Source organism: Chitinophaga chungangae (genome assembly GCF_017742215.1).
Classification (GTDB): Bacteria; Bacteroidota; Bacteroidia; order Chitinophagales; family Chitinophagaceae; genus Chitinophaga; species Chitinophaga chungangae.
Map to the genome: position 1 here is coordinate 1,175,374 of NZ_JAGHKP010000003.1, position 56,207 is coordinate 1,231,580.

Annotated in this window: 56 protein-coding genes (2 of these 56 only partly in view); 25 read left to right on the forward strand and 31 right to left on the reverse strand. The window is 53.2% G+C overall.

Annotated features, from left to right (window positions below):
• Both J7I43_RS19080 and J7I43_RS19085 read left to right on the forward strand, forming a co-directional pair.
• Positions 1-469, forward strand: the 3' end of a protein-coding gene (locus J7I43_RS19080) for a BT_3928 family protein (protein WP_209147453.1). It extends 632 nt beyond the left edge of the window; only the last 469 of its 1,101 coding nucleotides appear in the window; its start codon lies off the left edge, out of view; the stop codon is at positions 467-469.
• Positions 469-1,527 (forward strand): ABC transporter permease, encoded by a 1,059-nt coding sequence (locus J7I43_RS19085; RefSeq protein ID WP_209147454.1) that lies wholly within the window; start codon positions 469-471, stop codon positions 1,525-1,527. Before J7I43_RS19080 ends, J7I43_RS19085 begins: the two co-directional genes overlap by 1 nt.
• Here the strand turns inward: J7I43_RS19085 and J7I43_RS19090 are convergent, their stop codons facing one another.
• Positions 1,528-2,520 (reverse strand): hypothetical protein, encoded by a 993-nt coding sequence (locus J7I43_RS19090; RefSeq protein ID WP_209147455.1) that lies wholly within the window; start codon positions 2,518-2,520, stop codon positions 1,528-1,530.
• Between the two features lie 163 nt (positions 2,521-2,683).
• Here J7I43_RS19090 and J7I43_RS19095 point away from each other — a divergent pair, with 163 nt between their 5' ends.
• The 4 genes from J7I43_RS19095 (at position 2,684) to J7I43_RS19110 (ending at position 4,976) form a co-directional block, all read left to right on the forward strand.
• Positions 2,684-3,199: an RNA polymerase sigma factor gene (locus J7I43_RS19095; protein WP_209147456.1), complete on the forward strand. Its 516-nt coding sequence runs from the start codon at positions 2,684-2,686 to the stop codon at positions 3,197-3,199.
• Positions 3,186-3,713, forward strand: a complete 528-nt coding sequence (locus J7I43_RS19100) for a hypothetical protein (protein WP_209147457.1) — start codon at positions 3,186-3,188, stop codon at positions 3,711-3,713. The genes J7I43_RS19095 and J7I43_RS19100 overlap by 14 nt, the downstream gene beginning before the upstream one ends.
• 53 nt (positions 3,714-3,766) lie before the next feature.
• The gene (locus J7I43_RS19105; RefSeq protein ID WP_209147458.1) at positions 3,767-4,303 is read left to right on the forward strand and encodes a DUF4252 domain-containing protein; all 537 of its coding nucleotides are present in this window, start codon (positions 3,767-3,769) and stop codon (positions 4,301-4,303) included.
• Between the two features lie 70 nt (positions 4,304-4,373).
• Positions 4,374-4,976 (forward strand): DUF4252 domain-containing protein, encoded by a 603-nt coding sequence (locus J7I43_RS19110; RefSeq protein ID WP_209147459.1) that lies wholly within the window; start codon positions 4,374-4,376, stop codon positions 4,974-4,976.
• Here J7I43_RS19110 and J7I43_RS19115 read toward each other — a convergent pair.
• From J7I43_RS19115 to J7I43_RS19130, 4 genes are all read right to left on the reverse strand, one after another.
• Positions 4,973-5,263: a DUF721 domain-containing protein gene (locus J7I43_RS19115; RefSeq protein WP_209147460.1), complete on the reverse strand. Its 291-nt coding sequence runs from the start codon at positions 5,261-5,263 to the stop codon at positions 4,973-4,975. The two genes, J7I43_RS19110 and J7I43_RS19115, sit on opposite strands and share 4 nt — an antisense overlap.
• 32 nt (positions 5,264-5,295) lie before the next feature.
• Positions 5,296-5,745, reverse strand: a complete 450-nt coding sequence (locus tag J7I43_RS19120) for a hypothetical protein (protein WP_209147461.1) — start codon at positions 5,743-5,745, stop codon at positions 5,296-5,298.
• Positions 5,746-5,791: 46 nt separating this feature from the next.
• Positions 5,792-6,682 (reverse strand): methylated-DNA--[protein]-cysteine S-methyltransferase, encoded by an 891-nt coding sequence (locus J7I43_RS19125; RefSeq protein ID WP_209147462.1) that lies wholly within the window; start codon positions 6,680-6,682, stop codon positions 5,792-5,794.
• Between the two features lie 185 nt (positions 6,683-6,867).
• Entirely contained in the window at positions 6,868-8,490 is a 1,623-nt protein-coding gene (locus tag J7I43_RS19130; RefSeq protein ID WP_209147463.1) for a M1 family metallopeptidase, read from the reverse strand.
• Positions 8,491-8,604: 114 nt separating this feature from the next.
• Between J7I43_RS19130 and J7I43_RS19135 the strand changes: the two genes are divergently transcribed.
• From J7I43_RS19135 to J7I43_RS19145, 3 genes are all read left to right on the forward strand, one after another.
• Positions 8,605-10,215 carry an ABC transporter substrate-binding protein gene (locus J7I43_RS19135; RefSeq protein ID WP_209147464.1) on the forward strand — a complete coding sequence of 537 codons (1,611 nt, stop codon included), beginning with the start codon at positions 8,605-8,607 and terminating at the stop codon, positions 10,213-10,215.
• A gap of 134 nt (positions 10,216-10,349) precedes the next feature.
• The gene (locus J7I43_RS19140; RefSeq protein WP_209147465.1) at positions 10,350-11,129 is read left to right on the forward strand and encodes an acyl-CoA desaturase; all 780 of its coding nucleotides are present in this window, start codon (positions 10,350-10,352) and stop codon (positions 11,127-11,129) included.
• Between the two features lie 71 nt (positions 11,130-11,200).
• Positions 11,201-12,274: an SRPBCC family protein gene (locus J7I43_RS19145; RefSeq protein WP_209147466.1), complete on the forward strand. Its 1,074-nt coding sequence runs from the start codon at positions 11,201-11,203 to the stop codon at positions 12,272-12,274.
• A gap of 141 nt (positions 12,275-12,415) precedes the next feature.
• Here the strand turns inward: J7I43_RS19145 and J7I43_RS19150 are convergent, their stop codons facing one another.
• Positions 12,416-13,084 (reverse strand): hypothetical protein, encoded by a 669-nt coding sequence (locus J7I43_RS19150; protein WP_209147467.1) that lies wholly within the window; start codon positions 13,082-13,084, stop codon positions 12,416-12,418.
• A gap of 70 nt (positions 13,085-13,154) precedes the next feature.
• Between J7I43_RS19150 and J7I43_RS19155 the strand changes: the two genes are divergently transcribed.
• A complete protein-coding gene (locus tag J7I43_RS19155; protein WP_209147468.1) occupies positions 13,155-13,706 on the forward strand; it encodes a cupin domain-containing protein in 552 nt (183 codons plus the stop codon).
• A gap of 281 nt (positions 13,707-13,987) precedes the next feature.
• Complete coding sequence (locus J7I43_RS19160; RefSeq protein WP_209147469.1) at positions 13,988-14,335, forward strand: MmcQ/YjbR family DNA-binding protein; 348 nt, start codon at positions 13,988-13,990, stop codon at positions 14,333-14,335.
• 225 nt (positions 14,336-14,560) lie between these two features.
• Here the strand turns inward: J7I43_RS19160 and J7I43_RS19165 are convergent, their stop codons facing one another.
• The 4 genes from J7I43_RS19165 to gyrA all read right to left on the reverse strand — a co-directional run bounded on the left by J7I43_RS19165 (position 14,561) and on the right by gyrA (position 20,168).
• Positions 14,561-15,508 (reverse strand): NADP-dependent oxidoreductase, encoded by a 948-nt coding sequence (locus J7I43_RS19165; RefSeq protein ID WP_209147470.1) that lies wholly within the window; start codon positions 15,506-15,508, stop codon positions 14,561-14,563.
• Positions 15,509-15,639: 131 nt separating this feature from the next.
• Positions 15,640-16,011, reverse strand: a complete 372-nt coding sequence (locus tag J7I43_RS19170; protein WP_209147471.1) for a KGG domain-containing protein — start codon at positions 16,009-16,011, stop codon at positions 15,640-15,642.
• A 260-nt stretch (positions 16,012-16,271) separates the two neighbouring features.
• Positions 16,272-17,519 carry a tetratricopeptide repeat protein gene (locus J7I43_RS19175; protein ID WP_209147472.1) on the reverse strand — a complete coding sequence of 416 codons (1,248 nt, stop codon included), beginning with the start codon at positions 17,517-17,519 and terminating at the stop codon, positions 16,272-16,274.
• Between the two features lie 45 nt (positions 17,520-17,564).
• Entirely contained in the window at positions 17,565-20,168 is a 2,604-nt protein-coding gene (gene gyrA, locus J7I43_RS19180; protein ID WP_209147473.1) for a DNA gyrase subunit A, read from the reverse strand.
• Between the two features lie 362 nt (positions 20,169-20,530).
• On the opposite strand from gyrA, the gene J7I43_RS19185 reads away from it, so the two are divergent.
• Positions 20,531-21,856, forward strand: a complete 1,326-nt coding sequence (locus J7I43_RS19185; RefSeq protein ID WP_209147474.1) for a saccharopine dehydrogenase C-terminal domain-containing protein — start codon at positions 20,531-20,533, stop codon at positions 21,854-21,856.
• A gap of 93 nt (positions 21,857-21,949) precedes the next feature.
• On the opposite strand, the gene J7I43_RS19190 is transcribed toward J7I43_RS19185, so the two are convergent.
• From J7I43_RS19190 to pdhA, 6 genes are all read right to left on the reverse strand, one after another.
• Positions 21,950-22,630 (reverse strand): Sir2 family NAD-dependent protein deacetylase, encoded by a 681-nt coding sequence (locus J7I43_RS19190; RefSeq protein WP_209147475.1) that lies wholly within the window; start codon positions 22,628-22,630, stop codon positions 21,950-21,952.
• A gap of 43 nt (positions 22,631-22,673) precedes the next feature.
• Positions 22,674-23,084, reverse strand: a complete 411-nt coding sequence (locus J7I43_RS19195; protein WP_209147476.1) for an EVE domain-containing protein — start codon at positions 23,082-23,084, stop codon at positions 22,674-22,676.
• A gap of 95 nt (positions 23,085-23,179) precedes the next feature.
• Positions 23,180-23,899, reverse strand: coding sequence for a (Fe-S)-binding protein (locus J7I43_RS19200; RefSeq protein ID WP_209147477.1), 720 nt, complete (start codon positions 23,897-23,899; stop codon positions 23,180-23,182).
• 76 nt (positions 23,900-23,975) lie between these two features.
• Complete coding sequence (gene ribH, locus J7I43_RS19205; RefSeq protein ID WP_209147478.1) at positions 23,976-24,479, reverse strand: 6,7-dimethyl-8-ribityllumazine synthase; 504 nt, start codon at positions 24,477-24,479, stop codon at positions 23,976-23,978.
• Positions 24,480-24,487: 8 nt separating this feature from the next.
• Positions 24,488-25,186 (reverse strand): tetratricopeptide repeat protein, encoded by a 699-nt coding sequence (locus tag J7I43_RS19210; protein ID WP_209147479.1) that lies wholly within the window; start codon positions 25,184-25,186, stop codon positions 24,488-24,490.
• A 36-nt stretch (positions 25,187-25,222) separates the two neighbouring features.
• Positions 25,223-26,215 (reverse strand): pyruvate dehydrogenase (acetyl-transferring) E1 component subunit alpha, encoded by a 993-nt coding sequence (gene pdhA, locus J7I43_RS19215; RefSeq protein ID WP_378108796.1) that lies wholly within the window; start codon positions 26,213-26,215, stop codon positions 25,223-25,225.
• Positions 26,216-26,385: 170 nt separating this feature from the next.
• Between pdhA and recF the strand changes: the two genes are divergently transcribed.
• Complete coding sequence (recF, locus tag J7I43_RS19220) at positions 26,386-27,474, forward strand: DNA replication/repair protein RecF (protein ID WP_209147481.1); 1,089 nt, start codon at positions 26,386-26,388, stop codon at positions 27,472-27,474.
• Positions 27,475-27,480: 6 nt separating this feature from the next.
• Here the strand turns inward: recF and J7I43_RS19225 are convergent, their stop codons facing one another.
• Positions 27,481-27,642, reverse strand: a complete 162-nt coding sequence (locus tag J7I43_RS19225; RefSeq protein WP_209147482.1) for a DUF1328 domain-containing protein — start codon at positions 27,640-27,642, stop codon at positions 27,481-27,483.
• 130 nt (positions 27,643-27,772) lie between these two features.
• Between J7I43_RS19225 and J7I43_RS19230 the strand changes: the two genes are divergently transcribed.
• On the forward strand, positions 27,773-29,053 hold the full coding sequence (locus J7I43_RS19230) for a TCR/Tet family MFS transporter (RefSeq protein WP_209147483.1): 1,281 nt from the start codon (positions 27,773-27,775) through the stop codon (positions 29,051-29,053).
• On the opposite strand, the gene J7I43_RS19235 is transcribed toward J7I43_RS19230, so the two are convergent.
• Together J7I43_RS19235 and J7I43_RS19240 are read right to left on the reverse strand one after the other, a co-directional pair.
• Positions 28,979-29,635: an NADPH-dependent F420 reductase gene (locus J7I43_RS19235; protein WP_209147484.1), complete on the reverse strand. Its 657-nt coding sequence runs from the start codon at positions 29,633-29,635 to the stop codon at positions 28,979-28,981. The genes J7I43_RS19230 and J7I43_RS19235 overlap by 75 nt on opposite strands.
• A gap of 44 nt (positions 29,636-29,679) precedes the next feature.
• Positions 29,680-30,417, reverse strand: a complete 738-nt coding sequence (locus J7I43_RS19240) for a menaquinone biosynthetic enzyme MqnA/MqnD family protein (RefSeq protein WP_209147485.1) — start codon at positions 30,415-30,417, stop codon at positions 29,680-29,682.
• Between the two features lie 59 nt (positions 30,418-30,476).
• On the opposite strand from J7I43_RS19240, the gene purB reads away from it, so the two are divergent.
• Both purB and J7I43_RS19250 read left to right on the forward strand, forming a co-directional pair.
• A complete protein-coding gene (purB, locus tag J7I43_RS19245) occupies positions 30,477-31,817 on the forward strand; it encodes an adenylosuccinate lyase (protein WP_209147486.1) in 1,341 nt (446 codons plus the stop codon).
• Positions 31,817-32,212, forward strand: coding sequence for a thiol-disulfide oxidoreductase DCC family protein (locus J7I43_RS19250; RefSeq protein ID WP_209147487.1), 396 nt, complete (start codon positions 31,817-31,819; stop codon positions 32,210-32,212). Before purB ends, J7I43_RS19250 begins: the two co-directional genes overlap by 1 nt.
• A 102-nt stretch (positions 32,213-32,314) precedes the next feature.
• Here the strand turns inward: J7I43_RS19250 and J7I43_RS19255 are convergent, their stop codons facing one another.
• Positions 32,315-33,190: an FKBP-type peptidyl-prolyl cis-trans isomerase gene (locus J7I43_RS19255; protein ID WP_209147488.1), complete on the reverse strand. Its 876-nt coding sequence runs from the start codon at positions 33,188-33,190 to the stop codon at positions 32,315-32,317.
• 126 nt (positions 33,191-33,316) lie between these two features.
• A complete protein-coding gene (locus tag J7I43_RS19260) occupies positions 33,317-34,321 on the reverse strand; it encodes a DHH family phosphoesterase (RefSeq protein WP_209147489.1) in 1,005 nt (334 codons plus the stop codon).
• 179 nt (positions 34,322-34,500) lie between these two features.
• Between J7I43_RS19260 and J7I43_RS19265 the strand changes: the two genes are divergently transcribed.
• On the forward strand, positions 34,501-34,917 hold the full coding sequence (locus tag J7I43_RS19265) for a nucleoside-diphosphate kinase (RefSeq protein ID WP_209147490.1): 417 nt from the start codon (positions 34,501-34,503) through the stop codon (positions 34,915-34,917).
• Positions 34,918-35,054: 137 nt separating this feature from the next.
• On the opposite strand, the gene J7I43_RS19270 is transcribed toward J7I43_RS19265, so the two are convergent.
• Positions 35,055-38,504: a pyruvate carboxylase gene (locus J7I43_RS19270; protein WP_209147491.1), complete on the reverse strand. Its 3,450-nt coding sequence runs from the start codon at positions 38,502-38,504 to the stop codon at positions 35,055-35,057.
• A gap of 307 nt (positions 38,505-38,811) precedes the next feature.
• On the opposite strand from J7I43_RS19270, the gene xerD reads away from it, so the two are divergent.
• Positions 38,812-39,708, forward strand: a complete 897-nt coding sequence (gene xerD / locus J7I43_RS19275; RefSeq protein WP_209147492.1) for a site-specific tyrosine recombinase XerD — start codon at positions 38,812-38,814, stop codon at positions 39,706-39,708.
• A gap of 170 nt (positions 39,709-39,878) precedes the next feature.
• Here the strand turns inward: xerD and J7I43_RS19280 are convergent, their stop codons facing one another.
• Positions 39,879-40,721: a hypothetical protein gene (locus J7I43_RS19280; protein ID WP_209147493.1), complete on the reverse strand. Its 843-nt coding sequence runs from the start codon at positions 40,719-40,721 to the stop codon at positions 39,879-39,881.
• 475 nt (positions 40,722-41,196) lie between these two features.
• Here J7I43_RS19280 and J7I43_RS19285 point away from each other — a divergent pair, with 475 nt between their 5' ends.
• The 5 genes from J7I43_RS19285 to J7I43_RS19305 all read left to right on the forward strand — a co-directional run bounded on the left by J7I43_RS19285 (position 41,197) and on the right by J7I43_RS19305 (position 44,710).
• Positions 41,197-41,589, forward strand: a complete 393-nt coding sequence (locus J7I43_RS19285; RefSeq protein WP_209147494.1) for a hypothetical protein — start codon at positions 41,197-41,199, stop codon at positions 41,587-41,589.
• Positions 41,590-41,629: 40 nt separating this feature from the next.
• Positions 41,630-42,274 carry a hypothetical protein gene (locus J7I43_RS19290; RefSeq protein ID WP_209147495.1) on the forward strand — a complete coding sequence of 215 codons (645 nt, stop codon included), beginning with the start codon at positions 41,630-41,632 and terminating at the stop codon, positions 42,272-42,274.
• Positions 42,271-43,065 carry a sensor histidine kinase gene (locus J7I43_RS19295; protein WP_209147496.1) on the forward strand — a complete coding sequence of 265 codons (795 nt, stop codon included), beginning with the start codon at positions 42,271-42,273 and terminating at the stop codon, positions 43,063-43,065. Before J7I43_RS19290 ends, J7I43_RS19295 begins: the two co-directional genes overlap by 4 nt.
• 18 nt (positions 43,066-43,083) lie before the next feature.
• On the forward strand, positions 43,084-43,743 hold the full coding sequence (locus J7I43_RS19300) for a response regulator transcription factor (protein WP_209147497.1): 660 nt from the start codon (positions 43,084-43,086) through the stop codon (positions 43,741-43,743).
• 118 nt (positions 43,744-43,861) lie between these two features.
• The gene (locus J7I43_RS19305) at positions 43,862-44,710 is read left to right on the forward strand and encodes a DUF2911 domain-containing protein (RefSeq protein ID WP_209147498.1); all 849 of its coding nucleotides are present in this window, start codon (positions 43,862-43,864) and stop codon (positions 44,708-44,710) included.
• Between the two features lie 71 nt (positions 44,711-44,781).
• Here the strand turns inward: J7I43_RS19305 and J7I43_RS19310 are convergent, their stop codons facing one another.
• The 5 genes from J7I43_RS19310 to J7I43_RS19325 all read right to left on the reverse strand — a co-directional run bounded on the left by J7I43_RS19310 (position 44,782) and on the right by J7I43_RS19325 (position 49,708).
• Positions 44,782-46,482: a sodium:solute symporter gene (locus J7I43_RS19310; RefSeq protein WP_209147499.1), complete on the reverse strand. Its 1,701-nt coding sequence runs from the start codon at positions 46,480-46,482 to the stop codon at positions 44,782-44,784.
• Positions 46,479-46,604: a hypothetical protein gene (locus J7I43_RS24880; protein ID WP_262898788.1), complete on the reverse strand. Its 126-nt coding sequence runs from the start codon at positions 46,602-46,604 to the stop codon at positions 46,479-46,481. Before J7I43_RS24880 ends, J7I43_RS19310 begins: the two co-directional genes overlap by 4 nt.
• Complete coding sequence (locus J7I43_RS19315; RefSeq protein ID WP_209147500.1) at positions 46,604-46,756, reverse strand: hypothetical protein; 153 nt, start codon at positions 46,754-46,756, stop codon at positions 46,604-46,606. The genes J7I43_RS24880 and J7I43_RS19315 overlap by 1 nt, the downstream gene beginning before the upstream one ends.
• Before the next feature lie 11 nt (positions 46,757-46,767).
• Complete coding sequence (locus J7I43_RS19320; RefSeq protein ID WP_209147501.1) at positions 46,768-49,257, reverse strand: PIG-L family deacetylase; 2,490 nt, start codon at positions 49,255-49,257, stop codon at positions 46,768-46,770.
• A 121-nt stretch (positions 49,258-49,378) separates the two neighbouring features.
• On the reverse strand, positions 49,379-49,708 hold the full coding sequence (locus J7I43_RS19325) for a DMT family protein (protein ID WP_209147502.1): 330 nt from the start codon (positions 49,706-49,708) through the stop codon (positions 49,379-49,381).
• Between the two features lie 158 nt (positions 49,709-49,866).
• On the opposite strand from J7I43_RS19325, the gene J7I43_RS19330 reads away from it, so the two are divergent.
• Entirely contained in the window at positions 49,867-52,242 is a 2,376-nt protein-coding gene (locus J7I43_RS19330; protein WP_209147503.1) for an ABC transporter permease, read from the forward strand.
• A gap of 76 nt (positions 52,243-52,318) precedes the next feature.
• Here J7I43_RS19330 and J7I43_RS19335 read toward each other — a convergent pair whose 3' ends face one another.
• Both J7I43_RS19335 and pyrR read right to left on the reverse strand, forming a co-directional pair.
• Positions 52,319-53,242, reverse strand: a complete 924-nt coding sequence (locus J7I43_RS19335; RefSeq protein WP_209147504.1) for an aspartate carbamoyltransferase catalytic subunit — start codon at positions 53,240-53,242, stop codon at positions 52,319-52,321.
• A 23-nt stretch (positions 53,243-53,265) separates the two neighbouring features.
• On the reverse strand, positions 53,266-53,796 hold the full coding sequence (gene pyrR, locus J7I43_RS19340) for a bifunctional pyr operon transcriptional regulator/uracil phosphoribosyltransferase PyrR (RefSeq protein ID WP_209147505.1): 531 nt from the start codon (positions 53,794-53,796) through the stop codon (positions 53,266-53,268).
• Between the two features lie 69 nt (positions 53,797-53,865).
• On the opposite strand from pyrR, the gene J7I43_RS19345 reads away from it, so the two are divergent.
• Positions 53,866-54,384 (forward strand): peroxiredoxin, encoded by a 519-nt coding sequence (locus J7I43_RS19345; RefSeq protein WP_209147506.1) that lies wholly within the window; start codon positions 53,866-53,868, stop codon positions 54,382-54,384.
• A gap of 339 nt (positions 54,385-54,723) precedes the next feature.
• Here J7I43_RS19345 and J7I43_RS19350 read toward each other — a convergent pair whose 3' ends face one another.
• On the reverse strand, positions 54,724-56,207 hold the 3' portion of the coding sequence (locus J7I43_RS19350; RefSeq protein ID WP_209147507.1) for a RagB/SusD family nutrient uptake outer membrane protein. Its footprint extends 310 nt past the window's final position; only the last 1,484 of its 1,794 coding nucleotides appear in the window; the start codon falls outside the window, past its right edge; its stop codon occupies positions 54,724-54,726.

A 56,207-nucleotide genomic window follows, 5' to 3' on the forward strand; every position in this document is an offset into this window, starting at 1 on the left:
GCAGGAGTTCACCACCGAAAACTACCCCTGGCAGGATACGCTGTGGAAGTTCGTGGACCGGAAAGACAAACTGGTGAAAAAAGGCAACGCCGAGCCGGCCATCAAAGACTTCGTGCTCACCGACTTCGACGGCGTGAACATGAACCGGGGCGTACTGATGGAATCCTTGCCCGTGTACCTTTTCCTTGTGCGCGACGTGCGCGAAGCGGGCAGCGGATGGGAGAAAAAGATGCAGGCCCTGCAGCAGCAGTTCAAAGAAGGGAAGTTCATGCTGTTTGGCGTGACCAGTTCCAATAAAGCGCAGGTAGAGCAGTTCCAGAAAGAACGCGGCATCGATTTCCAGTTCCTGCAAATGGACGGCACCGCCATCAAAACCGCCGGCCGCAGCACGCCCTGCCTGTTACTGCTGGAAAAATCCGTGGTGAAAGGCAAATGGCATTATAACGACATACCAGATTTTACAAAATAATGTTCCGCTTTTTCCTCCGCAAACTCGGTTACGGCATCCTGGTATTACTGGGAGTGGTGATCGTCATTTTCCTGCTGTTCAACGTGCTGCCCGCCGATCCGGCGCGGCTCACGCTCGGCCAGCGCACCGACCTCACGTCGCTGGAAAATGTGCGGAAGGAACTGCACCTGGACAAACCCAAGAGCGTCCAGTTCCTGCTGTACCTCAATGATCTCAGCCCCATCGGCATCCATACCCGGCAGGAATTGAAGGAATCGCTGAACGGGGTGGCGCTTTTCAGCACGGGCGGCAATAACGCGCTGGTGCTGAAAACGCCCTACCTCCGCAGGAGCTACCAGGGGAAAAAAGACGTGTGGGAAATACTGATGGAAGCCCTGCCCGGTACGCTGGTGCTGGCGCTGGCCGCGATGATCTTCGCCACGGTGGCGGGCATTGCGCTGGGCATTCTTTCCGCCGTAAAACAAAACACCTGGATGGACACCAGCGCCGTATTTGCCAGCGTGATCGGCATTTCAGCGCCATCGTTCTTCACCGGCATCGTGCTGGCGTATGTTTTCGGGTTTGTGCTCACGGATTACACGGGCCTGCACATGACCGGCAGCCTGTTCGACATCGATCCCTTCAAAGGCCGCATCCTCAATATCCGCAATCTCATCCTGCCTGCCGTCACGCTCGGCATCAGGCCGCTGGCCATCATCGTACAGCTCACCCGCAGCGCCATGCTCGACGTGCTGAACCAGGATTACATCCGCACCGCCTACGCCAAAGGGCTGGGCAGCCGCGCCATTTTGTACAAACACGCGCTGCGCAATGCGCTCAATCCCGTGATCACGGCCATTACCGGCTGGTTTGCAGAACTGCTGGCCGGGGCGTTTTTCGTTGAATATATCTTCGGGTGGAAAGGCATCGGCAAAGTAACGGTCGATGCATTGGAGAAATTCGATTTCCCGGTGGTGATGGGCGCCGTGCTGGTAACGGCGGGGATTTTTGTGATCATCAACCTGATGGCGGACCTTCTATATAGTATCGTCGATCCGCGCATCAGGCTGGAGAACTGATCAATGTGCCTTCCTGAATTCCGGCGCTTTCCCAACTTTTTGCACCGTGAGCTTAACTACCGAAGGATCGTGCTGCTGCACCTGTGCGGACCAAACATACATGCTCCTGCCAAAGCGGGTCACTTCCCCGGGAGAATAAAAATATACGTCTTCATCGTCTTCGATCATGAGATTGACCTGGTTGCTGCCGCCCTGTGCCACCATGTTGTTCCGGTCGTCCCACGCAACTACTTTGTGCGTAACGCCGTCCAGGTCCACAGAGCCTCTCCAGCTTGCGCGCCGGAAGAGGGCAATGTCCAGCAGCCGCTCCGTTTTATCGGCATAACCGGGCGCGTCGTAGTGGAATTCGTAGGGGCTTACAGTAACGTAAACGGTCTTTTCACGTACCGTTTCACCGTCAAAATAAGCGGTGTTGAGGGCGTATTCGGGAAGGGCGCGGGTGGAATCCCTTACGTTGTCGCAATCCGAGATGTTTACCACCACTTCCATATCGTCTCCGAAATCGTGGTTATTGTTGGCGTCTACGATGACGTGTTTTTTCCCTTTATCGTCCAGCCCCACGAACAGGTAAACCGTATTTTTCGGAATGGGGGCGCGGGAAAGGAGGGAAGTGTCCACGCCTTTGGACTTTTCATTAAATTCACCGGCGGGGATTTCACCTTGAAGGTATTTTTCATACCGCCACTGGTCGCCGTTTAACACCAGCATGCGCACACAGGACCGGGGATAAGCGGGAATGTTTTTAAAGGAAGAAATGTCTTCGACCTTTCGGGTGGGCGACTGAACGGAATATTTCGCTTCTTTGCCGGTGCGTTCCTGCAACGCGAATGTTTGCGGGGAAGGCGCGGGAGCGGCGGTTTGGGCGGAGGCGGAAATTGAAACGAGGCCAAGCGCAAGGCTTAAGGCGGAGGATAGGAGCTTTTGCCTGTTTTCAAACAATTTTAAATGAAACCGGAAACTACCCGGATTGTTGTTAAGAAGGATATAAAGCATATAATATAAGTTTTCTTTAACAGGTATAAATTCACAATCAATTGATTATCAGTTCAGCCAAAATATTTCCTATTATTTTGTAACAAAGGCAAAAAGCAGTCGTCTTCTTTATGTAACACACAATAAAAGAGGGTGCTTCCTTCCGCCAAACTAAAACCGTGATATGTCGTCCGAATCGTTTATCTCTTTAATCATGCCTTTCAGGGAGAAGCTTTACCGCTTCGCGCTGCGCTTGCTGGGCAATGAGGAAGACGCGAAGGACATTATCCAGGACGCCTTCGTGAAGGTGTGGAACAACAAAGATAAAATGGGCGAGCTGCAGAACCTGGAGGCCTGGTGCATGCGCATTACGCGCAACCTGGCGCTGGACAAGATCAAAAGCCGCAAGTACCGGGTTACCGACGACCTGGAGCGCGCGGGGGAAGTGCCGGCCGCCCATCACAGCCCGCATCAGAGCGCCGAAAAAAGCGATCTGATGCGGCGGGTACACGGGGCGATCCGCGGGTTGCCGGAAAAATACCGGACCATTCTCCAGCTGCGCGACATAGACGGGCTCAGCTACCAGGAGATCGGCGAGGTACTGGAAATAGAACTGGGTGAAGTAAAAGTGAACCTGCACCGCGCCAGGAAACAGGTGCGGGAGCAACTACAAAATCTGCATGTATATGGAATACAATAACATCAGGGCCTTACTGGAAAAGTACTGGGCCTGTGAAACCACCGAAGCGGAAGAAGCCGGGCTGCGCATGTTTTACGCCGCGCACGAAGGCCCTTTGCCGGCCGACCTGCAGGAAGCGGCGCCGATGTTCCGGTATTTCCATGCAGCAGGGGAGGGCGAAGCGGAAGAACTTTTCTCCATGCCCGAACTGTTCACCGACCGCCCCGCACCATGGGAAACGGCCACTAAGACAGAAATAAAGATCATCCGCCCGTTCTGGCAGGGATGGATGAAATACGCCGCCGTACTGCTCGCCGCCGCCGGCATCGTATACTCCATAAACCAGCACCAGGTGAAACTGCATGGGGACGCCACCGCGTTTAAAGATACCTACAGCGATCCCAAACTGGCATACGAACAAACACAACGCGCCCTCCAGCTGCTGAGCCGCAATCTCAACAAAGGAAAAAAAGAAATGGAGAAACTGAGCTATTTCAACGAAGCGAAAGGAATGGTAGAGGGCAATCGTAATTAAGGCTATTCTAGAACCGCATACCAACAATTTACAGCAACACAAATTTTGTAACAATGAAAAGGATGCTAATGATCATATGTGTCTTGTGCAGCAGCGAATTGGCGCTGGCACAAAGCACGATCGACAAATTCTTCCAAAAGTACCAGGACGATGAATCGTTTACCGTGATCAACATCACGCCGAAAATGTTCAACATGTTTTCGAAATTCTCGGTAGACGATCCCGATGCCAAAAAGGTAACCGCGCTGGCCTCCAAACTCAAAGGGCTGCGCATCCTGATCAAAGAAGACACGAAAGACGGGCAGAAACTTTACCGCGAAGCCTCCCAATTCCTCGGCACCGGCATGGAAGAGCTTATGTCAGTGCGCGACAAAGAGACCGACCTCAAATTCATGGTGCGCGAAAACACGAAAGGCAATATCCAGGAACTGGTGATGCTCGTAGGCAGCACCGACGAATTTGTAGCGCTCACCGTTTTCGGGGACTTCAGCATCGCCGAGATCAGCGAGATCGCCGGCGGCATGAACATCGACGGCTTCCAGAACCTGGGCCAGCTCAGGGACAACAAGGGAGCGAAAGGAAAAAAATAAGGAACGCGCCGTATCCATCCGCGGCGTCCCTTCCATCACCCATTATTCATTCTCCTCCAAAACCATCCGCATGAAACGCGTAATTTTACTTACCGCCATCGCCTGTACCCTCGCCATCAGCGCCTCCGCGCAACGCAAACAGCTCCGTCAGTTCACCAACGAACATTGCAGCGTGGCCGAAACCCACCGCATCGGCCTCAGCTTCCTGCCCCTGCGTATCGTAAGCTGGTTCATCCCAGGCACTGCTTTCGACGGAGACGCGCGTGAAGTAAAATTGTTATTGAAGAAAGTAAAAAGCGTAAAACTCTGGACGATCCAGATGGACAACGGCGAGCCCGTTTCCCCCGAATCCATCGCGCAGCTGAAAAAAGACCTTTATGCAGAAGGGAAATTCGAAAGCCTGATGGAGATCCGCCACCCGGAGGGCCATGTACAATTGCTCAGCAACGCAAAATCAGACGACCGCATCGATAACCTGGTGGCGCTCATCCACGAAGATGGTGAAATGATCATGGTGCACCTGAAAACCAAACTCAGTATGGACGACCTGTCCCGCATCGCCAACAGGATCAATAACCGGGTAAAAGAAGAAGAAGATAAGAAAAGAGAAGAAATACCCGTCGCGAAAGACAACAACGTAGCAAGCGCCCAAACAGGGCCGTTATCCCACTAACGGATCGTCACTTCCTTCACGATATCCTCGCCGAGCATATCGTTCACCAGCTTCATAATCCTGTCTTTGGAATAATTCAGTTCCTGCTTTAGCGGCGCAACGGTGGTAGTGATCACCAGTTTGCTGCCATCGAACAGCTGCACGCTTTCCGTATACCGGGCGATGGTTTTGCCTACCACCGCTTCCCAGTTTTCCTGGATGCGCACCTCCATCAGCCTGGGTTTGAACCGGCTTTTGTTGAGGTATTCCCTGAGCGCATCGCCCATGCTGACCGTCCTGTTTCGCATCTTGCAAAGGTAAGGGAATGCGGGAAAAGGAATCAGGATTTTTCTTCCACTACCAGCCCGTGTTCTTTCAACACCTTTTCTTCATCGCCGGAAATGAACGCAAATATTTTAATGTCGTTGTTAACGAAGGTGAGAATATAGATCACATAAAAACCGATGGTGATCAGTTCGCCGTTTTTATTGTAACCGGAATCCCAATAAACTTTCGCTGCGGCGTGCAGATCATCCAGTTCGGTCACCTCGATGTTGGTCACTTTCATATATTTCGCGCCGATCTTGCGGTAGCGGTCTTCGTTTCCCCGGATCATCTGCCGGTAAGTCTCGTCGTTTTTCCCGCCCATTACGCCGGTAGGGCCGGAGCCCACGATGTATTCGGCGAAATCGGCCGTCATCGCGTTCACGTCCAGCGGTTTGCCTGCCAGCGAATCGTTGAAACGCCGCTCATATTCGGCAAAAAACGCTTTGATCTTGCTTTTGTTCATATAGCAGGTTTTGTAAGGTCCCGCAAACACGGGGCCAGCACAAACGTCAGTCTTCCGTGGAGGAAAGGGCAACGGGCTGGTTCTTAGCGCATTCCCAGCCGAGCATGGCCGTTTTGCGCACGGGGCCCCAATGGTAGCCGCCAAACAGGCCTGTAGACTTTATTACACGATGGCAGGGGATGAGGTAAGCAACGGGATTGTCGCCAACGGCAGTGCCCACCGCGCGCGCCGCTTTAGGGTGATCGATCTCCCGCGCGATGCGTGAATAGGTAGCCACCTGGCCGGCCGGCACTTTCAGCAGCGCTTCCCACACTTTCAGCTGGAAAGGCGTGGCTTTCACATGCAGACGAATACCCTTTTCACTTTTTGCTTTATCCGCCGGCGATGGCGTTTCTTCTTTCATTTCTGCTTCGATCCCGCTGAAGTATGCTTTTACATCATCGATAAAAGGCGAAGCCGATTCGATGAAGGCGGCGTTGGGCCATTGCAGGGTGAGCTCTTTCAGGGCGGCGGCGCGGTCGTCCGCAAAAGCGATGGAACAAACGCCTTTTTCGGTGGCGGCCGCCAGCATGGGGCCGAACACGGTGTCTATAAAAGCATAACGGATGGTGAGCGCTTCGCCGCCGTTGCGGTATTCTCCGGGCGTCATCGCTTCGAGGTTCACGAACATATCGTGCAGGCGGCTGGTACCGGAAAGACCGGTTTCGAAAGTAGCCTGTTCAACGGTATAATCTTTTGCCAGCAAACCTTTTGCATGTTGCAGGCTGATATATTGCAGGAATTTCTTCGGGCTCACGCCGGCCCATTCCGTAAAAAGACGTTGAAAATGAAAAGGGCTCAGGTGTACCGCGGCAGCGATATTGTCCAGCGACGGCTGCCCGGTGTGGTTCGCGTGAATGTACGCGATGGCGTCGGCAATCTTGTTGTAATGGTGCATTGTTTTTTTATCGCAAATAACACTCGTTTTCATACCCGTACAACCTGTTTCTTGCTGTTTTGATACGATTGAAGTTACCACATTAAATTTTAACAGGAATTTTCATTCGTAACGAACATAAAAAACCGCCACGAGGCTGTTCTGTGGCGGTTTTGTTGATATTTTAACAGAAGGCGCCTTTCAACTTATACCTTCCTGGTTTTCACATAGAAATTCTTGTCCACCGCAAATTTTGCGGCATTCTTCACTGTCGTTGTTTTCCATTCCGCCGAAGGCCGGATGAATTGTTGTTTGCCATCGCCCAGGTCTACCTTCAACGGCATATCGAATCCTTTTACATCGGCCACCCAGCGGTAACGCAGCCGGTTATTCTCCAGCGAATATTCGAACACGGGCGGGTTGGTATGCCGTAGGTACTGGTCGAACACCTTATCGAAGTTTTTGCCGCTGGTGGTATTGATGTATTGTTCCACCTGGGCCGTCGTAACGGTTTGATGGTAAAAGGTCTTGTTCAGCCCACGCAATATCTTCCGGAAAGTTTCATCGTTGTTGATGATCTGGCGGATGGTATGCAGCATGTTTGAACCTTTATAGTACATATCGCCGGAGCCTTCCGTATTCACGCCATACGGCCCGATCACCGGGATATCGTTCGCAATCCGCTTGCGGATGCCCTGCACATATGCGTCCGCCGCCTCTTTCCCGAACTGGCATTCGGTGAAGATCGTTTCGGAATAGTTGGTGAAAGATTCGTGCACCCACATATCGGCAATGTCTTTCGTCGTGATGTTGTTGCCGAACCATTCATGCCCGCTTTCGTGGATGATGATAAAATCCCACTTCGTGCCCCATCCCGTACCCGAAAGATCGGTGCCGCGGTAACCCATTTTATACTGGTTGCCATACGCCACGGCGCTTTGATGCTCCATGCCGAGATGCGGCGTTTCCACCAGCTTGTAGCTGTCTTTATAAAAAGGGTACGGGCCAAACCAGTGCTCGAAACATTTCATCATCGGTTTTACGACCTCAAAATGCCCGCGGGCGCGTTCCAGATTGTAGTCCAGCACCCAATAATCCAGGTCCAGCGCGCCTTCTTCGCCCTGGTAGCGGTCAGAGAAATGTTTATAATAACCGATGTTGAGCGCCACGTCGTAATTATTGATGGGGTTGCTCACGTACCAGGTGGACGTAACGGTACCGTCTTCATTTTCTTTTACGCCGCGCAGCCTGCCGTTGGATACATTGGTGAGTGCTTTAGGAACGGTCACGTGGATGCGCATGCTGTCCGGCTCTTCGGTCTGATGGTCTTTGTTCGGCCACCACACGCTTGCGCCCAAACCCTGGCATGCCGTGGCGATCCAGGGACGGCCGAGCGAATCTTTCGTCCATACCACGCCGCCGTCCCACGGTGCGCGTTTGGCTTCGCGGGGAATGCCGTGATAGCTGAGCGTCAGTTCCTGTATGGAATTTTGCGGCTGTTGGGCCTGCAGGGTGATGAACCAGGCGTTGCCGTCTTTCGTGAAAGTCAGTTCCCGGCCGTTCTGCACGGCTTTATCGAGCACAAGCGGCGCCTGCAGGTCGATCTGCAGCCGCCGGGCCGGCGTCAGCACACGGTAACGGACTACGTTGACGCCTTCGAGGGATTTTTTTGCGGGATCGACGCGCACACTGAGATCGTAAAAGGTAACGTCCCACCAGGAGCGGTCTGCCGAAAGCGTTCCCCGCAGCGTGTCTTGCCGGGTGAATTGCTGGCCATCGGCCGTGGCGCTGAAAAGAATAACAAGCAGGGCGGGGAAAATACGTCTCATGAAAGGTCCAGATTTACGGGGCAATATATTTTAATTGCGGCAAACGGCCTTGCCTTTTTTGACCGGCGGGGGATTTGACATTCCAGCGATTTCTGTCTACCTTAAAGCCGCTTTATGAGATACTTAGCCGTTTTATTTTCAATTCTCCTGCTTGCCTGCGGCCAGCGCGGCACCCAACAAAAAATGGTGTTCCGCTACAACCAGCAGGAAGGCATTCCTTCGCTCGACCCGGCGTTCGCAAAGAACCAGGCCATCATGTGGGCGGTGCGGCAATTGTATAACACGCTGGTGGAGCCGGACAGCCTGCTGAACATCCGGCCGTCGCTGGCGACGGGCTGGGATGTAAGCGAAGACCGGCGCACTTACACTTTTCATTTAAGGAACGACGTGTATTTTCATGATCATGAAGTATTCCCCGGCGGCAAAGGAAGAAAAATGACGGCGGAAGATGTGGTGTACAGTTTCAGAAGAATTATGGAACCTTCCACCGCATCGCCCGGCGCGTGGATATTCAACGATAAGGTAGACCCGGTAAAAGGGTTCAAAGCACTGGACGATACAACGTTCCAGCTTACGCTGGTGCAGCCGTTCCACCCGATCATGGGCATTTTGAGCATGCAATATTGTTCCGTGGTGCCGCATGAGGCGGTGGAGAAATACGGGAAAGATTTCCGGAAACACCCCGTAGGCACGGGGCCGTTCCTTTTTCATTTCTGGGACGAAGGGCAGGCGCTCATCCTCCATAAAAACCCCCGTTATTTTGAGAAAGACGAAAGCGGGCAAAGATTGCCTTACCTGGATGCGGTGAAAGTGACGTTTGTGGACAGCAAAGGCACGGAGTTCCTGCTTTTCCGGCAGGGACAGCTGGATTTTGTGAACGATATCGAAACTTCTTTTAAAGACGAAGTGCTCACCAAACAGGGCGAGCTGAAAAAAGAATGGGCGGGAAAAATCGCGCTGGTGAAAGCGCCGTACCTCAACACCGAGTATTTCGGGATCGTGATGGACCCGGACAAACCCGGCGTGAAAGGCTCTCCGTTACTGGATTTGCGCATCCGCCAGGCGATCAACTACGGTTTCGACCGTACGAAAATGATGACCTATCTGCGCAACAGCATTGGCATACCCGCCACTTCGGGTTTTGTGCCCGCGGGCCTGCCTTCGTTTGATACTTCGGTCGTTAAAGGATATGATTACAATATCCCTTTAGCAAGACAATTGCTGCGCGAAGCCGGTTACCCGAACGGGAAAGGGCTTCCGCCGATCAAACTGGTATCCATTCCCATTTATGCAGACCTGGCCAATTATGTGGCGCACCAGCTGCAGAACATCGGCATGCAGGTAAACGTGGAAGTGATCCAGAAAGGCACGCTGATGGACCAGGTGGCGAAATCGGCCGTACCGTTTTTCCGCGCCAGCTGGATCGCCGATTACCCCGATGCGGAGAGTTACCTGGCGATGTTTTACAGCAAAAACCCCGCGCCGCCGAATTATACGCGGTACAACAACCCGGCGTTCGACCGGCTGTACGAAAAGGCATTGCTGGAAACCGACGATTCGGTGCGGTACCGCCTGTACCAGCAGATGGACCAGATGGTGATCAGCGACGCGCCGGTGGTACCGTTGTTTTACGACATTTCCATACGTTTCCGCCAGCCGAACGTGACGGGCCTGACCAGCAACGGCCTTAACCTGCTGGAGCTGCGGCGGGTGCGGATAGAATAGGGGGCGGAAATGTAAAGAAAAGTATCATATCAGATATTAATATATTCATTAACATGGAGTTAAATTATTAGAGAAAGAAAATATTTAAGTTACCTTTGCGGTTCATTTTTTCATTTTATTTAACGAGTGGTAACATGGTAGCGATCCTGATATTTTTCTTTTCACACTGGTTCCTTTCTTTGTTCTTTCATACATTTTTCCTTCACAGGTACGCATCTCACCAGATGTACGATACAAGCAAAGGCTGGGAGCGCGTATTTTATTTCTGCACCTGGTTTTTCCAGGGCTCATCTTACCTGATCCCGAGAGCTTATGGCGTTATGCACCGCATGCACCATGAATATAGCGATACCGAACACGACCCGCATTCACCGCACTTTTTTAAGGACGTGTGGCATATGATGACACACACCCGCGAGATCTACGCAGGTTTCGTGACCGGCAAAGTAACGCCCGATGCGCAGTTCACCAAAGACCCGCTGCCCACCTGGGACGCGATGGACAAATTCGGCGATTCCCGCTGGACGCGTTTTGCATGGATAGGCATCTATGTGGCGTTTTACGCGGTATTCGCGCCGAGCCTTTGGTGGTGGCTGCTGCTGCCAATCCATTTCCTGGTAGGGCCTGTACAGGGTGCGGTAGTGAACTGGTGCGGCCACAAATACGGCTACAGCAACTTCGACAACGGCGATCATTCCCGCAACTCGGAGCCCTGGGGCATCCTGCTGCTGGGCGAACTGTTCCAGAACAATCACCACAAACATAAAGACAGCGCCAACTTCGCTAAAAAATGGTACGAGTTCGACCCGACTTACCCTGTAATGAAAGCCATGCACTGGGTAGGCATCATCAAACTCCGTGAAACCGCTACGGCAAAGATCAAAGTGCCGAAAAAAGAGAAACAGGCGGCGTAAGCAGCCCGTTTTAAAGAAATTGTAACAGCCATCCGGAAACGGGTGGCTGTTTTTTTGTAACTTGAAAATCTATGACACAAGACCATCCCTTACCTGATGGCCGGAAATATCCCCGGCGGCTGTGGATAGCCATTGGAATCACCACCTTTATCTGCGTATTCCTGATCTGGCTGGATACGCATAAACTGAATCATTATACGGACGGGTTGTTCCTGCTGACGCCGTTCTTTTCCGGGTTTTGTACCGTACTGCTTTACGGCGAAAAAAATATAACCAGGGGCCGTGCCTTCGGGATCAGTCTTTTAACCCTGGCATTGATCTTCGCGGGTTTGTTACTGCTCCAGATCGACGGGCTGATATGCCTGGTGATGGCCGCGCCGCTGGTGATACCGGTCAATTTCGTTGGCGCCATCATCGGCCGTTCGATCGTGAACCGCAGAAAAAGCGCGAAGATCGCCGTGATAGTGTTGTTCATCGCCGGCATTCCGTCGCTGGGTTTTCTTGAGGAGAGCAGTCCGCCCACAGTACATTCCGTTGTTACGTCCATTGAAATAGCCGCTCCGCCGGAGGCCGTTTGGCGGCATGTGGTTACGTTCCCTAAACTGGATGAACCTGAAGAGCTTATTTTCAAAACGGGCATTGCGTACCCGGTAGATGCGACCATCGACGGGGAAGGCCTGGGCGCGGTGCGGCACTGCAACTTTACGACCGGCAGTTTTGTAGAACCGATCACGGTTTGGGACGAGCCGAGGCTGTTGAAGTTCAGCGTGGAAGAACAGCCGGCGCCGCTGAAGGAATTGAGTTATACGGATATAGACGCGCCGCACCTGCATGATTTTTTTGTATCACAGGAAGGACAATTCAGGCTACAGGCGCTGCCTAACGGGCATACTTTGCTGGAAGGCACCACCTGGTATTATCACCGGATCAGGCCGGCGGCGTACTGGCGTTTGTGGAGCGATCATATCATTCACGAGATCCATGGCCGGGTTTTGCGGCATATTAAGAAGAATGCGGAACAGGAAATAAAGCCAATCGTCCAGCATCACGAAGCCGTTAAATCCGTCCAAATGCAAATCCAGCAAGGATTTCATTCAATTTATCCTTCTTCAACTTGTGTTCATAATTTACATTATGTTAAATAGAATAATCGAAGTATTCCCTATTCTTTAAATCCCACCAATTCTGTATCCAACTGCTTTCGCCTTCTACAGATCCTTCATCCGATAACGTTGTTGGATGAATCCTAGCCGGTCTTATCCAACTGCCTTGTCCCTTGCCGGTCCTTATTCGATAACAACGGTCGCAGCCGATGAATCCCCGTTTAAAATATTCGATCTCAACCCGTACAAAAGCATTTTATCATCCGTGCTGCCCGGATATTTTGCGAGGATCGCATCCAGGTCCTTCAGCACTTTTCCCTTTTTTTCAAGCTTTACTTTCAGGTAAAATAAGTCTGAGATCGCCATCACGTCCGAAGCATTTTCTTTCAGTTTAAGGAATGCCTCCAGCTCGTCCACAGATTTCCAGTAATGCGCATCCCTGCCTAATGTATCGCCCTTTTGGTCTAACATATTGGCTTTTAATGCATTGAGATAGTATTTTTTCCTGTAAGGCCTGTCAAACCCTTCAGGATCAAGGGTTTCGATAAATTTAAACGCTTTTTCATCGTCTTTTCGCAAAAGCAGCAGGTCTATTTTCAGGCTCGTCATGCGCGTTTTGTACTCCGGGCATCTTGCCAGATTCCCATCTATGATCGCCAGCGCGGAATCAAGCTCTTTGTAGTCGTTGCCTGGCTTCAGGAAATATATTTTTCTCCAGGTATTCAGTAATGCCTTTGCGGCGGCGTACTTTTTCGGGCAATCTTCCTGCCCATGCGAAACACAGCCCTGGCTGGCGATCCCGGCCAGTCCGGCCGCCAAACCGAAGAAAACGATGGTCCGTTTTTTAAACATTTTCTTTTATTGAAGTCCAACGCAAAAGACAGCAAAATAATCCACAACTTTATACCAAACTCCCAAAACCATGGCGCAGAAAAACAAAACCATCAGCAACCCGGTAAACGGCCAAACGATCACCTTCCTGCAAACCGCGGCCGATACCCAGGGCCAGCTGCTTGAAATGCACGCGGTTTACACGGCCGGCTCCACGGAACCACCGCTCCATTATCATCCCACCCAGGCCGAGGATTTTGTGTTTGAAACGGGCGAAATGCACGTAAAACTCAACGGCCAGACGCGCGTCTGCAAAGCCGGTGAAACCCTGCACATTCCCGCCGCCACGCCCCACGCCATGTGGAACGCCGGCCCGGAGCCTGCCAGCATCAACTGGAAAGTGCGCCCGGCCCTGGACATGGAACAGTTCTTCGAACAGGTTACCGGCATGGCTGCCGACGGAAAGATCGGCCCCTCAGGTAAACCACCCTTTCTGCAAACTGCCTTGCTTGCCAACCGCTTTTCCAACGTTTTCCGCATGGCAAAACCGGTATTTCCGGTGCAAAAAGTTGTTTTTACACTACTTTCACCCATTGCGTATCTTGCTGGTTATAAATCCTTTTACAAAAAATACTCCGACTAAAATTTCAAATAAAAATACCTCCAGTTAATTGATTTACAATTAAATGTGAAGTATCAATACGAGATTTGGATAAGTTTTGTTAATATTCCTCATTCATTTTCGGAATAAAAAGCTCCTCTCCCATTGAAATTCAATAATTTAGAAAAATATTTATTTAAGGGATTGCGTGTGGCCCGGCATACTACCGACCTGGAAAGAATTACCGCCTTTTACCGGAACAGCCTGGACCTGGAAGTACTTCGGATTCCGTTTCGTAATTTCCTAACTTCAATAACAAACACATGAACCTCGACAAATACATGCAATTCTGCCTCTCACTGCCCGGCGCCGAAGAAGGTTTCCCTTTCGGGGAGCACACGCTGGTCTTCTTTGTAAAAGGAAAGATGTTCGCCCTGCTCGACGTGGACAACTTCGAAAGCGTGAACCTGAAATGCGACCCGGACGAAGCCGTGGAGCTCCGGGAACGCTACGAAGGCGTCACCCCGGGTTATCATATGAGTAAAAAACACTGGAACACGGTAACCTTCGACGGCTCTATCCCCGATAAGCTGCTGCTGGAATGGACGCGCAATTCCTACGACCTGGTAGTGGCCGGTCTTCCCAAAAAGCTGCGGGAGGAATTAAAATGATTGCGGCGGATATATTGAGCCGCATCACTGGCCGGGATAAAGGAAAGAAACTGGCGTTCGCCATTCTCGCCTGCGAACGCCTTCCCTAATTATGTATTTTTCCATGAACAGTTTGGTTTTGGCGATCCTGCCGTTCTAAGAGAAACGATTTCCTTTTTGCAGCACGCCATTTTTTGCCGGCACGATCAGTACCACCAAAATCGACCGGCTGCTTGGCGATGCCACCTAAACTGTTTCATCGATCACGATAATCGTCTTGCCTTTGCTTTTCCGCTCGCGGCTTTCCGCGATGGCGGCCGGCGCCTGGGCCAGCGAGAGCCTGCGGTCTACCGGTATCACGATCTCTTTGCTGTCTATCAGCGCCCGCAACGCATCGAGCGAAGCCGCCGTGCTTTTCGTCTCGAAATTCCCGCCATGCAGCCCTTTTTCTTCCAGCCTGGTTTTATCGGCTACAAACTGCGTGGTGAGCGCCGCGCCGCCGCGTTTCACCAGCGCGCTCATTTTTTCAAAACCGGCCGCATCACTTACCAGGTCGATCAATGCATCGGCGCCGCCGGGAAACTGTTCTTCCACCGGCGCTTTTTTATAATCGATCGTTTCGCTCGCTCCCAGCGATTTGATCCGTTTGGCGGCAGCTTCGCTGGAAACGGTGGCGATCACTTTGATGCCTTTTATTTTAGCCACCTGCGTGGCAAACGAGCCTACGCCGCCGGTAGCGCCTATCAGCAACAGGGTTTGCCCGGACCTCAGCCCGGTCTTATCGATCAGCTGCATAGCGGTCATACCCGCGGTGGGCGCGGCTGCGGCATCCGCCAGCGGGACGTTCTCCGGCGCTTTGGTGATGGGCGCCGTTTCGGGCACGGCCACATATTCGGCGTAAGCGCCTTCGCCCACCGGCGAATGCAGCACCTGGCCGTACACCTTGTCGCCCGTCTTGAAACGCGTAACCCCCGCGCCGGTTTCCACCACCACGCCCGCGGCGTCTGCCCCGATGATCAGCGGGAACACGTGCGGCATATGATCTTTTAAAATCCCATCTATCGTTTTCCAGTCAAACGGGTTCAGCCCGGCGGCGGCGATCTTTATCTTAATGAAACCCTCTTTCACCGCTGGCTCTGCAACATCCAGCAATTGAGGAATGGCTTTAAATTCTTTAACGGCTACTGCTTTCATATATGCGGTTTAACGGCGGTAATTTACGCCGAATTTGTTTGCAGGCGGGTGGACAGAACAACGCTTATGGTGACAAAAAAAGCGCGTACCAATTTTTAATTGATACGCGCTTTTTTTTCAAACATTTTGCACTAACGATTTTTGCTTGGCTTACGGCCACCGCCATGCGAAGCTTTGCCGCCTTTACTGGCGATCGCTCTTTGTTTTTCCTTGTCCATCGCAGCAAAACCACGACGGCTGGGCGTGCGTTTCTGCTGAGGCTGTTCATGGGCGGCGGCATCGCCATCGGCCAGGCCAGCTTCCCGGCGGTTACGGCGGTCATCTGCGTCGAATTCGTTTTCGTCATAACCTTCCAGCCGTTGATTTTTGTCGTCGTTAAATTCGTCCGTATCTTCATCATCCTCACGACGTGCAGGTTCGTGCCTGGTAACCTGGTCATCCTGATACATACCATGATGCCTGGTTGCTTCCTGTGTTCCGGTAGTTTTAGCTTGTGTGACCATAAATTAAGGATTTGATATGGTTAAGTGAATAATTGCATGTTTCTCAATAACATGCGGCATTTATAATGCCAAGGGCCGCCGGCATTATACATAGAATTAATATCAATATCTAAACAACTGCTCAAAAGTTAATTAGCATTAACACCGGAATTTAGTGAAGAGACAAGATTAACAGCATTGTGGAATAATGCAAACAGCATGGGGCAACAAAAAAGGCAAGGGTTGCCCCTTGCCTTTGTATTTTTTTGCCGTAATGCGGCTTACAGGCTTTCGAGTTTCTTTTTTACTACCTCTACTTTATCGTTCATGTTCTTGATCGCGTAGATCTTCTGCAGTGCGTACAGCGCGCTCTCGTAAGTGCGTTTGTCGCTCGGCTCCAGTTTACCCATTCCGGTGAAGCCGGCGTCGGCTTTCTCGAAATAAGGCAGGCTCTGGTCCATGAGGGTCTGTACTTTGGTCTGCAGTTCTTTTGCTTTCGGCGTGCTCTGTGCTTTGCTATCCAGCGCGTTCAGTTCTTTGTTGAAAGCCACCGCGCGGTTGAAGTACAGCGCGCCCAGCTGGAAGTTGGCGGTTGCGTCGTCTGCTTTCAGCGCCAGCGCTTTTTTGTACACTTCTTCCGCTTTGTTCATCAGCTCGTCGTAGTTTGCGGGCTTCGGCAGATCGCCGCCTTTTTCGTCGCGGGGGTTGGCCACGTTATCCAGGCGGATAGCGTAATCCAGCACCAGTGCGAAATCGCTCGGGTTGTCGTTCACTTTCTTTTCCAGCATGGCCAGCAGTTCGTTCGTTTTACCGGTTTTGCTGTAGTACAGCATTTCCATGTCGTTAAAACGTTTGTCTGCCGGGAACATCGCTTTGGCGGAATCGATCGTGGCCAGCCAGTTGGCGTTGTCGCCTCTTTCTTCGTACTGTTGCGCCAGTACTACATACAGGGCGGGCTCGGTCTTGAATTTCAGGTCGGCGGCTTTTTTCAGCATTTCGAATGCTTCGTCCTTTTTACCGGCCTGCTGTGCGGCATAACCCGCATAGAACACCATGGCAGTGTCTGTGGGGATGCTTCCGCCCAGGTTTTTACCATTATAATAATCGCGTACTTCGCCGGCTTTTTTGAAATACAGGTAGGAAGAATCCCATTTCTGTTCGTTCAGATTGCCATAACCGGCGTTGCCGATGGTAGCGTATACGTTGAACATGCGGTTGTTCATTTCCAGCAGCGCTTCGGGCAGCTTCGGGTTGATCTCCAGCGCTTTTTTGAAGGCATCATAAGCTACTTCCGCGTCAGCGGCGCTTTTGTTCTTCAGGGCAACAGTTTCGTAGATCTTTCCTTTCACATACCATGCGCGCGCATCGTCTTTCGTTTTCTCGTTCGCAAGTGCCGCCTCGATATCTGTTTTTGCCTGGTCGATCTTGTCGCCTTTCAATGCCTCATCTGCACTGTTAATCTTTGCCTTTTGCGCCACCACTGCGAAGCTTGCGCCGCAAAACAGCAGAGATACAAATAGTTTTTTCATGTGGCTCAGGTTTTTTTTGAAATTATTGTTTAAGGTTGAAATTTTTTATGCATTGGTTTCCTCTTCCCCTTCCGTATTTTCATTTTCAGTATTCCCGCTTTCTTCCGCCTGTCCTTCACTTCCTTCCGCCGCTTCCACCGAAATTTCCGCGCCTGCTTCCGTGTCGATCACTTCTTCCTCTTCGTCGAGACGGGCCACTGCGGCTATTTCATCGTTTTCGTCCATCCTGATCAGCCTTACGCCCTGCGTGGCGCGGCCCGCTTCGCGGATGTCGCCCACTGCCATACGGATCGTAATGCCGGATTTGCAGGTGATCATCAGGTCGTTTTTCTCGGTAACGTCGAGGATGCCGATCAGCGGGCCCGTTTTTTCGGTAACGCTGATGGTCTTCACCCCTTTTCCCCCGCGGTTGGTAATCCTGTATTCCTCGATCTCGGTGCGTTTGCCGAAACCTTTTTCGGAAACCACCAGCACGGTCCTGGACGTATCCTCCTTATCAACACAAATCATACCAACCACTTCGTCGTTCTCATTATCCACCTCGATGCCTCTTACGCCGATGGCGCCGCGGCCGGTGTCGCGCACGGTATTTTCAGGGAAACGGATGGCGCGGCCGCTGCGGATGGCCATCATGATCTCGCTGTTGCCATTGGTAAGCTTGGCTTCCAGCAGCTGGTCGCCGTCGTTCACCGTAATGGCGTTCACGCCGTTCGCGCGCGGGCGGCTGAACTCTTCCAGCAGGGTCTTTTTGATGATCCCGTTGCGGGTGCAGAGTACAATATAATGGTTGTTGATGAAATCTTTGTCGTTCAGGTCCTTGATGTCGATGATCGCGCGGATCTTGTCGTCGCCCGGGATCGTGATCAGGTTCTGGATCGCGCGGCCCTTGCTTTGTTTTTCGCCCTCGGGGATCTCATACACCTTCAGCCAGTAACAGCGGCCTTTTTCGGTGAAGAACAACATGGTGTGGTGGGTGGAGGCCACGAACAGGTGCTCGATATAGTCCTCGTCCCTCGTTTTGCCGCCGATGGCGCCGCGGCCGCCGCGTTTCTGCTGGCGGTAGTCGAACGCGGAAGTGCGTTTGATGTAACCCAGGTGCGAAATGGTGATCACCACGTCTTCCTCGGCGATAATATCCTCGATCCTCATTTCGGCCGCCAGGTACTGGATCTCCGTTCTTCTTTCGTCGCCGAATTTTTTCTTCACATCTTCCAGTTCGTCCTTGATGATCTGGAAGCGCAGGCTTTCGTCTCCCAGGATCTCTTTCAGGCGTGCAATGAGTTTCATGATCTCTTCGTATTCGTCGCGGATCTTGTCGCGCTCCATGCCGGTGAGGCGTTGCAGGCGCAGTTCCAGGATGGCCTTGGCCTGTATCTCGCTGAGGCCGAAGTTGCTCATCAGGCCTTCGCGCGCCACTTCTGGCGTGGTGGAGTTGCGGATCAGGGCGATCACTTCGTCCAGGTGGTCCAGCGCAATAAGGTAACCGGCCAGGATGTGGGCTTTCTTTTCCGCTTCGCGCAGTTCGTACTGCGTGCGGCGGGTCACCACTTCATGCCTGAACTCTACAAATTCTTCCAGCAGTTCCTTCAGGTTCATGATCCGCGGGCGGCCTTTTACGAGCACCACGTTGTTGATGCCGTAGGAGGTCTGCAGCTCGGAATATTTGTACAGCTGGTTGATGATCACGTTGGGGATCGCTTCGCGTTTGAGGTCGATCACCAGGCGCATGCCGTCGCGGTCGCTTTCGTCGCGCACGTCGGTAATGCCTTCGATCACCTTGTCGTTCACCAGCTGGGCGATCTTCTGGTGCAGCACGGCCTTGTTCACCTGGTACGGCAGTTCGTGGATAATAAGCCTGTCTTTACCGGATTTGGTGGTTTCGGACATGATCTTTCCACGGACCACCACCCTTCCGCGGCCGGTCTCGAAGCCTTGTTTCACGCCTTCGAAGCCATAAATGGTGCCGCCTGTCGGGAAGTCGGGCGCTTTTACGTGTTTGATCAGCTCCTCTATCGTGATCTCGCGATTATCGATCAGCGCGATCAGACCGTCTACCAGTTCGGTAAGGTTGTGGGGCATGATATTGGTGGCCATGCCCACGGCGATGCCGGAGGCGCCGTTCGCCAGCAGGTTGGGTATGCGCGTGGGCAATACCGCGGGCTCTTCCAGCGTATCGTCGAAGTTGAGTGTGAAGTCTACCGTGTCTTTATCCAGGTCTTCCAGCATCGCTTCCGCGATCTTCTGCAGGCGCACCTCCGTATAACGCATGGCCGCCGGCATGTCGCCGTCTATCGATCCGAAGTTACCCTGGCCGTCAATCAGCATGTAACGGAGGCTCCAGGGCTGCGCCATACGTACCATGGTGTCGTATACAGACGCGTCGCCGTGGGGGTGGTACTTACCCATTACGTCACCCACCACACGGGCGGATTTTTTGTAGGGTTTGTTATGCGTATTGCCCAGCTCATTCATCCCGAACAACACCCTCCGGTGCACCGGTTTAAAACCGTCGCGCACGTCGGGCAATGCCCTTCCCACGATCACCGACATGGAATAGTCGATGTACGCGGTCTTCATCTGCTCCTCAATGTTGATCTGAACAATTCTACCTTCCTTTTGATTGCCTTGATTGTCCGTGTTCTCTATCATTATGTTGTTGGTTTACAGGTTTTTCTGCAGTTTTAAATAAAGAGCAAATATAACGTTTTCAGGCCGTATTTATGGGGTTTGGGGGCTATTTGTGAATAAAAAACTGCCCTACAGGAGTTTGACGCTTAAAAGTATTTGCCATACCTTCGCGTCATCTCCGGTAAATGTTCTATATATCTTAAATTTGATATATACCAGCCGATCACAAATTGGCAAGCAATTTGTTTATAACCCTATGAAAATCACACCTTATTGTTGGAGGAACACAATGTCAGGCCAGGCACCGGAAACCTCGTTTATCTGAACATTCGCCCGGTTTTTATTGTTTACTCCCTGTAGTTTTTAACCATTTTCAAGTGACTATGAAGAATATTCTATTGTTTGGCGCCGGTAAGTCTGCGACCGTCCTGATCGACTATTTGCTGGCCAACGCCCCCCGGCAGAAATGGCATATCACGGTGGCAGACAGCGACCTGATGCTGATCAAATCCAAGATCGGCAAATCGTACTATGCCACTCCCGCCGCTTTCGATATCAAAGACCAGGCATTGCGCCAGCAGCTGATCCAGGAGACCGATCTCGTGATCTCCCTGCTGCCTCCCGCCCTGCATATCGTTGTCGCCAAAGATTGCCTTCAGTTCCATAAAAACCTGCTCACCGCTTCTTATATCGACCCGGAAATACGCAAACTCGAAAAAGACATCAAAAAAGCCGGTCTTCTTTTCATGTACGAAATGGGGCTCGACCCGGGCATCGATCATATGTCCGCCATGAAACTCATCCATTCCATCGAGAAAAAAGGCGGGCAGATCTACTGTTTCAAATCTTACTGCGGCGGCCTCGTGTCTCCCGAAAGCAACGACAATCCCTGGCAGTACAAGATCTCCTGGAACTCCCGGAATATCGTATTGGCGGGCATTTCAGGGGCCACTTACAAAGAAAAGGGAAAGGTGAAGGAAGTGGAATACCAGCAACTGTTCGACCAGAACAAAACCGTGCAGATCCCCGGCCTCGGCAAACTCGCCTTTTATCCCAACCGCGATTCGCTCAGTTATATCGACGTCTATTCCCTCGGCAACATCCCCACCTTCATGCGCGCCACGCTGCGTTACCCGGATTTCTGCGAGGGCTGGAACGCACTCATCAAGCTCGGGCTTACCGACGACGCGCGCAAACAACAAACGGCCAACATGACCTGGTTCGCCTGGGCTTCGCAGAACATTCCCGTGAACGCGGATCTCAGCCACGAAGAAAATGTGGCTGCTTTCCTCGGCGTGAGCAGTAAAAGCAAACTGGTCCGACAGCTCAAATTTCTGGGCATCATGAACGGGGAATTGATTAACTTAGGAGAACAAACTAATGCGGGCGTGCTGCAGCATGTGCTGGACACGAAGCTCAAAATGGAACCGTCCGATAAGGACATGATCGTGATGCTGCATGAGATCGAGTTCGAGCGCCGGAACATGGGCACGAAGCTGCACAGTTACATGATCGTTCAGGGTGAAGACAATCTCCGCACCGCAATGGCCAAAACAGTCGGGCTGCCGCTGGGCATTATGGCCAAACTGGTTTTATCAGGCGCTTTAGAATTAACAGGTTTACAGATCCCGGTAATGCCCGAAGTATACAACCCTGTATTGCGGGAACTGGAAGAACACGATATCAGGTTCGAAGAGAGTTTCGAGTAAGAAGATATTTTTCCTATGGTAACTCCGTCTTGAAAAATGAGATTGAACGTGTGAATGAACGGGCCGTCCGGGCTTATTGCCGGGACGGCTTTTTTATTTCTTCAGCAGTTCCATCAGCTCCGCCATACCTTCCGTGGCGGGCTTTTCGATGAGGTGATAACCGCTCCCCTTCACCGGCGGGATCTTTTTGTCGACGATGTATTTCGGCACGCCCGGGCGCAGGTAATCCACCAGTCCCGCAGCGGGATACACATTCAGCGAGGTGCCCACCAGCAGGAAAAGATCGGCCTGCACGATTTCCAGCACCGCGGGCTCTATCATGGTCACCGCTTCGCCAAACCACACCACGTGCGGGCGGAACTGCCCGCCGTCCGGCGCCAGCTCTCCCATTAAAATGTCTTCCGTTACAGGGTACAATTCCGTTTCGTCGAGCACGCTGCGTTTTTTAAGGATCTCGCCGTGCAGGTGCAGCACGCGCGTACTGCCCGCGCGCTCGTGCAGGTCGTCGATGTTCTGCGTGATGATGCGCACGTCGTACCATTCTTCCAGCTTCGCCAGCAGCAGGTGCGCCTGGTTGGGGCTCGCCGCCATCACGTCTTTGCGGCGCATGTTGTAAAAATCCTGCACCAGGCCGGGATTTTTCTCCCATCCCATGGGGCTCGCCACTTCGTAAATATCATATCCCTCCCACAGCCCGTCACTGTCCCTGAAAGTGCGGAGGCCGCTCTCGGCGCTGATGCCGGCGCCCGTAAGCACGATAAGCTTTGGTTTCATGTTGCGTTGGTTTTGTGTGAACGGGGTTTGCGGGGGAAAAATCTTATTTGGCGTTCGCCATTTCCATGATCTTTTTGAACTCGTCTTCTTTGACCGTTCCGACAGACAAACGGCCCAGCCTGATGAGGTCCATGTTGGCGAGGCTTTTCTCCGCTTTCATCTGCGCCAGCGTTACCGGCTTCTTCAGTTTTTTCAGCGGCGCCAGGTCTACCGCCAGCCACGCGGGATCGGGCGTGGTGGGGTCCTGGTAAGATTCTTTCACCACTTTGGCAATGCCCACGATCTCCAGCCCTTCGTTGCTGTGATACCAAAGCACCTGGTCGCCTTTTTTCATGGCGCGCAGGTTATTGCGGGCCGCATAGTTACGCACGCCGTCCCAATGCGTTTGGCCATCGGCCACAAATTGGTCCCAGGAATATTTAAAAGGTTCCGATTTCACTAACCAGTATTGCATGCTCGAAGTATTTTATCAGTGAGGTAATTCCGCTTTGTGCCAAAGCCCACCCACCGGCAGGCGCATGATCCTGCGGCGCGCGGTGGCGCTGTATTTTACCAGCCGCTGGCCAGTACGTCCGCGATGTGCATGATCTTAATGCTCTGCCCGTGTTTGCGGATGTAGCCATCCAGGTGCATGAGGCAGCTGAGGTCGGTGGAGATGAGGTAGTCCGCCCCGCTGTCGCTGGCGTTGTGTACTTTCTGCTCTCCCATGCCCAGCGAAATGGGCTTGTATTTTACGGCGAAAGTACCGCCGAAGCCGCAGCATACTTCGCTGTCGTTCATTTCTCGCAGCTCCAGCCCCTTCACTTTTTCGAGCAGCTGGCGCGGCCCCGCCTTGATGCCGCATTCGCGCAAAGCGCCGCAGGCGTCGTGGTAAGTGCCTACGCCTTCGAGCGTGGCGCCCACGTCTGTCACGCGCAGCACGTCCACGAGGAATTCGGTGAACTCGTACAGGTTTTTGCGGAGCAGTTTTACGTCGTTATGTGCGGCGGAGTTGTCGAACAATTTGCCGTAATAGTTGCGCACAAAACCGGTGCAGGAACCGCTGGGCGCAACGATATAATCGTATGTGTGGAAGTCTTTGAGGAATTTTGTCGCTACGGAACGGCACTCGTCCTGGTACCCTGCGTTAAAAGCCGGCTGGCCGCAGCAGGTCTGCTCTGTATTATAACTTACGTTGCAGCCCAGTTTCTCGAGTACTTTTACCATGTTGAAGGCGGTTTCCGGGAAAAGCTGGTCTACGAAGCACGGTATGAAAAGGTGTACGTTCATCTGTCAGTATCAGTTTGGGTCAATAAGCATCAAAAATAACGTGTTCAGCCTTCACGCGCAGATAGTTTGTTGCTAATTACAGATAGCTTTTTGAAAGTTGCCGCTGGAAGCTGATCATTTTAAGGGCGGTGAGCGCGCCTTCTTCCCCTTTGTGGCCGTGAGCGCCGCCCAGGCGGTCTGTAGCCTGTTCGGTGGTGTTCACGGTGAGCACGCCGAAAACGACGGGCACCGGCAGTTCGAGGTTCAGCTGCAAAATGCCGTCTGTAGCTGCTTTGCAAACGTAATCGAAATGCGGCGTTTCTCCGCGGATGACGCATCCGAAAGCGATGATGGCGCTGGGCTGGCTGCCCGTGCCTTTGGATTGCTCCCAGATCTGTTTGCAGGCGAACGGCAGTTCGAAAGAGCCGGGCACGATCAGTTTTTTATGATTCACCTTATATTGGTCCAGCGTGCGCTCGGCGCCCGCCACCAGTTCGTTAACGATAAAATCGTTCCACTCCGTATAAACAATAACAACACTGGCACCCTCCAGTTGAAGAATGCCAGCGTTGTCAAGTAAGGTCTGATTGTGTATGGACATTTCCTGAATTATTTCACCACTCCGAGCCTTGCCAGGTATTTATCCATCTGGCCGCCTTCTGCAGACTGCGGATATTTCTGTTTGATCTGTTCGTAGATGGCGATCGCATCCTGCATTTTGTTGCTTTTTTCAAGCGCGAGGCCGGCGCGGAAGAGGTACATCGGGCTGAGCAGCTCGTTGTCGTCCGCACTTGCTTTTTTGTAGTAGGAAACCGCTTCGTCCGCTTTATTCAGCTCCATGTAAGCATCGCCGATCAGGCCGTCTGCCATGGATTTCACGACCAGGTCGTCTGAAGAAAAGCTTTTCAGCAGGTCGATGCCTTTCTGGTATTCGCCCATTTTCACGTAACAAACGCCTGCGCTGTATTTGGCGAGGTTGCCGGCTTTGGTGCCGCCGTATTTGTCGATCACCTGGAGAAAACCGTAGTTGTTGCCGTCGCCGTTAAGCGCGAGCCTGAAAGAATCCACCGCGAAGTTGTTCTGCGCCCAGAAAATGGATTCCTGCGCTTTCTTTTCGTTGGGGGCTTTCACAAAACGGTTGTAGCCGAAATAACCGCCGACGATCACCACTACCGCCAGCACGGCGATGTTGATTACGTTTTTGTTCTTCGTATAAAAATCCTGCGCGCGGTCTGCCGTGGCCTGGAGGTCGAAATCCTGGTTTTTGGCAGCTGCTGCCTGTTTGGTGTTTGGTTTGTTGTCTGCCATTGTTGTTGTTAAATATTTGATAGGTGGACAGGGGAATTAATCAACGATAAAAGGATAATCCTGCTGGATGTAAACATCTTTCAGCAGTTCGTCGTCAGACGGCCAGGGGCTTTCTTCGGCGAATTTCACGGATTCTTCCACTTCGTTTTTCACTCTTTCGTTGATCGCTTCCAGTTCTGCGTCGTTGATCCACTTGTTTTTCTGCAGGGTGTTGAGCACCAGCGTCAGCGGATCTCTTTCTTTATATTCTTCCACCTCTTCTTTTGTGCGGTATTTGGCCGGGTCGCTCATGGAGTGGCCGCGGTAGCGGTATGTTTTGATCTCGAGCAGGGTCGGGCCGCCGTTTTCGCGCGCTCGGTTGATCGCTCTTTCGATGCCTTCGTGAACGGCTTCGCAGCTCATGCCGTCGATGGAATCGGCGGGCATTTCGTAAGCGTCTGCCAGTTTGTAGATGTCGAGCACGTTGGAAGTACGTTCAACGGAAGTGCCCATGGCGTAGTGGTTGTTCTCGCAGATGAATACCACGGGAAGTTTCCACAGCATGGCCATGTTGAAGGTTTCGTGCAGCATGCCCTGGCGTGCGGCGCCGTCGCCGAAGAAACACAATACGGCGTTCTGCGTGCCGAGGTATTGCTCGGCAAACGCGAGGCCCGCGCCGGTGCCGATCTGTGCGCCCACGATACCGTGACCGCCGAAGAAACCGTGCTCTTTGGAGAAAAAGTGCATGGAGCCGCCTTTGCCTTTGGAACAGCCGGTAGCTTTACCATACAGTTCGGCCATACATTCTTTCGCGGAAATGCCTTTCGCGATCGCCAGCGCGTGGTCGCGGTAAGCCGTGATGAATTTATCGCCCGGTTTGGTGGCCGTCATCGCTGCAGCCGCAATCGCTTCCTGACCAATATATAAATGGCAAAAGCCACGTATTTTTTGCATACCGTAGAGTTGCCCCGCTTTTTCTTCAAAACGGCGCAGTAACAGCATCAATTCGTACCAGTACAGATAAGTCTCTTTGGTGAATTTCGTTTTCACGTCTGTTAAAGTTTGCACTATTTCTAAATTTGTTCGCAAATATAACAGGAAAATCTGCAAATTCAAGCAATTTTGCAGAAGGAAGCGCAAACCCGCTTCGGGAGATGCAAGAGATTGCTCCTCCATTCATTAAAAATATTACTTCATTATATTAATTATATATCGCAGGATTGCTTTCCGTTTCCAAAATATCACTCACCCAGTTCAAGAATTACGCACACCGCAGCTTCCGGTTTACCTCCCGGATCGTTGGCATTACCGGCCGCAACGGCTCCGGTAAAACCAACCTGCTCGACGCCATCTATTACCTCTGTTTTACCAAAAGTTATTTCAGCACCGCCGAAAACCAGAACGTACAGTATACCATGAACGGGTTCAGGCTGGAAGCCAGCCTGCAAAGGCACCTCAAAGAGGAAAAGATCGTGTGCACCGTGAAAGACGGTAAAAAAGAGATCGCGCTCAACGACGAGCCCTACGATAAATTCTCCCGCCACATCGGCCAGTTCCCCGCCGTAATGATCGCGCCGGACGATGCGGAGATCATTCTCGGCGGCAGCGAGGACCGCCGCAAATGGCTGGACGCGCTGCTTTCCCAGCTCCTCCCCGGCTATCTCGACCATCTTATCGCCTACCATAAAGTGTTGCAGCAGCGCAACAGCCTGCTCAAGGCCATGCCAACGATGAGCCATTCGCCCGACCCGCTGCTGGACGTATTTGATGAACAAATGGTACAACATGGGGCGCCGGTGTTCGAAGCCAGGAAACAATTCCTGGAAACGTTCATCGGCAAGGTGCAGGACCGGTACGATTATCTCGCTGGCAAACACGAGACCGTGGCCTTCCGATACCAGAGCCAGTTGCTGGAACAACCGCTGGCCGCGCTGCTGGCGGCCAACCGCCTGCGCGACAAACAAATGCAGCGCACCACACAGGGCATTCACCGGGACGATCTGCTGTTCCTGCTGGACGAACATCCCATGAAAACGAGCGCCTCGCAGGGCCAGCGCAAGAGCTTCCTGTTCGCGCTTAAACTGGCACAATACGAGGCGATCCGCGCGCATAAACAGTTCCCCCCCATCCTGCTGCTCGACGATGTGTTTGAAAAGCTGGACCAGGAAAGGGTTTCGCGGCTTATAACACTCGTGCAGGGGCCGGATTACGGCCAGGTTTTTATTACAGACACACACGAAGACAGGCTCCGGGCGGCGTTTGCAGACAATCCCGGCGTGATCCAGCTGATATCCATGCAGGAAGAATAAACCCGCCTATTTCCGCATCAGCCCCGCTATCAGGGAAATGAGGAACAGCACTATGAAGATGAAAAAGAGGATCTTGGCGATGGAAACCGCGCCCGCGGCGATCCCGCCAAACCCGAAAATGGCCGCCACGATGGCGATGATGAGGAAAATTACAGCCCAGCGTAACATAATCAATGGTTTTAAGGTTAAACAATATCGCTATATTGTTCCTTTTGCAATTATCATTCCACGAATGCAGTTGGACATTTAGCGCCCGTTCGCCGTCCTGAATACGGCTACTTTTGCGCAAATTCTTTTTATGATACGCAGGCAAACGGGGCCATTGACTTTTATCTTCTTCACTTTACTCATCGATTTTATCGGCTTCGGCATTATCAGCCCGGTAATACCCAAACTGATCGAACAACTGATCGGCGGGAACGTGAGCGACGCATCGCAATACGGCGGCTGGCTCACATTTGCCTATGCGTTCATCCAGTTTTTCTTCGCTCCCGTTCTCGGCGGGCTCAGCGATAAATACGGCCGCAGGCCCGTCCTGCTCGTGTCTATGTTCGGCATGGGTGTCGATTACCTGTTCCTGGCCTTTGCGCCCTCCATTTTCTGGCTGTTCCTGGGCCGCATTATACTCGGCGTCACCGGCGCGAGCATGACGGCCGCATCGGCCTATATCGCCGATATCAGCACGCCCGAAAAACGCGCCCAGAATTTCGGGCTGGTCGGGATGGCGCTGGGTCTCGGGTTTATTCTCGGCCCCACCATCGGCGGCATTGTGGCGGGCGAATGGGGCGTGCGCGCGCCTTTCCTGCTGGCGGCCTGTCTTTCGCTGATCAACTGGCTCTACGGTTATTTTATCCTCCCGGAATCCCTTAAAAAGGAAAACCGCAGGGCCTTCGAATGGAAACGGGCCAACCCTGTCGGCGCGCTTGTGCAGATCCGGAAATACAAAAAGGTGTATTCCCTCCTGGGCGCCATTGCGCTCGTTTTCACGGCAGCCCATTCCATCCAGAGCAACTGGACGTATTTCACGATGTACAAATTCAGCTGGACCGAAAAGATGGTGGGGTATTCCCTCTCCTTTACGGGCCTGATGCTGGCCATTGTGCAGGGAGGACTGATCAGGGCAGTATTGCCGAAGCTGGGGTATCACCGCGCGGTGTATATCGGGCTGCTGATCTATGGGGTGAGCTTTATTTTGTTCGGCATGGCGACCGAAGGCTGGATGATGTTTGCCATATTGGCCATTTACGCCATGGGCGGCATTTTCGGCCCCAGCCTGCAGGGCGTGATCAGCAACCAGGTGCCGCCGAACGAACAGGGAGAATTACAGGGCGCCTTAACCAGCCTGATCAGTCTTACCAATATCATCGGCCCGCTGCTGATGACGGGGCTTTTCCATTATTTCACGCAGGAAGAGCGGCCGTTCCATTTCCCGGCGGCGCCGTTTTTCATGAGCGCGCTGCTTACACTTACCGCGGCGGTGCTGGCCATCCGCAGTTTCCGGCGGTCATTGCCGGAGAAAAGCAAAAGCATGGTCCCAGCCACCGTTCCTGAAGCCGTAGGCGAACCACAGCACGTATAACGATTCCAGGTGACGGCTCATTTCGATGCCGCCGATATCGATCACGTCTTTCCAGCCAAGCTGGCTGAGCAGGTCTGACACGGCCAGCTTGGCCAGCCGGTCGTTTCCGGCGATGAACATTACGGGAGTGCCCTGCGAAAGAGAAGGTTTTACCATCAGCCGGCTGCCGTGGCTGTTGAGGGCTTTTACCACCATCGTATCCTGCAGCCATGCCTGCACCTGTTCGCCTCCCGAAGCATTGTGCCCGCCGGGCGCGAGGTTGAGCCTGCCTGTTTTGTCGGGGCCTCTGCCATCTAGGGGATTGGTAACGTCTATGAGCACCTTTTTTTTAAAGTTCCAGATGCCGGACATTTCAACGGCTTCCTTGGTGCCCTGCCAGTGCGTGCAGAGGAAGATGACCTCGCCGAATGCGGCCGCCTCGGAGTAAGATCCCGCGGCGATCCCGCTGTGCTCTTTGCGCCATTGCTCCAGCGAAGGTTTGCCGGTATGGCGGGTGCCTATCATAACGGCATGCCCCAGGCTGCCGAAGCCCGCGGCAAGCGCCAGCCCGGTTTCGCCTGATCCAAGGATAGCAATCTTCATACTACCAGGATTTAGTATGGTAAGTTACACAAAAGCCCCGGCATTTACTGCAGGTACGAAAGGAAGCGCTGCATGCCCTGCCGTTTGGCGGGGGTTAAACGGTAGCTGATATTTTGTGTATAATAGGCCGTAAGGTCGTAATCCGGGCTATTGTTCTCCGCCACCACCGTCGGCAGGCTGTTCAGCCCGATGCTGTTGGCGTCGTTGAACAACTGGATGAATTCCACCGGCAGCGGTTTGTTGCTGATCCATGCGGCGAATACGAACGGCAGGCTGGTAAAACGCATCCAGGCTTCTGCCAGGTCGTAGATGAACGGTGAAATACGACGCTGATGCAACGCCCTGTCGCCGATCACCAGTCCCGCATCGGTGCCTTTGATAAGATGTTCGTACCCTCCTTCGGTTTCCACCAGCTCCACGTCCAGCTTCCAGTATTCGCGCACCAGCACTTTCAGCAGCGCTACGGAGGTGCGGCTCTGGTAATCGAGGTAAATACGTTTGATCTCCTGCATGGGCACTTCGCTGAAAAGGCACACCGATGCCACCGGCCCTTCTGCCCCGATGCAGAAATCCGCGATAATGTGGTATTCTTTTAATTTGGGAATGATGGCTACCGGCACCAGCGCCACGTCTACCTCCCCGTCTATCAGCTGCCGCGCGATCTTCGCGGGGTAATCCATCGTCAATTCCATGGACCGGAGCACCTTATGACCCTCAAATCCGTACAACAAAGGCTTCGTATTCAGATAACTGACTGCCGCTACTTTTACTTTCCGTTCCAATTTCTGTAATTTTGAGCCTGCTAAAATACAGGAATTTTATTTGACAGGATAATCAATACATGATGCAATTACAAGCTTTAACTGCTATTTCCCCGGTAGACGGGCGTTACAGGGGTCAACTCGAAGAACTGGCTCCCTATTTTTCCGAGTTCGCGTTGATTCGTTACCGTGTACAGGTGGAGGTGGAATACTTCATTGCCCTGTCTGAACAGAAACTGTTCTCCCTTCCAAAGGCCAAAGTTCCGGCCCTGCGCAAGATCTACCAGGAATTTTCCGTGGAGAACGCCCAGCTGGTGAAGGACACTGAAAAAGTAACCAATCACGACGTGAAGGCCGTGGAATATTTCCTTAAGAACGAGCTGAAAACCATCGGGCTGGAAGACAAACTCGAATGGGTGCACTTCGGCCTCACTTCGCAGGACGTGAACAATACCGCCACGCCCCTGCTTTGGAAAGAAGCCGTGGAGCACGTGTATCTCCCTGCCATCGCCAATCTCATCCTTCACCTGAAAAAACTCGCCAAAGACTGGAAAAACGTGCCGATGCTGGCCCGCACCCACGGTCAGCCCGCTTCCCCCACCCGCCTCGGTAAAGAGATCCAGGTGTTCGTGGAAAGGCTGGAAGGACAGGTGAAGCTGCTCTCCGACATTCCTTTCGCGGCCAAGTTCGGCGGCGCTACCGGTAATTTCAACGCGCATCATGTGGCTTTTCCTTCCGTTAACTGGGAAAAATTCGGCAACAAGTTCGTGAACAACGTGCTGGGCCTGCAACGCATGCAGTTCACCACGCAGATCGAGCATTACGACAACATCGCCGCGCAGTTCGACACGCTTAAAAGGGTGAACAACATCCTGGTGGATTTTGCGCGCGACGTATGGACGTACATTTCCATGGATTATTTCAAACAGAAGATCAAGAAAAACGAAGTAGGCTCCTCCGCGATGCCGCATAAAGTGAACCCGATCGATTTCGAGAACGCCGAAGGCAACCTCGGCCTGGCCAACGCCATCTTCGAGCACCTCAGCGCCAAACTGCCCATCAGCCGCCTCCAGCGCGACCTGACGGATTCCACCGTGCTGCGCAACGTGGGCGTGCCTTTCGCGCATACGCTGCTCGCCTTCAAAAGCCTCGACAAAGGTTTGAACAAACTCATCCTCAACGCCGGCAAACTGCACGACGATCTCGAGCACAACTGGGCCGTGGTGGCGGAAGCCATTCAAACGGTACTGCGCCGCGAGAACTACCCGCAGCCTTACGAAGCGCTGAAAGAACTGACCCGCGGCGGCGAACAGATCACGCAGAAAACCATGCACAAATTCATCGACGGGCTGAAGATCAGCGCCGCGCTGAAAAAGGAACTGAAAGCCATTACGCCGCATAACTACACCGGTATCCACTAATGGAGCACGCGGTCATATTGTTCGACGGCGTGTGCAACTTCTGCAATGCGAGCGTGAACTTCCTGATCCGCCGCGACGGGCGCGATCATTTCCGTTTCGCGCCGCTGCAGTCCGCCACGGGGCGGGCTTTGCAGGAACAATACCATTTCGACCCTGCGGCGCTCAACACGTTCATCCTCGTCGAAAACGGGAAAACGTTCAGCAAAAGCACCGCTGCGCTGAAAGTGGCGCGGAGGCTGGGTTTCCCGCTGAATATGACCTACGCGTTCATCATCGTGCCCCGCTTCCTCCGCGATGCGGCGTACAACCTGGTGGCGAAGAACCGTTATAAATGGTTCGGGAAAAAAGAAAGCTGTATGGTGCCGGACGAACGTACCCGGCGGAAGTTTTTATAAAACACGAAGGGCTGGCAAATTCGCCGGCCCTTTGTGTTTAGCGCATAAAAAAATGCCGGCCCATCAAAGAGCCGGCATTGATTATAATGATTCATTCACAGATTACTTGGCAGGAGGCGGAGGCGTGGCAGGGATCTCTGCGGGAGCGCCCGGTTTCACGTCCAGCAGTTCAACGTCGAACACGAGGATGCTGTTGGGTTTGATGATCGGGCCGGAGCCTTGCAGGCCGTAAGCCAGTGAAGACGGGATCACCAGCGTGGCTTTGGAGCCTTTTTTCAGCTGGGCCAGGGCATCGTCCCATCCGGGAATAACACGGCCTTCGCCTACGTTGAATTTCAGGGGCTCCAGCGGCATGCCGGGGCGGATCGTTGAATCCACGTTGGAATCGAACTTGGTGCCGTCCATCAGTTTGCCGGTGTAGTTCACGGTCACTTCGTCGCCGGCTTTAGCCTGTGCACCGGTACCTTCCTGGGTTACAGCGATGTGTACGCCTTTGGGGGATTTGGTGGTTTTCAGGTTGTTTTTCTGGATGTATTCAGCGATTTCTTTTTCTTCCTGTGCGTTCTGTTTAGCGGCGGCATATTTGCTTTCCACCACGAAAGCCACTTTCATCACGTCGCCTTTTTTAGCCATGGGAGGCATCTGCGGCATGGAATCCACGGGCAGTACGAATACGGCGCTGTCACCTTCGGTGAGCATGGCGAAACCGTCCATCAGGTCGTATTTGTCGCGGGATTCGGTGATCACCAGCGGCAGCGCGCTGCCTTGCTGCTGGCGGGAGCTCATCAACAGGGAATCGTTCAGGTAAGAAGCGAAGTGTACCAGTACGGTATCGCCTTTCTTCAGTTTTTCACCCTTCCCGGCCTTTTCGATCGTAAAGGCGATGCCGCCCGGCGTTTTTTTCGGGCCGCTTTTACCACAGCTGGCCAGGGCCAGGGCTCCCAGTGATGCAGCAAGTAACAGGTTGTTCTTTTTCATTTGTTCGTTTTGTTTTTTATGGTCAAACGGAACTTGCATCCCGCCTGTTTTCAGCATTCTGATTCATAAGTAATGAGGCCAACGGGCCTCATTTCATTGATATATCATTCTATAATATTAATACTTTTACTGCAACAAATCCTCATTTTCGTGCATCGCTTTCAGGAAACGCTGCACGGTCCTGTCCAGGGAATCGGTGCTCCGGCCTCCGGAAGCGTTAAAATGCCCGCCGCCGTCGAAATATTTCCGCGCGAAAGTATTCACGTCAAAGTTGCCTTTGGAACGGAAAGAAAGCTTCACCTCGCTGTTACGGTCGATGATCAGCGCCGCTAATTTAATGCCTTGTATGGACAAAAGGAAATTTACCAGCCCTTCCGTATCGCCCGTTTGCAGGTCGAACCGTTTGAGGTCGCTGTAAGGGATCGCCATGATGGCGGTATTGGTTTCGTAATACACCTCCATGCGGTTCAGCAGGCTATGGCCGATGAAACGCAGGCGGTTCTCCAGGAAATTGTCGTAAATGGCCTGGTGGATATATTCATGCTCCAGCCCTCTTTCCAGCAGATCGGCCACCATTCGGTGCACGCGCGCCGACGTGGAAGCGAAGCGGAAAGACCCGGTATCCGTCATGGTACCGGCATAAATGCACTGGGCGATGTCGTTGTCGATATAATGCTCGTCGCCGAGGCGGTAGATGAATTCGTACACCAGCAGGGCCGTGGAAGCCGCGGAGGTGTCGCTGGTGCCGTAATCGAAGTCCGGAGAAGGTTCCAGGTGATGGTCGATCAGCACTTTCACGCACTGCAGTTTGTCCAGGAAAGGCGCCAGGTTCTTGGTGCGGCTCATGGTGTTGAAATCCAGGCAAAACAGCATTTCAACGCCCTCCAGCGCTTTGATCGACTTTTCCTGCGCCGATTCGAAATCGAGCACTCCTTCGCTGCCGGGCATCCATTTCAGGAAATCCGGGAAATTGGTGGGCGAAATAACCGTTACGTCGTGCCCTTTGCGCCGCAAATAGTGGTACAGGGCCAGTGAAGAACCCATGGCGTCCGCATCAGGTTTCTGATGCATCGTCACCACTATTTTCTTGGGGCTGTCCAGCAGCGGCTTGATATCCTCGATCGGCTTCATTCCTAAACTGTAATATTTTAATGTACAAGGTGTTGTGCAGCCAACTGCCTCCGTTCATGCAAACGAAGTGCGAAGTTCTTTATTTGAGCCAGAATTTCAAAATTTTTTACGGGTAATCAAAAACTGTTTACTTTTGCGGCGCATTGAGGTTTTTTACCGTTAAACGACTAATTCACAATATGAGCAACAGAACATTTACCATGATCAAGCCCGACGCAGTGCAGAACGGGCATATCGGCGGCATCCTGGACAAGATCTGCGCGGCAGGTTTCCGGATCGTAGCCATGAAACTGACCCGCCTGAGCGCTGAAAAAGCCGGCGAATTTTACGCAGTGCATAAAGAGCGGCCTTTTTACGGTGAACTCGTTGAATTTATGAGCAGCGGCCATATCGTTGCCGCTATTCTCGAGAAAAACAATGCAGTGGAAGACTTCCGCAAGCTGATCGGCGCCACCAACCCCGCCCAGGCCGAAGAAGGCACCATCCGCAAGATCTACGCTGAATCCATCGGCCGCAACGCCGTTCACGGTTCCGATTCAGACGAAAACGCCGCGATCGAAGGAAACTTCTTCTTTAGTGGCCTGGAGAAATTCTAAGGAAAGTTCTCAACCTGAAATAATAAGGCGGTCTCCCCTCAAAGGGAGGCCGTTTCTTTTTTGCCGGAAGAATACAAACATGAAAAAAGCCCCGGCATTCCGCCGGGGCTTCATTTTTATCAACATAATTCTCTTTCTTACTCTAACTCCACCACCAGGTCATCCTGCTGCACCATCGTGCCTTCACGCAGGTGGATGGTCTTCACTTTCGTATCGCGTGTGGCCGTTACCGTTGTTTCCATCTTCATCGCTTCGATGATGAACAGCGGCGTGTTGGCGCTGATCGCGTCGCCGGATTTTACCAGCACTTTCGAAAGTTTGCCCTGCAAAGGCGCGCCCACTTCCTGCTCGGGATTGCTCACTTTTTTATTGACCGGCACTTCGCTTTTCACCGCGCGGTCGCGCACCTGCACACGGCGGGTATAACCGTTCAGCTCAAACACTACGGTACGCATGCCGCTTTCGTCGGCAGGCAGCACATACAGCAGTTTTACGATGATGGTCTTGCCCTTGCCAAGCGTGATCAGGATCTCCTCTCCCAGCCTCAGGCCGTAGAAAAACGCCGGTGTGGGAATTGCTTCCACGTTGCCGAAGATCTGGGCGTGCTGGTAATATTCCTCGAACACTTTCGGGAACATATGATAGCTCAGGTAATCCAGGAACTCGGCCAGCGGGTATTTCAGCTGGAAGGCGGCAAAGTCGCTGTCGAAGTCCACTGCCGCGAGATGCGCGTTAGGTTTGCCTTTCAGCGGTTCCTGCCCTTTCAGCACGATCTTTTGCAGCGGCTGCGGGAACCCGCCGTAGGGCTGACCGATCTCGCCTTTGAAGAAACCCTGCACAGACGCGGGGAACGCCAGGTTGCGCGTTTCGTCCATCACATCGGCGGCGGTAAGGTTGTTGGAAGTCATGAACAGCGCCATGTCTCCCACTACTTTCGAGCTGGGCGTTACTTTCACGATGTCGCCGAACAGCTGGTTCACCACGGCGTAGTTGTGCTTGATGGTTTCCAGCTTGTCGCCAAGACCGAGCGATTCCGCCTGCTGGCGCAGGTTGGAATATTGACCGCCGGGAATTTCGTTTTCGTACACCTGCGCGGTGCCCGCTTTCATATCCGATTCGAAGGGATAGTAGTACTCGCGCACATCTTCCCAGTAATTGCTGTATTCGTTGAGGGAAGCCAGGTTCATGGGCTGGCTGCGCTCGTGGCCTTCCAGGATGGCGGCCATGGAGTTGAGGTTCGGCTGCGAGGTAAGCCCGCTGAGCGATGCGATGGCGCAATCCACCACGTTCACGCCGGCCTCGATGGCTTTCAGGTAGCTGGCTGCCTGAACAGACGCGGTATCGTGCGTATGCAGCACTATCGGCAGCTTCACGGTGTCGCGGAGCGCGCCGACCAGTACGGTGGCGGCTTGCGGCTTCAGCAAACCCGCCATGTCTTTTATGCAGAGCATGTGCGCTCCGGCGTCTTCCAGGCGTTTGGCCAGGTCCAGGTAATAATCGAGCGTGTATTTGCTGTTCTCCTTGTTCAGGATGTCGCCGGTATAACTGATGGCGGCCTGGGCCAGCGAAGTGGTGTTGTTGCGCACAAAACCGATGCTGGGCGTCATGGCGCCGATGTCGTTGAGCGAATCGAAGATGCGGAAGATATCGATGCCGTTTTCCGCCGCCTTTTCGATGAACTTCGCGATGAGGTTCTCCGGGTAAGCGGAATAACCTACGGCGTTGGAGCCGCGGAACAGCATCTGGAGCAGCACGTTAGGCATGGCCTGCCGCATGAGCTGCAGCCTGCGCCAGGGGCATTCGTGCAGGAAACGCATAGCCACGTCGAAAGTAGCGCCACCCCATACTTCCATGGAGAAGATCTGCGGGTTGTTGCGCGCATAACCTTCGGCTACGGCCAGTATGTCTTTGGTGCGCACGCGCGTGGCCAGCAGGCTCTGGTGCGCATCGCGGTAAGTGGTGTCTGTAAAATAGACCGGTTTTTCGTTGCGCAGCCATTTGCTGAACTCCTCGCGGCCCATAGACAGCAGTTTGTTGCGGCTGCCTTCCGGCACGGGCGCCAGCGGGTCGAACGAAGGAACGTGCGGCGTGCGGAACTTGCGGCCGTCGTACTGGCCTTTTACGTCGGGGTGACCGTTCACCGTTACGTCTGCGATGTACATCAGCGTTTTGGTGGCGCGGTCGCGTATCGGCGAAAGTTTGAACAGTTCCGGGTGCTGGTCTATGAAACTTACCGTGCAGTTGCCTTTGCGGAAAGTATCGTGGGTGATCACGTTCTCCAGGAAGCGGATATTCGTTTTCACGCCCCTGATCCTGAACTCTTTCAAAGTGCGCAGCAGGCGGCTGGCCGCTCCGCTGAGCGTACGGCCCGAAGCCGTTACTTTTACAAGCATGGAATCGAAGAAGGGCGAGATCTTCACGCCGGAATAGGCGCTGCCTTCATCCAGCCGGATGCCGAAACCGCCCGCGTTGCGATAAGCGATCACGGTGCCGTAATCGGGCGTGAAATTATTTTCCGGGTCTTCCGTGGTTACGCGGCACTGGATGGCAAAACCGTTCAGGCGCACATCGTCCTGGCTTTTGAGGAAGATCTCGGGATCGGACAAATGATGGCCTTTGGCGATCAGTATCTGCGAACGCACGATGTCGATGCCGGTCACTTCTTCCGTTACCGTATGCTCCACCTGGATGCGCGGGTTCACTTCAATGAAATAGACCTTGTTCTGACGGTCTACCAGGAACTCCACGGTGCCTACGTTATTATATCTTACTTCGCGGGCTAACGCCAACGCATATCCGTAAATTTCATTGCGTGTTTCGAGGGGCAGATTGGGAGACGGGGCGATCTCCACCACTTTTTGGAAACGGCGCTGCACGGAGCAGTCGCGTTCGTAGAGGTGTACGATGTTACCGTGGTTGTCGCCCATCAGCTGCACTTCGATGTGTTTGGGCTCTTCGATGAACTTTTCGATGAAGATGGTATCGTCTCCGAAAGCTTTACCGGCTTCGCTGCGAGCTTCCAGGAAGGATTTCTCCAGCTGGCTTTCCTCGCGCACCACGCGCATGCCGCGGCCGCCGCCGCCCGCTGCGGCTTTGAGGATAATGGGCAGGCCAATGCGTTTGGCTTCCTTTTTTACCGTCGCCACATCGGTCAGCTTTTCCTGGCTGTCTTCGATGAGAGGCACATTTACTTTACGGGCAAGGGTTTTGGCGGCCACTTTGTCGCCCAGCTGGGCCATTACTTCATGGTCGGGGCCAACGAAAATGATGCCTTCCTCCTTGCACCTGCGTGCGAAATGCATGTTTTCGCTGAGAAAACCGTAACCCGGATGAATCGCGTCTACCTGCTGGGATTTAGCGAGGTGAATAATGGCTTCAATGTCTAGGTACGGCTTCAGGGGCTCGTCGTCTTTTCCGATCTGGTAAGCTTCATCCGCCTTGTAACGATGGAGGGAGTAACGGTCTTCATAAGTGAAGATCGCCACGGTCCTTATCCTTAATTCCGAGGCTGCTCTTAAAATCCGCACGGCAATCTCGCCGCGGTTAGCTACTAACAGCTTGTGTATCCTTTTTAGCGAATCCGACATAACGTTGGTTTGGCAGTCAATATAACATTTATGCTAAAAATCAGCGGGCATAAAAGTAGTGAAAGAAACCTATTTTTTCTTTGTTTATTTCTAAAAATTGCAAGGGATTTCTAAAATATATTCAAACATGCATGTCATAAAAGCTGTTTTGTCCAAAAATATCCACATTAATAAAAAAAATATTTAATACAACCCCTGTGGTGTGTAGCAGATACGCTATGGCCGCGGATAACGGGCGACGCGTCAATGACGGATTTATACAATGTGTGATGAGCGGGCTTTTGGAGAAGAATATTATCTTGCGGCCATGTGGGAAGCAGCGATCAACGGATTTAAGATTCACCTCAGGCTGGAACGCTCCCTGTCCGCCAACACCATCGAGGCGTACGAGCGGGACGTGCTGGCGCTTACCCGTTACCTCGTTATGGAAAACAAACCCCTCGCCCTGGAAGACGTGACGCTGGAAGAGCTGCAGGGCTGCGTGCGGTGGATCGCTTCCCTGGGCATGACCGCCACGTCGCAAAGCAGGATCATTTCGGGAATCAAGACGTTTTTCCGGTTCCTGCTGCTGCAGGACATGATCAAGGCCGACCCTACCCAATTGCTGGAAGCGCCCAAAGTGCGCCGCAAGCTGCCCGATTTTCTCAGCTTTGAGGAAATAGAAAAACTCATCGGGCAGATAGACCTCAGCAAACCCGAAGGCCACCGCAACAAAGCCATCCTCGAAACCATGTACAGCTGCGGGCTGCGCGTCAGCGAAGCAGTGAGCCTCCAGATCTCGCATCTTTATTTCGACGAAGGTTTCGTGCGCGTGATCGGCAAGGGCAATAAAGAAAGGCTGATCCCCATCGGCAGCTCCGCCGTAAAATATATAGAGATGTATTACGAAAGCACCCGCCGGCACATGGCGGTGAAAAAGGGGCATGAGGACGTGCTGTTCCTCAACCGGCGGGGCGCCGCGCTCAGCCGCGTGATGATCTTTCTGATGATCAAGGACCTGGCGGCCAAGGCGCAGATCAATAAAACCATTTCACCGCATACCTTCAGGCATTCTTTCGCCACCCACCTGGTGGAAGGCGGGGCGGACCTGGTGGCCGTGCAGGAAATGCTGGGCCACGAAAGCATTACCACCACCGAGATCTACACCCATCTCAACCGAGAATACCTGCGCGACATGCTTCAGCAGTACCACCCGGGCTTCTGACGGCCCCATCGCGGGGCCTGGACATACACGTCCGGGTATCCAGTAAAAAACCAAAAAAACGATTTTGAAGAACCTTCAACGGCGGAAGGAGAAAAAAAACAGCTGCCCGTTGAGGCTTGGCTGAGGGTAGGCAGCTGTTCGTATATTGGGGCTTTTCCAACATTGGAGGACTAGTACACGACGTACCGGTCTTTATAATTGCTTCTTGCGCTTTTGTTACTGATAAAGTCACTGATCCAGCCGGTAAGCCGGGCCGCTTTTTTTTCCGCGGCGGCGGGCACTACGGCGAGGTTAATTTTGGTGCAATTGGCGATCTGCTGTCTTTCGGGCTGCAGGGCGTTGTCCGGGTTTTCGGTCCAGACCATGCCATGGTTGCCGGATACCTTGAAATAAACGTCCGGCCCCGATTTGCCGCGGGGGCGGTTGAAATACATTTTATAGCGGCCGTTTTCGCCGGTGAAAGCGAAAGCCAGCAATTTTTGCGTGAGCGCGTTGTACACTTCCACCCGCACGCCTTTCATGGCTTCATGCGTCTCAAAATGCCTGACGGTGCCGGCCAGCGCCCATGCGCCGAACTCGCGGCGGATGGCGGACCATTTTTCGGAAGGCACCACGTAAGCGAAAGCGGCCAGGTATTTGTCGCGCGAGCGTTTCCAGTGCGGCACGAAAGTGCTGAGATGATACTGCAGCCATTCCTGCTGCCCCTGCCCCCTGCCGGGAACATCGTTCAGGCAGATATCCATTTCCAACGGCTCGGTGAACAGGTGCAGTTCCTCCCAACCGATGCTGAAATTGCCCCGTTCGTCCAGCCGGGATTCGGCCAACAGGCGTTCTTCCTTGGCCTGCACGTCCCTTTCAGACAGCAGCCTCAGATCTTTAAAGATGCCGCGCGCCAATTCGTCCGCCCCATAAGGCGTGCCTGGCAGATAGATCCGGATGCGGGCGTTGGCGAGGGGTTCGATACACTCTTCACAGATCAACGCAGAAATGTTTCCGATCAACAGGTAACTCATAGCGATCACAAATTTGGTTTCAATAAATTGGGGATAACTGTTCTTTTATTCTCATGTCTGTCCTTCTCAATCCTGCCGGTATCCGGGCCACCGGCCAGCCCTCTGCATACTAACGAAACAAACGATGGTAGAAAGGCCCGAGTGCGTGTAAAAAAGTATTGGAATTAACACGGTCCTTATTCCTCCTTACGTCTTCATGTCACTTTGCAAAGGTTAATAAGAATGCGTTTTCAATCAAGCGTTCAACCCCGGAAAATGCGAATGCGTATTTCTACGCATTTTACGCGGAGAAACCCCTAAAAGGGCATACCCAGGTTTGGGTATAAACCTTCCGGAATCCGCAGTGGGCGCGTCCGCAAATCATTTCCAGCGGAGGAAACCGGCCATTTTGCCGCATCCGGCCGCCTTTGAAAAGTGGGATTTTGTAATAATTTTACCGGCGACATTTTCTAACTAACTCTTAAAAAGGCAAAACATGTCCAAATTCACCAAATCAACCGGCCGGTTCATCAACCTTGTGAAAGGTTCCAAACTGACCCAGGCCTACCGCATCGATCAAACCGATCGCAAAAAACACAAAGACCCGAAACTGGCGGGCTTTTTTGGCATCGACAAGATCAACGAACTGCTCGACAAACCAGGCGTTGGCGGTTTGCGGATCTATTATGGTATGGATATCGACGGCGACGGCAAACGCGACAAAGGTTTCGTGCTCGTTGCAACGGATGAGGAAGGAAACGACATCATTCCCTCCGCTACGCAGCATCTTGAAAAAGACAGCGAGCCGGCTAAAGACATTCTTATTACAGACACCTTCTGCCCCTACGATTGCCCCAAATCGAATCCCCTGAATTCAGATAACGGATAAAGACTGCCTAGTGGAGCTTCATCACATTTTTTGGTATTGTATGTTGGGGATCGAAATCCTGTTTTTGATCCCCTTTACTTTAAAACTGAAGTTGTTCGACAAAGAACAACGACTCATTTACATTTATTTTCTCTCCGCCGTTTTTTACGGGATCGGGTGCGAAGTGCTGGCGCGGCTGATAGGCAACAACATGCCCCTCATCTCCTGCATGATGCTGGTCCAGTTCTACATTCTTTCCCTGTTTTATCTCAGGGTGCTGAAGGGCGAAGCCATGCATAAGACCATCAAGGTGCTGCTGGGTGTTTGCACCGTCATTTTCCTGCTGGATTTTATCTGGCTGGAAGGCCCCATGCATTTTAATTCCATATTTATCTCTACCCGCGGGTTTATCCTGATCGTATACGCTATTATTTTCTTCCTCCAGCTGATGCGGGACGAAAGCCTTATAGAACGGTCCATTTTCATCAACTCCCTCCCTGTGTTCTGGTTCAACGCCGGGCTTTTTGTTGAAAACTGCTGCTCGTTCATGCTGAACCTCTCCTTTAATATCATCCAGCAGGGCGGTCCTGGCGAGGTATTGCTCTCCATGTACCGTATTACCGCCGCTTTAACATGGATCGCAGGCATAATTCAGGTCTTTCTTTTTTATATTGGGCTCCAAAAGATTAAAAAAGCAAAGGCATGAATACCCTGCAACTTATACTGATCGGTACGATCGTGATGCTCAGCCTGGGCATTTTCGTGGTGATCATGGTCGTTTTGCAGCAAAAGCAGGTAGTGCAGTATAAGCTCATCCTGAAAGACAAAGACCTGCAGCTGCAGAAAGAACGTCTCGTGGCCGTGCTGCAGGGGCAGGAAACCGAGCGCAAACGCATCGCCGAAGACCTGCACGACGAAGTGGGCGCCCAGCTTTCGGTGCTGAAACTCTCGCTGAACCACCTCCAGCAGCTGGCCGGCAACGGGGAAAAGGAAAAGATCCGGGAAACCAAGGAATTTGCGGACACCATTATCCAGCAGCTCCGGTTCATCTCCCAAAGCCTGCACCCCACCACGCTGGAGAACCTCGGGCTCAGCCACGCGCTGGATTCGTTTTCCAGCCTGATGAACAAAAACCGGGAGATCCTCATTTCCTTCCGGACAGACGGCACCAGCTACAACGTAGACCGGGAAAAGGCCCTGAACGTTTACCGGGTGGTGCAGGAACTGATGAACAATATCCTTAAACACGCCGAAGCGCGCCATGTACAGCTCACCTACCAGAGCACTCCCACCCTGCTCACCATCCGGGTGGAAGACGATGGCAACGGCAAACTCGTCGATAAGTTCGAGGAATCGAGGAAAAAGACCGGCCATCTGGGCTTAAAAAATATCGAAAGCCGTTTGAATATTATCGGGGGAAACATCACCTTTGTGAAGAATTCTCCTGCCGGAACAGTGGCCGAGATCACCGTGGAGAACTATCAGCCTCTTGTTTAAGCAAAATATATAACCATTATGTTGCCGCCAATCAAGGTTGCGATCGCCGACGACCATAAGATCTTCCGCAGCGGGGTGATCAATACGCTGACCCCGTATGAGAACATTAACGTCGTATTCGAAGCTGAAGACGGCGAACACCTCCTGCAGATCATGCAGGAGCAACAGCCGGACGTGATCCTCATGGACCTGAAAATGCCGAAGATGGACGGCATCCAGGCCACCATCAAAGTACGGGAAAAATATCCCCAGGTGAAGATCATCATCCTCACCATGTACGAAGACGATAACTTCATCGTTCACCTCGTGGAGAACGGCGCAAACGCCTACCTGCTCAAAAACAGCGAGCCGGAAGAGATCTATGAGGCCATCTGCACCACGTTCGACAAAGGTTTTTATTTCAATGAGAACGTAAACCTCGCCCTCCTCAAAAAAGTGCTGCATAAAAACAAGCAGCAATTCAAGCCCACGTTCAAAAACGAAGTGCAGCTCAGCGACCGCGAGCTGGAAGTGCTCAAGCTCATCTGCAACGAATACACCACCCAGGAAATAGCCGACCAGATCTATCTCAGCTCCCGCACCGTGGAAGGCCTGCGCCAGAAACTGCTGGAAAAGCTCAGCGTGAAGAACACCGTCGGGCTGGTGCTGTACGCATTCCGCAACGGCCTGATCGAGTAACCTGCCGGAATTTTTATCGTTTTATGCAGAATTAATGCCCCTGCCCGATTTTCTTCAGCAAAACCGGCATAAATTGCATTTGCAAAATCTTTACTACCACCAAATTAATATGCGAACTATGAAGCAACTATCCGCGTTCCTTTCCGCCGTGGCGCTGTGTGTGATGACGGCCGGCGCAGCGCAGGCCCAGGGCATCAAGATGCCGGCGCCCAGCCCTACCCAGACCATCAAACAGGACTTTGCCCTGTCTTCCGTTGAAGTAACCTATTCCCGCCCGCTGGCCAAAGGCCGCGTGATCATGGGCGACCTGGTGCCTTACGGCAAACTATGGCGCATGGGTGCAAACGCCGCCACCCGGATCAAATTCGGGGAAGATGTGAAACTGAACGGCACGCCCGTGCCCGCAGGCGAATACGTGATGTACGGCATTCCTTCCCCCGAAGGCTGGGAGATCGTGCTCAACAAAGGCCTGAAAAACTGGGGCATCGACGGTTACAAAAAAGAAGAAGACGTGGCCCGTTTTAAAACCGAAACGCAGGAACTGCCCTTCCCCATCCAATCTTTTATGATCCTGTTCGAAGACGTTCGCCCCAATGCCATGACGATGATGATCAGCTGGGACAGAACGCTGATACCCGTGGAGATCACGGCGGATATCGACAGCAAAGTAATGGCCTCCATCGATTCGGCGATGAAAACGGACAAAAAACCTTATTTCTCCGCCGCTGTGTATTATTACGAAACCAACCGCGACGTGAAAACCGCGCTGGATTACGCAACCAAGGCCACCCAGCAGCCCGGCAACGAAAAAGCTTTCTGGATCTACCACTGGAAAGCGAAGATCGAAGCCAAAGCGGGCGATAAGGCAGCAGCGAAAGCCACTGCCGAAAAATCCATCGCGCTGGCAAAAGCAGCCAACAACGCCGATTACGTGGCGCTGAACGAGAAGCTGATCGCTTCCCTCTAAGCCCGAAAGGCATTCAAATAAAAAGCGGCCGCTTCGAAATGAGGCGGCCGCTTTTTTTTATATCGGTGACATTAACGTACAGGTTTGATGATGGCATTCTGCAGCAGCTGGCAGATACCCGCAAACAGCATCACCGCCGCGCAACCGATCAGGTTCAGCCAGAGGAAAGAAACGATATCGGCAAAAAATACCGCCACCACCACGATCTCCGCCAGCAGGGCGCCCCAGAACACGGCATGGCCCCTTACGAACTTCATGGCGAAGGCCGTTACGAAAATGCCGAGAATGGTGCCGTAAAACAGTGAGCCCAGGATGTTCACCGCTTCGATCAGGCTGCCCAGCCCGCTGGCGAACTGCGCCACGGCAATGCCGAAAACGCCCCAGATGAGCGTCCAGGCTTTGGAAGCGCGCAGGTTTTCGGCGTCGGTGCCGTTACGGCGGAACAATCGCTGATAGAAGTCTACCATCGTGGTGCTGGCGAGCGAATTGAGCGCCGCCGCAATACTGCCCCACGACGCGAGGAAGATGATGGCGATCAGCAGCCCGACCAGCCCTTCAGGCAGGTTGCTCACCACGAAATGCAGGAAGATGTAATTGGTATCGTTGGTTTCCGCGCCGGGCGCGACCTTTTCGATCAGCTGGTTCGCTTCTTTCCGCACCGTGTCCGACGCGGCTTCCGCGCCTTGCAGCGAAGTTTTGATGGATTCCACGGCGGCTTCGTCTTCCGTCTCCAGCGCGGCGGCCATAGCTTTGACGTACCCAGTTTTCTCCACCGAAAGGGAATCGAAACGTTTTTCCAGCACCTGCATTTCAGGTGCATATTGGGAATTGTGCACGCGGTTGAGCAAACCCTGGTTGAAGTTGATCGGCGCACGGAAATACAGGTAAAAAACGAACACCAGCGCGCCGATAAGCATGATCAGGAACTGCATGGGCACTTTCACCAGCCCGTTCATCAGCAGCCCCATCCGGCTCTCGGTAAGCGTTTTAGCGGTCAGGTAACGGCCCACCTGGCTCTGGTCAGTACCGAAATAAGACAATGCCAGGAAAAAACCGCCGATCACGCCGCTCCAGATATTGTAACGGTCTTTGATGTCGAAATCCGTCACGATCACGTTCAGCTTGCCCATTTTGCCGGACACGTGCAGCGCATCGGAAAAACCGATATCGTCCGGCAACAGGTGCATTACCATCCATCCCGCCAGGAACATGCCGGAGAAGATGATCGCAAGCTGCAGGCTTTGCGTGTAAGACACGGCCTTTGTACCGCCATACATCGTGTAAATGATGAGCAGGCCGCCCATAAAAAAGTTCGTATAATAAATATTCCAACCGAGTAAAGACGAAAGGATGATGCTCGGCGCATAAATGCTGATACCCGTGCTGAGCGCGCGCTGCAGCAGGAAAAGAAAACTGGTGAGCGTTCTTGTTTTCAGGTCGAAGCGCTGCTCAAGGTATTCATATGCCGTGATCACTTTCAGCCGGTGAAAGATCGGCACGAAAAAGATGCAGATCACGATCATCGCCAAAGGCAGGCCGAAATAATATTGCACGAAACGCATACCGTCTGCGTACGCCTGGCCCGGCGCGCTCAGGAACGTGATGGCGCTGGCCTGCGTGCCCACGATAGAGAGCAGCACGATGTACCAGGGCATAGACCGGTTGCCGAGGAAATAGCTGTCCAGGTCTTTCTGGCCGCGGCTTTTCCACATGCCGTAAACGATAATGAAGATCAGGGTGCAGGATAGAACGATCCAGTCTAAAAAACTCATGAATAGTTTTTAGTGAACAAATAGAAAAAAACGATCAAAGCGGCCAGTACGCCCGCTACCAGCCAGTACCAGGCGGACCAGCGGGAAAATACCGGCGGCTTTTCTTCGGGTGTTTCCTGCATTATTTACCTCGTTTTGATAACAGGCCTCCGCCCAGCAAACCCAGTCCCAAACCGATCAGCAGGCCGATATGCACTCTTTTGATCAAAAATCCGATCACCAGGCCGATGATGATGCACAGGGCCGCGGATATCGTCACTCTTTCGTTTCTCATTTTCCTGTTTTTTATTTGGAAAGCATATTTACGAATAAACGGTAAGCGCCCGGAACGCCCGCGGGCAGCTGCCGGAAGAAGCTCAAACCGGTGTAGATGTAACGCCCCTGGCCGTAGGCGGCCACGATGGTGGAGCCGTCCATCGGTCTTTCGCCAGGGTCGTTCATTTCAAACGGCTGCTGGTATTCCCTGCTCAGGTCCGCCGGGAAATACAGCCCGCGCTCCTGCACCCAGCCCTCGAAATCCTTTTCGGTAATGGCGTTCGGGTAAGTGAACAGTTTGTCCTGCGGCCGGAGGAATTTCACCGGCGCCTGCTCGTTGGTCACCCTGTCCCGCGAAAGCCTGAAGGGATAAGGCCCGAGCTGGTCGGTCACCAATCCGCCGCTGGTATTGTATTGCACCACCAATGTGCCGCCGTTTTTCACGTAGTCCATCAGGCGCGGTTGCCAGTAACGCAGCCTGTCCTGCGTGTTGTACGCCCGTACGCCGGTAATGATGGCGTCGTAATCTTCCAGCCTGCCGTTCATGATGTCTTTTTCCGTCAGCAGCGTTACGCTGTAGCCTACCTGGCGCAGCGATTCGGCGACTTTATCGCCCGCGCCCGGGATGTAACCCAGCTTCCGGCCGTTGTATTTCAGGTTCACAGTTACCAGCCTTGCGCTGGCAGGCGGGAAAATATTGATGGCGGGAATATGGTCGTATTCGATGGTGGTGATGCTTTTCGTGTAGATGTCCCCGTTAACGTCGAGCGCAACGGTCATGGTATCGGTGATGTTCTGCCCGTTCACTTTCAGCGGCGTTACCTGGAAGCTCACTTCGGTTTCGTCGCCTTTGCGGTCGAGGTTGAAGGCTATGCTGGCCTGATCTGCCTTGAAACCAGCCGGCAGCATCAGTTTCACGGAACCCTTCACTTTTTCTTTCATCGCCCTGATCTTCACCGGCACGGTTTGCGGCGCGGCCTGCGTGTAGATGTACACCTGGTTGCCCAATTCGGCCACCACGGGCGGCGCTATCACGAGCGGGCGGTACACCTCTCCTTTTACGGGATCGGTGAATTTGAAAATGAAGGGTCTCGTTGCTTCGATGGTCTGCACGCCTTTGTCCGTACTGAAGTCGAAATGGAAAGTGGCGGTGAGCGAAGGAATATTTTCAGGATTGCCGATCAGCGCTTCGTTGCGGATGCTGTAAGTGCCCAGCGCGTGCGGGTCCTGCAGCCAATACGGCTGCGAGATGGGCGTTTGCGCGGGAACGGTGAGATCTTTCTGCAGCGAAACGAATTTGTTCGGCACCAGGTCCTGCTGCACGGAAGCGACTTCCGCGCCATTGACGGTCACTTTCCGCAATTTTACCGGCACCTGGCTGCGGTTGATCAGCTGGAGGTTATAACCCATCTGCCCGCCGGGCACCACTTCCGCGGCGGTGGAAAAAGCTTCCGCCCAAATACCCGCGCAGGCGAGGATCAACTGCTCCGTTTCTTTCAGTTTCAACGTTTTCCAGTAACCGTCAGGCAGCGACAATATAGAAGATCGTATAGCCAGCAACGTGGGCACGCTGGCCGCAGGGTTGCCGGTATTGTAATTTTTTATAGCCGCGGCGATCTGTTCGCCGATGTTTTTTCCGCCTTCCACACGTTCCCAACCGGTCTGCACGCCGTCCATCAGGTCTTTTTCAGGCGCGGCGCCTTTGATCGTGCTGAAATATTCGATGGCGGTTCCGCGGGAAGATGCCACGCCAAAGCCCTGGCTTTTATGCTGGGAGCGGCTTTCAGCGGCTATTTCGCCATACCCCCTGCCCAGCAGCGGATTGTAGGAACCTGCGTCTATTTTGAACTGGTCTTCGGAAGTGTTGTTGTTGCCGCCGAAATTGTAGTTGTTCCACAGCAAACGTTTCGCCTGCCAGGGTTTTACGCTTTTCAGCTGCTCGGGGTATCGTTTCGGGTCTGCCGCGGCGGTGAACGCTTCGGCGGCGAGAATGGCCGATGCGGTGTGATGGCCGTGCCCCGCCCGGCTGTCTGCCGGGAAACGGCAGATGATCACATCCGGCTGGAATTTGCGGATCACCCATACCACGTCTCCCAGGATCTTTTTACGGTCCCAGATCGTGAAGGTCTCTTCAGGATTTTTGGAAAAACCGAAATCGTTGGCGCGGGTAAAAAACTGTTCGGCCCCGTCTATCCTGCGGGCCGCCAGCAGTTCCTGCGTGCGGATGAGGCCCAGCAGCTCCGCCTGTTCGTTGCCGATGAGGTTTTGCCCGCCATCGCCGCGCGTAAGCGAAAGATAACCCGTGCGGTAGCAGCTTTCCCGGGCAAGGTATGCCAGCAGGCGCGTGTTCTCATCGTCAGGATGCGCGGCAACGTACAGCACGCTGCCGAGTGTGTTGAGTTTCTTCAGTTGGACCTGTATGTCTGCTGCGTTCATAACGGGCGCCGTTTGCGCATGGAGGCCTGAAAGACCAGCCAGCAAAGCAACGGCCAACCCGATCGCGGATCGTATTTTAAACATGGGAATAGTTACCGGTTATATCAAGTTGTCAAAAATAGTGATTTATCCCGGCAAGTGTTTACCGCTGGTGGATTTATAGGCGTTTTCAGCAATCTGTGCAGAATTGAAATGCAGAATGTTATCATTTTTTGAACATAAAATAGACCGCGCCCAGCAACAACGAAAATGAAATGAGGTAATTCCATCGCAGCGGCTCTTTGAGGAACGTCACGGCAAACACGCAGAACACGGTAAGCGTGATCACTTCCTGGACCATTTTCAGCTGGAAACCATTGAACCCGTCGAGATAACCCAAACGGTTGGCCGGCACCATAAAACAATATTCAAAAAACGCGATGCCCCAACTCACAAGCACCACTTTCCAGAGCGGAACATTGGTGTTCCGCAAATGGCCATACCATGCGAAAGTCATGAAGATATTGGAGATCAGCAGCAAAATTATCGTACGCATACACTAAACTAATATTTTTTTATGCGCTGTTCTTCACCGGACAATGAATGTGCATAATCGGACATAAAATAAAATATAATCATGCGTATCCCATTCATTTTTACAATATGCCACCACTGGCATTCCCTTTGAAAAGTGGAAATCATTAATTTAACCGCATGATCCGCAACTATCTTCTGCTTGCTTACCGCAACATCGTGAAACATAAACTGTTTACGGCCATCAACCTGGTCGGTCTTGCCATGAGCATGAGCCTTTGTATGATGGTGATCCTCCATGTAGCGGATTATCTTTCTTACGACCGTTTTCATCCGCATCCGGCGCGCACGTACAGGCTGCTGACGGAATTGCGCAACCCCGAAGGCCAGGGATTTCTTTTCGCCAGTTCGCCGCTGCCACTGAAAGGCGCTGTACTGGCGGATAGTACGCTGGTGGCGGACGCAGTGAGCCTCTACCCCGCCCTTCGCGGCAATGTGCGCAGCGGCGACCGTTCACTGCCGATTTACGGCGCATTCACCACGCCGTCGTTCTTCAAAGTATTCGGTTTCCGCCTGGCCAAAGGCAACGAAATCACGGCGCTGACGCAGCCCAACGGCATCGTGCTGTCGCACAACGCGGCGCTGCGGTATTTCGGACATACGGACGCGCGGGGCAAAACGCTGGACGTTGCGCCCCTCGGCACTTTCATCGTAACCGGCGTGCTGGAGCAGTCGGCGTCCAAATCGCATATCGATTTTGAAGCCTATGCATCGGCTTCCGCGGTGCCGCAACTGGAGAAAAACAAACTGCTGGCGGAAAAATCAGGGCAGTGGAACACCTGGGGCGATGCATACACCTACGTGCTGCTGCAGCCTGGGGCGGAAAAAGCGCAATTGCAGGCTTCGCTGGACAGGCTGGCGCGAACGCTTTTCAACGATCCCAAACAGGGCAGCATCGCGTTTCTCCTGCAGCCGCTCCACCACATCACGCCCAGCTGGGAAGAAACGAACAACAACATCGGCAACGGCCAGAGCTGGGGCAAAGTGGGCGCCGAGATCGGCCTGGGGCTGATCATCCTCATTTCCGCCTGTTTTAACTACACCAACCTGTCCATCGCCCGTTCGCTGTCCCGCGCGAAAGAAGTGGGCATCCGCAAAGTGGCCGGGGCTTCGCGGCTGCAGGTGTTCGGGCAGTACGTCATCGAAGCGGTGATCATCACCTTTCTCGCGCTGGGCCTCGGTTACATTATGCTCGCGGCCGCGCAGCACAACAATCTTTTTAACGCCAATACCGGCGTGGTCAACGAATTGCTGCAGTGGAAGATATTGCTGGCCTTCGTAGTGTTCAGCGTCTTTACCGGCCTGCTCGCCGGCACGCTGCCCGCCTGGATACTTTCCGCCTTTAATCCCGCCGAAGTATTAAAACGCCTGCCTTCCCACCGCGTGTTCGGCAGGATGGGACTGCGTAAAAGCCTGCTGGTGTTCCAGCTGGCGCTGTCGCTTCTTATCACCGTATTCCTCTTCGCATTCTACCGCCAGTTTTCGTACCTGGCCGATGCCAACAAGGGTTACCGCCCGGAAGGCGTGTTCACCGTGCACCTGCAGGGGCATGCGGATAACCTGCTGCGGCAGGAGCTGGCTTTGCTGGCCGGCGTGGAAGCGGTGTCGGGTGTTTCATACGACTTTAAAAAATATTTGGGAGACCGGCTTTCCGCGAAAAGCGACCGCTCCAAAGAAGCCGCTTCCATCGAATATTTTAACGCAGACGAGAACCTGTTAAATGTCATGGAGCTGCGGCTTGCAGCGGGGCACAACTTCCAGGCGGGGCAAACCGGCCAGCTGCTGATCAATGAAAAAGCGGCTACAAGCCTGGGATTTGCGGATGCCGCCAGCGCGGCGGGGCAACTGGTACGGCTAAACGATACCACGACCGCTACGGTTGCCGGCGTGCTGAAGGATTTTAATTACCAGCACCTGGGCCAGCCCATCAGGCCGATGGCCGTGGTGGCCAACGGCGGCGGCTACACGCTGTTGCAGGTGAAGGCGAACGTGGCCGATCCTTCGCAGTTCGGGAAACGCGTAAAGGCGGTATGGGCGAAGCTTTACCCGGGGGAAACGTTCCGCGGCGAATGGCTGGCGGAAGAGCTGTACCGTAATCAGAAACAGGCGGACAGCGTTTCCTTCATGGGCTATATTTCCATCATGACCGTGCTGATCGCGGTGATGGGGCTGCTGGCGATGGTGGTGTATTCCACCGCGCTGCGCAAAAAAGAGATCGGCGTGCGCAAAGTGATGGGCGCCGACGTGAAAAGCCTCGTGCTGCTGCTTTCCAAAGGTTTCCTGAAACTGATCGCGATCGCGGGTTTCATCGCTTTGCCGTTGGGATGGATGGCCGGGAATATTTTCCTCAACAATTTCCCTTACCGCATCGATTTTGGTTTCGGCAGCCTGATGGCCTGTTTTGCCGCCGTGCTGGCAGTGTGCCTGCTGGCGATCGTTTCGCAGACCTGGAGGGCGGCCAATGCCGATCCTACGGATAGTTTGCGGAATGAATGACCTGTTTTTTTACGGCCGTACATAAAAAATCCCGGCGCAATGCCGGGATTTTCTTTTATCTGCAATAAGTTGTTGGTTATTCGTTCCTGCCCAGCAGGTACAGCACGGCCATGCGGGTGGCTACGCCGTTTTCCACCTGGTCGAGAATGATGCTCTGGCCGGAGTCGGCCACGTCTGAGCTAAGCTCCACGCCCCTGTTGATCGGGCCGGGGTGCATGATGACGATATCTTTTTTCAGGCTGTCCAGCAGTTTGCGGTTCACGCCGTATGCGAGGGAATATTCGCGGAGGGAAGAAAACAGCGGCATGTTCTGCCTTTCCAGCTGGATGCGGAGCACATTGGCCACGTCTGCCCATTCCAGGGTTTCGCGGATATTGTAGCTCACGTTTACGCCCAGCGCGGCGCCGATATGTTTGGGAATGAGGGTGGGCGGGCCTACAACGGTTACTTCAGCGCCCAGTTTCTTGAGGCAGTAAATATTGGAGAGCGCCACGCGGGAATGCATAATGTCTCCGCAGATGGCGATCTTTTTGCCTTCCACGCCTCCCAGCCTTTCACGGATGGAAAATGCATCCAGCAGGGCCTGGGTGGGGTGTTCGTTGATACCGTCGCCGGCGTTCACGATGGGCACGTTGATGTGTTTGGCGAGGAAGTGCGGCGCGCCGGTGGCGGAATGGCGCATCACCACCATATCCACTTTCATGGACAGGATGTTGTTGACCGTATCGATCAGGGTTTCGCCTTTGGATACCGAACTGCCGGACGCGGAAAAGTTCACCACATCGGCCCCGAGGCGTTTTTCGGCCAGCTCGAAGGAAATGCGCGTGCGCGTGGAGTTCTCGAAAAATACGTTAACGATGGTAGTATCCCGGAGGGTGGGCACCTTCTTGATAGGACGTTGTAAAACTTCCTTGAATTGATCGGCGGTTTGAAAGATGAGCTCTATATCCTGACGCGTCAGATCGCGTATACCCAGCAGATGTTTAACAGACAGTGACATTCTAAGGTGCAAATATAAGAGGTTTAGGCAATCAACACAACTTCATCTTTACCATCCCTTTCTTTCCACAGCACTTTTACGCGCTCCGTGATAATGGCGTCGATCGTACGGCCGGTGTAATCGGGCTGTATGGGCAGCTCCCGGCTGAAACGGCGGTCGATGAGCACGAGCAGCTCCACGGCTGCCGGCCGGCCGAAGTCCAGCAGGGCGTCCATGGCGGAGCGGATCGTCCTTCCCGTATACAATACGTCGTCTATCAGTATCACGCGTTTGTTATCTATGGAAAAATCGATGTCGGTTTCGTTGGGCACCTGCAGCCCCTTGTTGGATTTGTAGTCGTCGCGGTAAAACGTGATGTCTACCTTCCCGTAAGGAATGTCCGTGCCCGGCAGCAACTGCTGCAGGTTGCGATAGATCCTGTCTGACAGGAAAATACCCCGGGGTTGGAGGCCGACGATCACGGTATTGCTGAAATCCAGGTGATTTTCGATCAGCTGGTGGCTTAATCTCTCAATTGTAATTGCTAATTGCCGGTCTGTAAGAATCGATTTCAAAACAAAGGGTATTTAATAAAGGTCAAAAATAAGGATTAATGTAATTTTGAGCATATAATCATTCTGATCATGAAATTCCTTCAAACCATGCTGATCACATTGAGCCTTTTCGGCTTTGGCAACCAGGCCAAATCACAGATCGCCACCGGCGCCGTTGTGCCCGACTTTTCGCTGCAGGACCAGAACGGGCAGACCTTCAAACTGTCTTCCGCGCTGGCGAAAGGCCCGGTGGTTGTGTATTTTTACCCGAAAGACGATACGCCGGGCTGCACCAAGGAAGCCTGTTCTTTCCGCGATTCTTTCGCCGAATTCCAGGACGCGGGCGTACAGGTGGTGGGCATCAGTTCAGACGACGTGGATTCCCACAAGAAGTTCGCAGAAAAATACCACCTCCCCTTCACCCTGTTGAGCGATACCAAAGGCGAAGTGCGCAAGCTGTTCGGTGTGCCCAAAACCATGATGATGCCGGGCCGCGTTACGTATGTGCTTGACAGTAAAGGCAAAGTGGTGCATCAGTTCAATTCCATGACGCAGGCCACCCAGCACGTGGAAGAAGCGATGGAAGCCATCAAAAAACTGAAAGCGTAAATATCATATCCGCCGGGTGTTTCTAAAAAACGCCCGGCGGATATGTTGCTTCAGATTTCCTTCAGCTTTGATTCAAAGTTCAGGGCGGGCTATGCTTACAATTTCCTGCCCGGCCGGAACCTGATGAAATATTACCCATTTCGACCGCCGGTCAAGTCCGCCTCAACTCCGTCTTCGCTGTATCTCTCCTTCTTTTCTCTAAAGGATTTCAGGGTGATTACCGTTACATTTCCCATGCGAAAGCAAAATACTATCATAAAGTTGGGATAGTTTCAAAAATAAAAGGCCAGCCAAACGGCCAGCCTTTGTTGTCACAATTCACAATCATTATACTAAAAATCAGTTGATCCAGTCGGGGTTTTGCCGGAGATTGCCGTTCATCTGCACTTCCTGCTCGGGAATGGCCCAGTTGTACAGGTAATCGCCGCTCCAGAGGTACGGTATGTTCACGTTGCCCCAGATCTCCTTCACCCCGTTGCCCGTGTAGAATACCGTTTCTTTCCACGTTTTCCAGCGCATTTCATCAAAAAAGCTGATGCCCTCGTTCGGGAACTCCGCTCTTCTTTCGTGACGGATGCGTTGCCGCATATCGTCCTGCCCGGTTACCGTGGTGGCCGGGGAAGAATTCAGCAGGCCCACGCCGGCGCGTTGCCTTACTTCATTCACCAGGGGAACCGCTTCGTCGGTTTTGCCCTGTTCGTTGAGCGCTTCAGCCCACATCAGCAGTACGTCCGCAAAACGGATCAGCGGAAAGTCCGTCGGGCCGGTGGTGCGGTCGGGCAGCTCGGTACTGCCGAGGTATACGAACTTGCGGTGCAGGTAATAGAAAAACGTGCGCGTGTCTGTCGTTAGGTCCAGTGTAGGCAGGTTTTCGTTGCGGTGCGGCCAGCGGTAGGTGAATACGCGGTCTGCCCCTTCGATCTGCCTGCCGAGATAAGTGGAATACGGCGTGATCACGTTCGCGGTCAGGCGCGGGTCGCGGCCGGCATACGCCTGTGCGATGCGCTGTTCGTTGCCGTCAGGCAGGTACGCGTCCATGTTCACACCCCTGTTTTTCGCGGCGGTGATCTCCGCTGCGGTGAGGTTGTTGCGGAAAAAATATACTTCGCGCTGTTTGGCGGGCATGGCGTTGTAGCCGGGTATTACGGCGTCCCAGTCAAAGGGGCTGCCGTCCGCATTTTCGTACCTGTCCACCAGATCCGGGTGCACCATGTAAGAGTTCCAGCAGGAGCCGAAAGAGGAGCGCGTGCCGGTGTAGAACTGCGTGGTGGAACCAAAGCCCGGCACGTTGTTGTACTGGATGGAAAAGATCATTTCATCGCTTTGTTCATTGGCCGGGCGGAACAGTTCGTAATAGTTGCCGAAAAGCGAATAACCCGCTTCGCGCACTTTCTGGAAATCGGCCGCGGCCAGCGCCCATTGTTCCAGGTACATATAGGCTTTGCCGCGAAGCGCGTAGGCCGCGCCTTTTGTAGCATGACCGAAAGCCGCGTTGCCTTTGGCATATTTCATCGGCAGCTCCGGCTCGTTGATGGCGTCCGTCAGGTCTTGCACCACCACATCCCAAACCGCCTGCTCGGTCTCGCGGCCGCGGTTCATCTGGTCTACGGGCACCGGTTCGAGATACACGGGCACGCCTTTCCAGAGCTGGTTCAGGCGCATGTAAAAATATGCGCGCATGAATTTCATTTCCGCCACATAACGGGCCTTTTTCTCGGCCGGCGACGGCGATTTGGCCGGGATGCTCGTAATAGCGTCGTTGGCGCGGTGAACGCCTTCGTACAGTTCTTTCCAGACGTTGGTGAACATGCCGTTGCCTGTCG

Bases quoted from the DNA above. Each gene is read 5' to 3' on its own strand.
- J7I43_RS19295 (WP_209147496.1), top strand. From the start codon at position 42,271: ATGAATACCCTGCAACTTATACTGATCGGTACGATCGTGATGCTCAGC.
- J7I43_RS19170 (WP_209147471.1), bottom strand. From the start codon at position 16,011: ATGGTCACACAAGCTAAAACTACCGGAACACAGGAAGCAACCAGGCAT.
- J7I43_RS19085 (WP_209147454.1), top strand. From the start codon at position 469: ATGTTCCGCTTTTTCCTCCGCAAACTCGGTTACGGCATCCTGGTATTA.
- J7I43_RS19265 (WP_209147490.1), top strand. From the start codon at position 34,501: ATGAGCAACAGAACATTTACCATGATCAAGCCCGACGCAGTGCAGAAC.
- J7I43_RS19145 (WP_209147466.1), top strand. From the start codon at position 11,201: ATGACACAAGACCATCCCTTACCTGATGGCCGGAAATATCCCCGGCGG.
- J7I43_RS19320 (WP_209147501.1), bottom strand. From the start codon at position 49,257: ATGTTTAAAATACGATCCGCGATCGGGTTGGCCGTTGCTTTGCTGGCT.
- J7I43_RS19315 (WP_209147500.1), bottom strand. From the start codon at position 46,756: ATGAGAAACGAAAGAGTGACGATATCCGCGGCCCTGTGCATCATCATC.
- J7I43_RS19235 (WP_209147484.1), bottom strand. From the start codon at position 29,635: ATGAAGATTGCTATCCTTGGATCAGGCGAAACCGGGCTGGCGCTTGCC.
- purB (WP_209147486.1), top strand. From the start codon at position 30,477: ATGATGCAATTACAAGCTTTAACTGCTATTTCCCCGGTAGACGGGCGT.
- J7I43_RS19310 (WP_209147499.1), bottom strand. From the start codon at position 46,482: ATGAGTTTTTTAGACTGGATCGTTCTATCCTGCACCCTGATCTTCATT.
- J7I43_RS19335 (WP_209147504.1), bottom strand. From the start codon at position 53,242: ATGTCACTGTCTGTTAAACATCTGCTGGGTATACGCGATCTGACGCGT.
- ribH (WP_209147478.1), bottom strand. From the start codon at position 24,479: ATGTCCATACACAATCAGACCTTACTTGACAACGCTGGCATTCTTCAA.
- J7I43_RS19305 (WP_209147498.1), top strand. From the start codon at position 43,862: ATGAAGCAACTATCCGCGTTCCTTTCCGCCGTGGCGCTGTGTGTGATG.
- J7I43_RS19330 (WP_209147503.1), top strand. From the start codon at position 49,867: ATGATCCGCAACTATCTTCTGCTTGCTTACCGCAACATCGTGAAACAT.
- J7I43_RS19130 (WP_209147463.1), bottom strand. From the start codon at position 8,490: ATGAGACGTATTTTCCCCGCCCTGCTTGTTATTCTTTTCAGCGCCACG.
- J7I43_RS19140 (WP_209147465.1), top strand. From the start codon at position 10,350: ATGGTAGCGATCCTGATATTTTTCTTTTCACACTGGTTCCTTTCTTTG.
- J7I43_RS19325 (WP_209147502.1), bottom strand. From the start codon at position 49,708: ATGCGTACGATAATTTTGCTGCTGATCTCCAATATCTTCATGACTTTC.
- J7I43_RS19160 (WP_209147469.1), top strand. From the start codon at position 13,988: ATGAACCTCGACAAATACATGCAATTCTGCCTCTCACTGCCCGGCGCC.
- J7I43_RS19260 (WP_209147489.1), bottom strand. From the start codon at position 34,321: ATGAAGCCGATCGAGGATATCAAGCCGCTGCTGGACAGCCCCAAGAAA.
- J7I43_RS19200 (WP_209147477.1), bottom strand. From the start codon at position 23,899: ATGAACGTACACCTTTTCATACCGTGCTTCGTAGACCAGCTTTTCCCG.
- J7I43_RS19100 (WP_209147457.1), top strand. From the start codon at position 3,186: ATGGAATACAATAACATCAGGGCCTTACTGGAAAAGTACTGGGCCTGT.
- J7I43_RS19210 (WP_209147479.1), bottom strand. From the start codon at position 25,186: ATGGCAGACAACAAACCAAACACCAAACAGGCAGCAGCTGCCAAAAAC.
- xerD (WP_209147492.1), top strand. From the start codon at position 38,812: ATGTGGGAAGCAGCGATCAACGGATTTAAGATTCACCTCAGGCTGGAA.
- J7I43_RS19250 (WP_209147487.1), top strand. From the start codon at position 31,817: ATGGAGCACGCGGTCATATTGTTCGACGGCGTGTGCAACTTCTGCAAT.
- J7I43_RS19150 (WP_209147467.1), bottom strand. From the start codon at position 13,084: ATGTTTAAAAAACGGACCATCGTTTTCTTCGGTTTGGCGGCCGGACTG.
- J7I43_RS24880 (WP_262898788.1), bottom strand. From the start codon at position 46,604: ATGCAGGAAACACCCGAAGAAAAGCCGCCGGTATTTTCCCGCTGGTCC.
- J7I43_RS19155 (WP_209147468.1), top strand. From the start codon at position 13,155: ATGGCGCAGAAAAACAAAACCATCAGCAACCCGGTAAACGGCCAAACG.
- J7I43_RS19090 (WP_209147455.1), bottom strand. From the start codon at position 2,520: ATGCTTTATATCCTTCTTAACAACAATCCGGGTAGTTTCCGGTTTCAT.
- J7I43_RS19110 (WP_209147459.1), top strand. From the start codon at position 4,374: ATGAAACGCGTAATTTTACTTACCGCCATCGCCTGTACCCTCGCCATC.
- J7I43_RS19115 (WP_209147460.1), bottom strand. From the start codon at position 5,263: ATGCGAAACAGGACGGTCAGCATGGGCGATGCGCTCAGGGAATACCTC.
- J7I43_RS19175 (WP_209147472.1), bottom strand. From the start codon at position 17,519: ATGAAAAAACTATTTGTATCTCTGCTGTTTTGCGGCGCAAGCTTCGCA.
- gyrA (WP_209147473.1), bottom strand. From the start codon at position 20,168: ATGATAGAGAACACGGACAATCAAGGCAATCAAAAGGAAGGTAGAATT.
- J7I43_RS19185 (WP_209147474.1), top strand. From the start codon at position 20,531: ATGAAGAATATTCTATTGTTTGGCGCCGGTAAGTCTGCGACCGTCCTG.
- J7I43_RS19345 (WP_209147506.1), top strand. From the start codon at position 53,866: ATGAAATTCCTTCAAACCATGCTGATCACATTGAGCCTTTTCGGCTTT.
- J7I43_RS19120 (WP_209147461.1), bottom strand. From the start codon at position 5,745: ATGAACAAAAGCAAGATCAAAGCGTTTTTTGCCGAATATGAGCGGCGT.
- J7I43_RS19225 (WP_209147482.1), bottom strand. From the start codon at position 27,642: ATGTTACGCTGGGCTGTAATTTTCCTCATCATCGCCATCGTGGCGGCC.
- J7I43_RS19195 (WP_209147476.1), bottom strand. From the start codon at position 23,084: ATGCAATACTGGTTAGTGAAATCGGAACCTTTTAAATATTCCTGGGAC.
- J7I43_RS19125 (WP_209147462.1), bottom strand. From the start codon at position 6,682: ATGCACCATTACAACAAGATTGCCGACGCCATCGCGTACATTCACGCG.
- J7I43_RS19095 (WP_209147456.1), top strand. From the start codon at position 2,684: ATGTCGTCCGAATCGTTTATCTCTTTAATCATGCCTTTCAGGGAGAAG.
- J7I43_RS19190 (WP_209147475.1), bottom strand. From the start codon at position 22,630: ATGAAACCAAAGCTTATCGTGCTTACGGGCGCCGGCATCAGCGCCGAG.
- J7I43_RS19285 (WP_209147494.1), top strand. From the start codon at position 41,197: ATGTCCAAATTCACCAAATCAACCGGCCGGTTCATCAACCTTGTGAAA.
- J7I43_RS19135 (WP_209147464.1), top strand. From the start codon at position 8,605: ATGAGATACTTAGCCGTTTTATTTTCAATTCTCCTGCTTGCCTGCGGC.
- J7I43_RS19230 (WP_209147483.1), top strand. From the start codon at position 27,773: ATGATACGCAGGCAAACGGGGCCATTGACTTTTATCTTCTTCACTTTA.
- J7I43_RS19255 (WP_209147488.1), bottom strand. From the start codon at position 33,190: ATGAAAAAGAACAACCTGTTACTTGCTGCATCACTGGGAGCCCTGGCC.
- J7I43_RS19300 (WP_209147497.1), top strand. From the start codon at position 43,084: ATGTTGCCGCCAATCAAGGTTGCGATCGCCGACGACCATAAGATCTTC.
- J7I43_RS19165 (WP_209147470.1), bottom strand. From the start codon at position 15,508: ATGAAAGCAGTAGCCGTTAAAGAATTTAAAGCCATTCCTCAATTGCTG.
- J7I43_RS19105 (WP_209147458.1), top strand. From the start codon at position 3,767: ATGAAAAGGATGCTAATGATCATATGTGTCTTGTGCAGCAGCGAATTG.
- J7I43_RS19290 (WP_209147495.1), top strand. From the start codon at position 41,630: ATGTTGGGGATCGAAATCCTGTTTTTGATCCCCTTTACTTTAAAACTG.
- J7I43_RS19270 (WP_209147491.1), bottom strand. From the start codon at position 38,504: ATGTCGGATTCGCTAAAAAGGATACACAAGCTGTTAGTAGCTAACCGC.
- J7I43_RS19280 (WP_209147493.1), bottom strand. From the start codon at position 40,721: ATGAGTTACCTGTTGATCGGAAACATTTCTGCGTTGATCTGTGAAGAG.